This window comes from Enterobacter sp. 50793107, from assembly GCF_001463365.1.
GTDB lineage: Bacteria > Pseudomonadota > Gammaproteobacteria > Enterobacterales > Enterobacteriaceae > Enterobacter > Enterobacter cloacae.
The window spans coordinates 56,282-112,561 of the sequence record NZ_LNII01000002.1; the positions used below are offsets into that span (position 1 = coordinate 56,282).

At 55.6% G+C, this 56,280-nt stretch carries 56 protein-coding genes (2 of these 56 only partly in view); 27 read left to right on the plus strand and 29 right to left on the minus strand.

Going from position 1 to position 56,280, the window contains the following annotated elements:
- Together APU11_RS00335 and nepI are read left to right on the plus strand one after the other, a co-directional pair.
- Positions 1 to 260, plus strand: partial view of a hypothetical protein gene (locus APU11_RS00335; protein ID WP_058650561.1) — the end only. Its footprint begins 268 nt before the window's first position; the window shows 260 of its 528 coding nt (coding positions 269–528); its start codon lies beyond the left edge, outside the window; its stop codon occupies positions 258 to 260.
- 64 nt (positions 261 to 324) lie between these two features.
- Positions 325 to 1,515: a purine ribonucleoside efflux pump NepI gene (gene nepI, locus APU11_RS00340; RefSeq protein WP_013094817.1), complete on the plus strand. Its 1,191-nt coding sequence runs from the start codon at positions 325 to 327 to the stop codon at positions 1,513 to 1,515.
- Between the two features lie 48 nt (positions 1,516 to 1,563).
- On the opposite strand, the gene APU11_RS00345 is transcribed toward nepI, so the two are convergent.
- The 6 genes from APU11_RS00345 to APU11_RS00370 form a co-directional block, all read right to left on the minus strand.
- The gene (locus tag APU11_RS00345; protein WP_013094818.1) at positions 1,564 to 2,469 is read right to left on the minus strand and encodes an EamA family transporter; all 906 of its coding nucleotides are present in this window, start codon (positions 2,467 to 2,469) and stop codon (positions 1,564 to 1,566) included.
- 134 nt (positions 2,470 to 2,603) lie between these two features.
- Positions 2,604 to 3,983: a carbohydrate porin gene (locus tag APU11_RS00350; RefSeq protein ID WP_013094819.1), complete on the minus strand. Its 1,380-nt coding sequence runs from the start codon at positions 3,981 to 3,983 to the stop codon at positions 2,604 to 2,606.
- A gap of 134 nt (positions 3,984 to 4,117) precedes the next feature.
- The gene (locus tag APU11_RS00355; RefSeq protein ID WP_008500136.1) at positions 4,118 to 4,420 is read right to left on the minus strand and encodes a PTS lactose/cellobiose transporter subunit IIA; all 303 of its coding nucleotides are present in this window, start codon (positions 4,418 to 4,420) and stop codon (positions 4,118 to 4,120) included.
- An 11-nt stretch (positions 4,421 to 4,431) separates the two neighbouring features.
- Positions 4,432 to 5,805, minus strand: a complete 1,374-nt coding sequence (locus tag APU11_RS00360) for a glycoside hydrolase family 1 protein (RefSeq protein ID WP_038982446.1) — start codon at positions 5,803 to 5,805, stop codon at positions 4,432 to 4,434.
- A gap of 17 nt (positions 5,806 to 5,822) precedes the next feature.
- Complete coding sequence (locus tag APU11_RS00365) at positions 5,823 to 7,148, minus strand: PTS cellobiose transporter subunit IIC (RefSeq protein ID WP_013094821.1); 1,326 nt, start codon at positions 7,146 to 7,148, stop codon at positions 5,823 to 5,825.
- A gap of 11 nt (positions 7,149 to 7,159) precedes the next feature.
- Entirely contained in the window at positions 7,160 to 7,474 is a 315-nt protein-coding gene (locus tag APU11_RS00370; protein ID WP_013094822.1) for a PTS sugar transporter subunit IIB, read from the minus strand.
- 293 nt (positions 7,475 to 7,767) lie between these two features.
- On the opposite strand from APU11_RS00370, the gene APU11_RS00375 reads away from it, so the two are divergent.
- Positions 7,768 to 8,718 (plus strand): LacI family DNA-binding transcriptional regulator, encoded by a 951-nt coding sequence (locus APU11_RS00375; protein WP_013094823.1) that lies wholly within the window; start codon positions 7,768 to 7,770, stop codon positions 8,716 to 8,718.
- Positions 8,719 to 8,819: 101 nt separating this feature from the next.
- On the opposite strand, the gene APU11_RS00380 is transcribed toward APU11_RS00375, so the two are convergent.
- The 4 genes from APU11_RS00380 to APU11_RS00395 form a co-directional block, all read right to left on the minus strand.
- The gene (locus APU11_RS00380) at positions 8,820 to 10,184 is read right to left on the minus strand and encodes a TolC family protein (RefSeq protein ID WP_058650562.1); all 1,365 of its coding nucleotides are present in this window, start codon (positions 10,182 to 10,184) and stop codon (positions 8,820 to 8,822) included.
- On the minus strand, positions 10,184 to 13,294 hold the full coding sequence (locus APU11_RS00385; RefSeq protein WP_045901860.1) for an efflux RND transporter permease subunit: 3,111 nt from the start codon (positions 13,292 to 13,294) through the stop codon (positions 10,184 to 10,186). Before APU11_RS00385 ends, APU11_RS00380 begins: the two co-directional genes overlap by 1 nt.
- Positions 13,294 to 14,415 carry an efflux RND transporter periplasmic adaptor subunit gene (locus tag APU11_RS00390; protein WP_038982450.1) on the minus strand — a complete coding sequence of 374 codons (1,122 nt, stop codon included), beginning with the start codon at positions 14,413 to 14,415 and terminating at the stop codon, positions 13,294 to 13,296. The genes APU11_RS00385 and APU11_RS00390 overlap by 1 nt, the downstream gene beginning before the upstream one ends.
- Before the next feature lie 148 nt (positions 14,416 to 14,563).
- Positions 14,564 to 15,133 carry a TetR/AcrR family transcriptional regulator gene (locus APU11_RS00395; protein ID WP_013094828.1) on the minus strand — a complete coding sequence of 190 codons (570 nt, stop codon included), beginning with the start codon at positions 15,131 to 15,133 and terminating at the stop codon, positions 14,564 to 14,566.
- Positions 15,134 to 15,319: 186 nt separating this feature from the next.
- On the opposite strand from APU11_RS00395, the gene APU11_RS00400 reads away from it, so the two are divergent.
- Entirely contained in the window at positions 15,320 to 15,739 is a 420-nt protein-coding gene (locus APU11_RS00400) for a GNAT family N-acetyltransferase (RefSeq protein ID WP_020686446.1), read from the plus strand.
- Between the two features lie 205 nt (positions 15,740 to 15,944).
- On the plus strand, positions 15,945 to 16,745 hold the full coding sequence (gene nlpA, locus APU11_RS00405) for a lipoprotein NlpA (RefSeq protein WP_029881865.1): 801 nt from the start codon (positions 15,945 to 15,947) through the stop codon (positions 16,743 to 16,745).
- A 12-nt stretch (positions 16,746 to 16,757) separates the two neighbouring features.
- Here the strand turns inward: nlpA and APU11_RS00410 are convergent, their stop codons facing one another.
- Both APU11_RS00410 and APU11_RS00415 read right to left on the minus strand, forming a co-directional pair.
- Positions 16,758 to 17,438, minus strand: coding sequence for an EAL domain-containing protein (locus APU11_RS00410; RefSeq protein ID WP_058650563.1), 681 nt, complete (start codon positions 17,436 to 17,438; stop codon positions 16,758 to 16,760).
- A 69-nt stretch (positions 17,439 to 17,507) separates the two neighbouring features.
- Positions 17,508 to 18,119 (minus strand): LuxR C-terminal-related transcriptional regulator, encoded by a 612-nt coding sequence (locus APU11_RS00415; RefSeq protein WP_013094832.1) that lies wholly within the window; start codon positions 18,117 to 18,119, stop codon positions 17,508 to 17,510.
- A 447-nt stretch (positions 18,120 to 18,566) separates the two neighbouring features.
- On the opposite strand from APU11_RS00415, the gene APU11_RS00420 reads away from it, so the two are divergent.
- Positions 18,567 to 19,232 (plus strand): LuxR C-terminal-related transcriptional regulator, encoded by a 666-nt coding sequence (locus tag APU11_RS00420; RefSeq protein WP_020686451.1) that lies wholly within the window; start codon positions 18,567 to 18,569, stop codon positions 19,230 to 19,232.
- Positions 19,233 to 19,273: 41 nt separating this feature from the next.
- On the opposite strand, the gene APU11_RS00425 is transcribed toward APU11_RS00420, so the two are convergent.
- From APU11_RS00425 to APU11_RS00440, 4 genes are read right to left on the minus strand one after another with little or no spacing between them, the layout of a single operon-like run.
- On the minus strand, positions 19,274 to 20,338 hold the full coding sequence (locus APU11_RS00425) for a fimbrial protein (RefSeq protein WP_020686452.1): 1,065 nt from the start codon (positions 20,336 to 20,338) through the stop codon (positions 19,274 to 19,276).
- A gap of 12 nt (positions 20,339 to 20,350) precedes the next feature.
- Positions 20,351 to 22,846, minus strand: coding sequence for a fimbria/pilus outer membrane usher protein (locus tag APU11_RS00430; RefSeq protein ID WP_058650564.1), 2,496 nt, complete (start codon positions 22,844 to 22,846; stop codon positions 20,351 to 20,353).
- A gap of 15 nt (positions 22,847 to 22,861) precedes the next feature.
- Positions 22,862 to 23,554 carry a molecular chaperone gene (locus APU11_RS00435; protein WP_013094837.1) on the minus strand — a complete coding sequence of 231 codons (693 nt, stop codon included), beginning with the start codon at positions 23,552 to 23,554 and terminating at the stop codon, positions 22,862 to 22,864.
- A gap of 52 nt (positions 23,555 to 23,606) precedes the next feature.
- A complete protein-coding gene (locus tag APU11_RS00440; RefSeq protein WP_013094838.1) occupies positions 23,607 to 24,191 on the minus strand; it encodes a fimbrial protein in 585 nt (194 codons plus the stop codon).
- Between the two features lie 374 nt (positions 24,192 to 24,565).
- Here APU11_RS00440 and APU11_RS00445 point away from each other — a divergent pair, with 374 nt between their 5' ends.
- The 14 genes from APU11_RS00445 (at position 24,566) to APU11_RS00510 (ending at position 38,780) form a co-directional block, all read left to right on the plus strand.
- Complete coding sequence (locus tag APU11_RS00445; protein WP_058650565.1) at positions 24,566 to 25,366, plus strand: winged helix-turn-helix domain-containing protein; 801 nt, start codon at positions 24,566 to 24,568, stop codon at positions 25,364 to 25,366.
- Between the two features lie 4 nt (positions 25,367 to 25,370).
- Entirely contained in the window at positions 25,371 to 25,856 is a 486-nt protein-coding gene (locus APU11_RS00450; RefSeq protein ID WP_013094840.1) for a hypothetical protein, read from the plus strand.
- Between the two features lie 229 nt (positions 25,857 to 26,085).
- Positions 26,086 to 26,709 carry a common pilus major fimbrillin subunit EcpA gene (locus tag APU11_RS00455; protein WP_013094841.1) on the plus strand — a complete coding sequence of 208 codons (624 nt, stop codon included), beginning with the start codon at positions 26,086 to 26,088 and terminating at the stop codon, positions 26,707 to 26,709.
- Positions 26,710 to 26,754: 45 nt separating this feature from the next.
- Complete coding sequence (locus APU11_RS00460) at positions 26,755 to 27,432, plus strand: fimbria/pilus periplasmic chaperone (protein WP_020686458.1); 678 nt, start codon at positions 26,755 to 26,757, stop codon at positions 27,430 to 27,432.
- 6 nt (positions 27,433 to 27,438) lie between these two features.
- A complete protein-coding gene (locus APU11_RS00465; protein WP_013094843.1) occupies positions 27,439 to 30,033 on the plus strand; it encodes a CS1-pili formation C-terminal domain-containing protein in 2,595 nt (864 codons plus the stop codon).
- A complete protein-coding gene (locus tag APU11_RS00470; protein ID WP_038982468.1) occupies positions 30,011 to 31,609 on the plus strand; it encodes a hypothetical protein in 1,599 nt (532 codons plus the stop codon). Before APU11_RS00465 ends, APU11_RS00470 begins: the two co-directional genes overlap by 23 nt.
- Before the next feature lie 6 nt (positions 31,610 to 31,615).
- A complete protein-coding gene (locus APU11_RS00475) occupies positions 31,616 to 32,269 on the plus strand; it encodes a hypothetical protein (RefSeq protein WP_013094845.1) in 654 nt (217 codons plus the stop codon).
- 72 nt (positions 32,270 to 32,341) lie between these two features.
- A complete protein-coding gene (locus APU11_RS00480) occupies positions 32,342 to 32,536 on the plus strand; it encodes a hypothetical protein (RefSeq protein WP_013094846.1) in 195 nt (64 codons plus the stop codon).
- A gap of 22 nt (positions 32,537 to 32,558) precedes the next feature.
- Positions 32,559 to 32,744, plus strand: coding sequence for a hypothetical protein (locus APU11_RS00485; RefSeq protein ID WP_013094847.1), 186 nt, complete (start codon positions 32,559 to 32,561; stop codon positions 32,742 to 32,744).
- 64 nt (positions 32,745 to 32,808) lie between these two features.
- Positions 32,809 to 34,905: a peptidase domain-containing ABC transporter gene (locus APU11_RS00490; protein ID WP_058650567.1), complete on the plus strand. Its 2,097-nt coding sequence runs from the start codon at positions 32,809 to 32,811 to the stop codon at positions 34,903 to 34,905.
- A complete protein-coding gene (locus tag APU11_RS00495; protein WP_058650568.1) occupies positions 34,902 to 35,651 on the plus strand; it encodes a hypothetical protein in 750 nt (249 codons plus the stop codon). The genes APU11_RS00490 and APU11_RS00495 overlap by 4 nt, the downstream gene beginning before the upstream one ends.
- Positions 35,652 to 35,657: 6 nt before the next feature.
- The gene (locus tag APU11_RS00500; RefSeq protein WP_013094850.1) at positions 35,658 to 36,908 is read left to right on the plus strand and encodes an HlyD family efflux transporter periplasmic adaptor subunit; all 1,251 of its coding nucleotides are present in this window, start codon (positions 35,658 to 35,660) and stop codon (positions 36,906 to 36,908) included.
- A gap of 89 nt (positions 36,909 to 36,997) precedes the next feature.
- Positions 36,998 to 37,777, plus strand: coding sequence for an MBL fold metallo-hydrolase (locus APU11_RS00505; RefSeq protein WP_013094851.1), 780 nt, complete (start codon positions 36,998 to 37,000; stop codon positions 37,775 to 37,777).
- A gap of 25 nt (positions 37,778 to 37,802) precedes the next feature.
- Positions 37,803 to 38,780: a helix-turn-helix domain-containing protein gene (locus tag APU11_RS00510; RefSeq protein WP_058650569.1), complete on the plus strand. Its 978-nt coding sequence runs from the start codon at positions 37,803 to 37,805 to the stop codon at positions 38,778 to 38,780.
- A gap of 60 nt (positions 38,781 to 38,840) precedes the next feature.
- Here APU11_RS00510 and APU11_RS00515 read toward each other — a convergent pair whose 3' ends face one another.
- The 5 genes from APU11_RS00515 to APU11_RS00535 form a co-directional block, all read right to left on the minus strand.
- A complete protein-coding gene (locus tag APU11_RS00515; protein WP_052705562.1) occupies positions 38,841 to 39,572 on the minus strand; it encodes a carbonic anhydrase family protein in 732 nt (243 codons plus the stop codon).
- A 115-nt stretch (positions 39,573 to 39,687) separates the two neighbouring features.
- Positions 39,688 to 40,776 (minus strand): AAA family ATPase, encoded by a 1,089-nt coding sequence (locus APU11_RS00520; protein WP_013094854.1) that lies wholly within the window; start codon positions 40,774 to 40,776, stop codon positions 39,688 to 39,690.
- Between the two features lie 145 nt (positions 40,777 to 40,921).
- A complete protein-coding gene (locus tag APU11_RS00525; protein ID WP_029881877.1) occupies positions 40,922 to 41,881 on the minus strand; it encodes a DUF523 and DUF1722 domain-containing protein in 960 nt (319 codons plus the stop codon).
- 102 nt (positions 41,882 to 41,983) lie between these two features.
- Entirely contained in the window at positions 41,984 to 42,394 is a 411-nt protein-coding gene (gene uraH, locus APU11_RS00530) for a hydroxyisourate hydrolase (RefSeq protein WP_058650570.1), read from the minus strand.
- A 99-nt stretch (positions 42,395 to 42,493) separates the two neighbouring features.
- On the minus strand, positions 42,494 to 43,219 hold the full coding sequence (locus APU11_RS00535; protein ID WP_020686466.1) for a MerR family transcriptional regulator: 726 nt from the start codon (positions 43,217 to 43,219) through the stop codon (positions 42,494 to 42,496).
- Between the two features lie 117 nt (positions 43,220 to 43,336).
- On the opposite strand from APU11_RS00535, the gene APU11_RS00540 reads away from it, so the two are divergent.
- Positions 43,337 to 43,861, plus strand: coding sequence for a lipocalin family protein (locus APU11_RS00540; protein ID WP_058650571.1), 525 nt, complete (start codon positions 43,337 to 43,339; stop codon positions 43,859 to 43,861).
- Between the two features lie 3 nt (positions 43,862 to 43,864).
- Here APU11_RS00540 and APU11_RS00545 read toward each other — a convergent pair whose 3' ends face one another.
- The 6 genes from APU11_RS00545 to APU11_RS00570 are packed head-to-tail and all read right to left on the minus strand — an operon-like array spanning position 43,865 to position 49,897.
- Positions 43,865 to 44,875, minus strand: coding sequence for a fimbrial protein (locus APU11_RS00545; protein WP_058650615.1), 1,011 nt, complete (start codon positions 44,873 to 44,875; stop codon positions 43,865 to 43,867).
- Positions 44,875 to 45,390 (minus strand): fimbrial protein, encoded by a 516-nt coding sequence (locus APU11_RS00550; protein WP_023621018.1) that lies wholly within the window; start codon positions 45,388 to 45,390, stop codon positions 44,875 to 44,877. The genes APU11_RS00545 and APU11_RS00550 overlap by 1 nt, the downstream gene beginning before the upstream one ends.
- Positions 45,381 to 47,903: a fimbria/pilus outer membrane usher protein gene (locus tag APU11_RS00555; RefSeq protein WP_058650572.1), complete on the minus strand. Its 2,523-nt coding sequence runs from the start codon at positions 47,901 to 47,903 to the stop codon at positions 45,381 to 45,383. The genes APU11_RS00550 and APU11_RS00555 overlap by 10 nt, the downstream gene beginning before the upstream one ends.
- A 23-nt stretch (positions 47,904 to 47,926) precedes the next feature.
- On the minus strand, positions 47,927 to 48,604 hold the full coding sequence (locus APU11_RS00560) for a fimbria/pilus periplasmic chaperone (RefSeq protein ID WP_058650573.1): 678 nt from the start codon (positions 48,602 to 48,604) through the stop codon (positions 47,927 to 47,929).
- Positions 48,605 to 48,657: 53 nt separating this feature from the next.
- Positions 48,658 to 49,242, minus strand: a complete 585-nt coding sequence (locus APU11_RS00565; protein WP_013094864.1) for a fimbrial protein — start codon at positions 49,240 to 49,242, stop codon at positions 48,658 to 48,660.
- 52 nt (positions 49,243 to 49,294) lie between these two features.
- Entirely contained in the window at positions 49,295 to 49,897 is a 603-nt protein-coding gene (locus APU11_RS00570; RefSeq protein WP_058650574.1) for a LuxR C-terminal-related transcriptional regulator, read from the minus strand.
- Positions 49,898 to 50,607: 710 nt separating this feature from the next.
- Between APU11_RS00570 and APU11_RS00575 the strand changes: the two genes are divergently transcribed.
- From APU11_RS00575 to APU11_RS00595, 5 genes are all read left to right on the plus strand, one after another.
- Complete coding sequence (locus APU11_RS00575; RefSeq protein WP_038982497.1) at positions 50,608 to 51,399, plus strand: winged helix-turn-helix domain-containing protein; 792 nt, start codon at positions 50,608 to 50,610, stop codon at positions 51,397 to 51,399.
- A gap of 1 nt (position 51,400) precedes the next feature.
- On the plus strand, positions 51,401 to 51,883 hold the full coding sequence (locus tag APU11_RS00580; protein WP_038982498.1) for a hypothetical protein: 483 nt from the start codon (positions 51,401 to 51,403) through the stop codon (positions 51,881 to 51,883).
- Positions 51,884 to 52,121: 238 nt separating this feature from the next.
- Positions 52,122 to 53,009 (plus strand): helix-turn-helix domain-containing protein, encoded by an 888-nt coding sequence (locus APU11_RS00585; RefSeq protein WP_038982500.1) that lies wholly within the window; start codon positions 52,122 to 52,124, stop codon positions 53,007 to 53,009.
- Positions 53,010 to 53,094: 85 nt separating this feature from the next.
- Positions 53,095 to 54,093: a class I SAM-dependent methyltransferase gene (locus tag APU11_RS00590; RefSeq protein WP_058650575.1), complete on the plus strand. Its 999-nt coding sequence runs from the start codon at positions 53,095 to 53,097 to the stop codon at positions 54,091 to 54,093.
- A 90-nt stretch (positions 54,094 to 54,183) separates the two neighbouring features.
- A complete protein-coding gene (locus tag APU11_RS00595; protein ID WP_058650576.1) occupies positions 54,184 to 54,624 on the plus strand; it encodes an acetyltransferase in 441 nt (146 codons plus the stop codon).
- Here the strand turns inward: APU11_RS00595 and rhuM are convergent.
- Together rhuM and APU11_RS00605 are read right to left on the minus strand one after the other, a co-directional pair.
- A complete protein-coding gene (gene rhuM, locus APU11_RS00600; protein WP_058650577.1) occupies positions 54,621 to 55,658 on the minus strand; it encodes a RhuM family protein in 1,038 nt (345 codons plus the stop codon). The genes APU11_RS00595 and rhuM overlap by 4 nt on opposite strands.
- 59 nt (positions 55,659 to 55,717) lie before the next feature.
- Complete coding sequence (locus APU11_RS00605; RefSeq protein ID WP_045294542.1) at positions 55,718 to 56,059, minus strand: SymE family type I addiction module toxin; 342 nt, start codon at positions 56,057 to 56,059, stop codon at positions 55,718 to 55,720.
- Positions 56,060 to 56,184: 125 nt separating this feature from the next.
- Here APU11_RS00605 and APU11_RS00610 point away from each other — a divergent pair, with 125 nt between their 5' ends.
- Positions 56,185 to 56,280 carry the beginning of a toxin-antitoxin system HicB family antitoxin gene (locus tag APU11_RS00610; protein ID WP_028028019.1) on the plus strand. It continues 96 nt past the right edge of the window, so only the first 96 of its 192 coding nucleotides appear in the window; it begins with the start codon at positions 56,185 to 56,187; its stop codon lies beyond the right edge, outside the window.

A 56,280-nucleotide genomic window follows, 5' to 3' on the forward strand; every position in this document is an offset into this window, starting at 1 on the left:
CGGTCGATGGCGAGGCGGCGCGTATCGCCTGGCACGGCTGGGTGGAAGGGGAGGAGAGCGCGCGTCTGGATGTGATCCACGCCTGGCTGTTTGAAGACTTACCGGGTAACCGCGTCCGTATTTTGACTCAGGAGTCGCAGAAAGGCGTTCCGGCACAGGAATTAGCACGTACCCTACCGAACCCGATGATCAACGGGCATCAGGAGTGGATCGTCGGGCTGGCGAAGGCGGCGATGCAAGAAAAGTTGTCGAAACGTTAAATTCGTCACACTTTTGATGATAAACTGCGCGACTTTCCCGCACGTTTTTATCTCAGGTGACACCATGACAGAACATATCCAGCCCACGACCAGACCGCAGACCAAAGAGGTTTCTCGCCCCAACTGGTCGGCGGTTTTTTCCGTGGCGTTCTGCGTCGCCTGTCTTATTACCGTGGAGTTTTTACCGGTCAGCCTGCTGACGCCGATGGCGCAGGATCTGGGCATTTCCGAAGGCGTGGCAGGGCAGTCTGTTACCGTGACCGCGTTTGTGGCGATGTTTGCCAGCCTGTTTATCACGCAGGTTATTGGCGCGATTGATCGCCGCAAAGTGGTCATTCTCTTCAGCGTGCTCCTGACGCTCTCCTGTCTGCTGGTCTCTTTCGCGGAGAGCTTCACCCTGCTGCTGCTCGGCCGCGCCTGTCTGGGTCTGGGGTTGGGCGGTTTCTGGGCAATGTCCGCCTCGCTCACCATGCGTCTGGTGCCGGCACGCACCGTGCCGAAAGCCCTCTCCGTTATCTTTGGCGCGGTCTCCATCGCGTTGGTGATTGCCGCGCCGCTGGGGAGTTTCCTTGGCGGAATCATCGGCTGGCGTAACGTCTTTAACGCCGCAGCGGTGATGGGTTTTCTCTGCATTCTGTGGGTGTGGAAAGCGCTGCCGTCCCTGCCGGGAGAAGCGGCGCACCACAAACAGAACATGTTCAGTCTGCTTAAGCGCCCCGGCGTGCTGGCGGGGATGACCGCCATCTTCATGGCCTTTGCCGGGCAGTTTGCCTTCTTTACCTATATCCGCCCGGTCTTTATGACCATGGCGGGCTTTGACGTGGATGGCCTGACGCTGGTGCTGCTCAGCTTCGGTATCGCCAGCTTTGTCGGCACCTCGCTGTCGTCTCAGTTCCTGAAGCGCTCTTTGAAAGTGGCGCTTGCTGGCGCCCCGCTGGTACTGGCTGTCAGTGCCGTCGTGCTCATTCTGTGGGGCAGCGACAAATGGGTTGCCTCGGCGATTGCGATTATCTGGGGCTTTGCCTTTGCGCTGGTGCCGGTGGGCTGGTCGACGTGGATCACCCGCTCGCTTGCCGATCAGGCTGAAAAAGCCGGGTCGATTCAGGTGGCGGTGATCCAGCTGGCGAACACCTGCGGCGCGGCGGTGGGCGGCGTGGCGCTCGACCACCTGGGGCTGACGTCGCCGCTGGTCATCTCCGGCACGCTGATGCTGCTGACCGCGCTGCTGGTGGCTGGGAAAGTGAAGGCGAAGTAATGCTTTTCTCCCTCTCCCGTGGGAGAGGGCTGGGGTGAGGGCAACAGGCTACTCCGGGGCTTTCACCCGTTTTCTCGAATCCATCGAAATCAACACCACCGACGACACGATCAGCAGCGTGCCCAGCCAGTCCGGCAGCGTAAACGCCACGCCCAGTAAAATCACCGACAGTAACGCGCTGCTCAGCGGCTCGGCGCAGCTCAGAATGCTCGCTTTCGGCCCGCCGATCATCTGCGCGCCTTTCAGGTACAGGCTGAAGGTCAGCGCCGTGCCGATCACCACCAGGTAGAAAAACGCCAGCAGCAGGCTGCCGTCAATAACAAACGCGGTGCCGCGTCCGGCGTAGAACGGCGTCAGCGTTAAGCCGGCGATCAACATACTCCAGCCGACAATCGGCAAGGTGCCGTAACGGGCGATCAGGGTTGACGGATACGTAGTGTAAAACGCCGCGGCAAAGGCCGAGGCAATGCCAAAGAACAAAGCCGCAGGCGAGATGGAGAGTGAAGTGGGGTCGCCGTGGGTGACCAGCAAAAATGTCCCCACCAGTGAGGTCAGGATCGCGGAAAGCACAAACAGACCCGGCCGCTTTTTCCGCGCCAGCGCAAACCACGCCACGATAATCGTCGGAGACAGAAACTGCAGCACGGTGGCCGTAGCCGCGTTGGATTTCTCGATTGTCACCAGGAAGGTGAGCTGCACTGTGAGCGCGCCAGCCAGGGAGAAAAACAGCAGGCTGAGGGCGTCTTTGCGATGTTTGATGACCGAGAAAATTTTGTCGCCGTGAACGAAGGAAAGCGTCAGCAGGATCAGGCCGGTAAACAGCAGGCGAACCATGGTCAGATACGGTGACGAGATCTGGCTTTTCTCCATGATGTACTGCGCGCAAACCCCTGAGCTGCCCCATAAAACGGCGGCGATCAGGACGTTCAGCATCCCTTTACGTGTGGAACCCATGTTCTCCCCTGCGATGTTGGTTTTTTTGTAGCATAACATGGGATCTTGCCGGGTGGCGCTACGCTTACCCGGCCTACAAAACCTTGTAGGCCCGTGCAAGCGCAGCGCCGCCGGGCGAAACAAACGATGCTCTACTAGAACCACGCCTCCCACATCGCGCCGACGTTGAAGTCGTCCAGCGTTTCGTCTTTGGTATTGTTCACGCGGGCGGTACGTTCGTTATCCACTTTGCCGCCGGTGACGTAGAAGCGCAGCATCGGACGGAACTCCGGCCCCATGGCGATAGACATGTTCTGCGACAGGGTCAGCTTCCAGCCCTTGTTGTCGCCGCCGTTGTCGTAATCCACATGCTGCCAGCCTGCTTCCAGCCAGGTGGAGTGAACGTCGTTCCACCAGTGCATCGGACGTACAATGGCGTTGTAGTTCTTACGGTTATCGGTCTTATCACGGCTGTTGTCGTAGTCGTGGAAGGCGAGGATGTACTCCACCTGCGTGGCCTGGGTGAATTTGTACAGCCCTTCGAAGCTGGCATAGACCGTGGTCAGATCCTCGGTTTTATTGAACACGCTGTTGTCCGCGTTATCAGAGTAACGGGCAATCACCTTGTTCACGCCGCTGTCGTTGGTGTGGCTCAGCACCACGCCACCCTGCCAGGCATTCAGACGCTCATCGCTCTCCACCGCTTTTGAATCAAAGCCGTAGTTGGCGTACAGCTCCAGATCCAGCGGACCAACCTTCATGCCGTGGATTTTAGAGGTGGCCGCGTAGTTACCTTTGTCGCCCGTGCCGGACCCGCCGGTACAGGTGATGCGTGACGGGTTGGCTTCATCTTCCATGACTTCCGGGCTACAGGATTCCACCGCCGCCACCGCGGCCACGTCAAACTGCACGCCGCCGATGTCGAAGTTCTTCACCCCGGCGCCCTGGCCGTCGTGGTTCATCCAGAAGTAATCGTTGATGCCCTGCTGCGGACGCTGGTGGAAGTCACGACCAGCCCAGAAGTAGGCGTTCGGGTTGGAGGCCATAATGTTGGTCACCCCCGCGTAGGCTTTTTTCAGGTTAACTTCATCGCCCCAGTGGTCGATCATCACGTTGATGTCCCAGATGGCGCCGTTGTCACCCTTGAAGGCCTTGGAGAGCTGGAATTCACCGCCGTTGCCTTCGTTACCCAGACGACCGATGGCAGATGCCCCGTTATAGGAACCGTCCACCGCCACGTATTTCTGGTCAGCGGCCTGGAAGTGCGCGCCGTAACGGGCATAACCGGTAAATTTAATGCCGAACGGAATAGCCATATCCGGGGATTGCGCCGCGCTTTGCGGCTCCGTCACCACGTCGGCTTTTTTCGCGACCGCGGCATCCATTTTGGCCTGACGCTCCGCGAGGGCTTTATCCACCGCTTTTGCCACAATGGCGTCGATTTGTTCCTGGGTAAATTCCTGTGCGAGTACAGAAATTGGGCAAAGCGCGGCGATAACCGCCATGGTTAATGGAAGTTTTTTTAGGGTAGTCATGGTTATCTCAATATAGTTTAATTTTATTCAGACAATAACCATCCCGCTCCGATCTGACAGAGTATGTCGCTATCATCAGAACAAGTGGATTTCTATTTAAGGTACAGAGGTATTACTCGTTATTTCGCCATAGATTATCTCTGATATAAATGAATAATTTCTTCGGATAATTCACGCGCCAGTAATGAATTCATTAAATGATCTTGCGCGTGCACCATAATTAACGTCATCGGCTGACGGGCTTCACCTGCATCCTGCTCAATGAGTTTGGTCTGCATCTTGTGCGCCTGGCGCGCGTAGCCATCGGCTTCGCGCAGCAGGCTTTTGGCTTCGTCAATGTTGCCCTGCCGCGCAGCGTGCAGTGCTTCAAAGCACAGGCTGCGCGACTGACCCGCATTGACGATGATTTCCATCACGGCTTCTTCTAAGGCAATCATCGTCTTTCTCTCTATTTCTCGAAACTATTATTTAAAGAGGTGGCAGCAAACCACTCTCCGCTCTTTTTAATGGTGCGCTGTTGCGTAGTTAAATCGAGCTGAATAAAGCCATAGCGGTTTTTATACGCATTACACCACGACCAGTTATCAATAAACGTCCACATATGGTAACCAAGACAGTGACACCCTTCGCTAATACCTTTATGCAGCCAGGCTAAATGTCCGGAAATAAAATCGATACGGTATTGATCGTTGATTTGGCCATTTTCAATAAAACGCTGCTCATTTTCGACACCCATTCCGTTTTCAGAAATAAAACAGCGTGGGTTGCCGTAATTGTCGCGCAGATTAACCAGAATATCGTAAATACCCGGCTCGTAAATTTCCCAGCCGCGGTACGGGTTCATCTTGCGGCCCGGCATCTCGTAGTTATCAAAGAACCACTCCGGCATAAACGGCGCCTGCGGGTTCACCGCGCTGTCGCGACACTTCACGCGACGCGGCTGGTAATAGTTAATGCCGAGCAGGTCGATTTTCCCTTCCGCGATCAGGAAACTGTCCTCCGGTTTACAGGCGGGCAGCTGGTCGTAAGATTTCAGCAGCGCCACCAGATCGGCCGGGTATTCGCCGCGCAGAACCGGGTCCAGAAAGCTGCGGTTGAACATTAGATCCGCAATGTGCGCCGCCTTCACGTCCGCCGGGTTTTGCGAGCGCGGGTAGGACGGCGTCAGGTTGAGCACGATGCCGATCTCACCTGCGTAATGTCCGGCGCGGTAGGCCTGGACAGCCTTCGCGTGGGCCAGCACGGTGTGATACGCCACGGTGGCCGCCCGACGGAAATCCACCACGTTGGGGTAGTGGAAATCGTACAGATAACCGCCCTCAACCGGGACAATCGGCTCGTTGAAGGTAAACCAGTGCAGCACGCGGTCGCCAAACAGGTCGAAGCAAATCTGCGCATAGCGGGCGTAAGCGTCCACCACCTCCCGGTTTTCCCAGCCGCCAATCTCCTGCATCGCCATCGGCATGTCGAAATGGAACAGGGTGATAAACGGCGTAATGCCCTGCTCGATCAGCTCATCAATGACCTGGTTATAAAATTCGACCGCCTTTGGATTCACTTCACCGATACCGTCGGGGATCAGGCGCGCCCAGCTTATAGAAGTGCGAAAGCTGTTGTGGTTCAGCTGCTTTAACAGCTGAATGTCCGTTTTCCAGTGCTGATAAAACGTGGAGGTATGCTGCGGCCCCACGCCGTTGTGAAAACGGTTCGGCTCGCGGGCAAACCAGTAATCCCATGTGGTTTCACCCTCTCGTGTCCCTTCGGTCTGGAGAGCAGAGCTTGCGCTGCCCCACCAGAAATTATCGGGAAATGTATATTTCATGACGCTTCCTCTTTGACTTAATTGCTTGCGGTCTCAGCGGTACCGACGGTTGCCTGAGCTTTCTGCTCTTCGTTTTTCATCAACGTACGCTCGTAAGCACGCAGGAACGGCAGGTACATCAGCGCTGACATCACCATACAGATGAGACACATCACCACCGGGCTCAGCGCCCAGTTGGCAGCCCATGAGGCGCCAATTGGTGCGGGCGTGGTCCACGGCGTTAACGATACCACCTGTGCCAGCCAGCCCAGTTTGGTTGCCGCGTACGCCAGGCACGCATTCACCAGCGGAACACACACGAACGGGATAAACAGCATCGGGTTCATGATAATGGGGGCGCCGAACAGGATCGGTTCGTTGATGTTAAAGAAGCTTGGCACAACGCCCATTTTGCCGATGGTGCGTAAGTGCGTTACCCGGCTACGCAGCAGCAGGAAGGCCAGCGGCAGTGTGGAGCCTACGCCGCCAATCAGCAGGTAGTGATCCCAGAAGCCCTGCAGGTAGACGTGCGGCAGCGCCGCACCGGCCGCCAGAGCCGCCTGGTTTGCCGACAGGTTCGCCATCCAGAACGGGTTCATGATGCCGGTGACAATCAGCGAGCCGTGGATACCGGCGAACCAGAAGATCTGGCACAGCAGCACGGAGAGCAGAATGGCAGGCAGCGAGTCAGACGCAGAGACCAGCGGTTCCAGCAGGTGCATAATCGCCTGCGGGATGATCATGCCGGTCTGCGCCTCGATAAACAGGTTCAGCGGATGCAGGGTGCCAATCACCACCATCACCGGGATCAGGATCTCAAACGAACGCGCCACGCCGGTCGGGACTTCCTTCGGCAGACGAATGGTCACGTTGTTCTGCTTCAGCCACGCATAGACGCGGGTGGCGTAGATGGCGGTGATCAGCGCAGTGAAAATCCCCTGACCAGACAGGTACTGGGTGGAGATCTTACCGTCCGCATACGGCGCGGCGACCAGCAGGAAGGCCATAAAGGCCAGCAGGCCGGACATCACCGGGTCGAGATTAAACTGACGCCCCAGGCTCGCCCCGATCCCCACCGAGATGAAGAAGGTCATCACGCCCATGCTGAGGTTAAATGGCAGCATCAGCTGTTCGCGATAAGTCTGGGAGAAATCCAGCCAGCCGCGGGCAAAGCTGTTGGTGGTATCCGCCGAGAACGGCGGGAAGATGAACACCAGCATAAACGAGCCGATGATCATAAACGGCAGCGCGGCAGTAAAGCCGTCGCGGATGGCAATCACATACTTTTGCTGGCCGAGCTTCGCGGCCAGCGGGGTAATTGACTGCTCAATCACCGCGACCATGGATTGATATAACGAACTCATGTGAACACCTTTTAGTGTGCCGCTTCGATGAGCGACAGAGCATAGTCCAGTACTTTATCGCCACGCTGCATGCCGTAGTCCATCATATCGATGGGCTGGACCGGAATGCCTTTTGTGGCCGCCTTGTCTGAGAGTGTCTGTAACATGTATTTCACTTGCGGTCCGAGAAGCACCACCTGATATTGCGGAAACTGCGTATCAAATTCGGAAACGCCGTACGCATCAATTTTTACCGCCAAACCGCGTTCTTTCGCCACATCGACCATTTTGCTGACCAGCAGGCTGGTGGACATCCCGGCAGAGCAGCAGAGCATAATCTTGAACATCGACAACCATCCTCAAAATGTAAATAGATATTGCGGTAATGATTGGATATCAGATGGAAACCGGTTTCCATTTATAAAAGACAGAAGTGTGACAACCATCAAGATCCCTTATATATGAGGCTAATTAACCCGATGTGCGTCACATAATTTGGCTGTTTTGACATCATTTTGAGTGGAAACGGAAAATCGGTTTCCATGGAAAACGGAAACGGATATACTCCTTACTGGCTATAATGTGAGCCGTAGCGGTAATGGAATTTGCAGGCGCGAGGTAAGCCTGTCAGGGGAAAAAGATGTCGACAATCAATGATGTATCACGTCTTGCCGGGGTGTCGAAAGCCACGGTATCGCGAGTGTTGAGTGGGTCGCGTGGCGTAAAGGAAGCCAGCCGTCAGGCCGTTCTGAAAGCGGTAGATGAACTGAACTACCGGCCCAATGTGATTGCGCAGTCGCTGCTGAGCCAGTCGACGGGGTGTATCGGGGTGATTTGCGCGCAGGAGAATATTAACCAGACGACCGGTTATCTGTACGCGCTGGAAAAACAGCTCAGCCAGCATCAAAAACACCTGCTGCTGCGCTTCGCCCATAGCAAAGCGGACGTGCTGCACGCCCTGGAAGAGCTCTCCTGTGGGCTTTGCGATGACATTCTGGTGATTGGCGCGCGTTTTCCACTGGATATCGACATGGATAACGTCATCCTGGTTGACTGTATGGGCTCAGAAAATCCCAACAGCATCCAGTTCGATCACGCCTTCGCCGCCGAAACCGCCTGTAACTACCTTACCAGCCAGGGACGCCGCCAGATTGCCCTGATCCATCCGCACGGTAGCGGCTTTGCCGATCAGGTGCTGCTGGGCTACAAACATGCGCTGGAAAAAAATTTCCTGCCCTTCAACCGCAACCTCGTGTTTATGGACGCGACCTCCTCGTCCGTGGCGCTGCAGGAGCTGCTGAATAACGCCAGCACGCTGAATTTCAACGCATTACTGGTTGCGGACGAGCAGGAAGCGCAGCGGGTGATCCCGCAGTTGCAGGCGTTTAATAAATCGGTGCCGGAGGACATCATGGTCTTCAGCCTTGCTGGATCGCTGCATCTGCCAGGCATTCCGGTGATCCCGGCCATTGAGTATTCCATGGATGCCATGGCGGCGCGCATCGTGAGCTGGTTGACGGAAAAAACACAGATGCTCGGGTCGTACGTGCTGCGCGGGGATTTGATCATTCCGGATGTGCGTAAGCGTTAAAAATGTTGTGCAGGCCGGGTAAGGCGCAGCCGCCACCCGGCGAGAAGCACGTTTCCAGCCCTCAATAATCCTCCATACAATCCACTCGCCGCATATCCGCTTTATTCAATCCCACCCCCCAGCGACTGCCACAGGGTGATGCGGTTTTCCAGGTCGGTTTGCTGCAGCGATATCAGTGATTCCTGCGCCGACCACAGCGACCGCTGCGCGGTCAGTACCGTCAGATAATCCCCGGCACCTGCCTGATAGCTGCGGGTCGCCACATCCAGCGTTTTTTGCTCGGCCGCAACGTATTCACGCTGGGCATCAAGCTGCTCGCTGAGCGTTTCACGGCGTGCCAGCGCATCGGCCACGTCTTTAAACGCGCTCTGGATGGTTTTCTCGTAGGTGGCGATCAATCCCTTCTTCTCCGCTTCCGCGTAGCGCAGCTGGGCCAGATTGTTACCGCCGCTGAACAGCGGCAGGGTGATGGACGGTGCGAATGACCACACCTTCATCCCGTGGCTGAAGAGGGACGAAAGCGAATCGCTGCCGACGCCCGCACTGGCGGTCAGTGAAATGGTGGGGAAGAAGTTGGCGCGCGCGGCACCGATATTGGCGTTGGCGCTCAGCAGGTTGTGTTCCGCCTCCTTAATATCCGGGCGACGCAGCAGCGCGCTGGAACTGACACCCGCCGGGATCAGCGTGATGGCGTTATCGCTCAGGCTCTCCAGCGTACCCGGCAGCAGAGTGTCCGGCACCGTGTCACCCGCCAGCAGATTAAGGGCGTTTTTGTCCTGCATTACCTGCGTTTGATAGCTCGCCACGCTGGCTCGCGCCTGCTGGTAAACCGCCATCGCCTCGCTAACGTCCGTAGCCGCCGCCACGCCGACCTGCTGCTGACGCTTCACTATCCTGAGCGAGCTGGCGGCGCTCTCCATCGTCGATTTTGCCAGCGCCAGGTTGCTGTTATCGGCCGCCAGGGTCACCCAGTCGGTGGTCAGTTCGCTGACCATCGTCAGGCGCGTGTTCTGCGCGGTAAATTCACTGGCAAGCCAGGTTTCACGTGCTGCGCGCGACAGGCTCTGGTTGCGGCCAAACAGATCCAGCTCGAAGCTGGAGACCGTGCCGTTGGCCTCATCGCTGGTCGCGACACCGCTTGCCAGCGTGCGGCTGCGGGTGTGGCTCAGCTCCGCGTCCACCGTCGGGAACAGGGACGATCGCGTTTCGCCGTACTGGGCGCGCGCGGCGTCAATATCGGCAATCGCTTTTTGCAGGTCGCGGTTGCTGTTGAGCGCCATCGTCACTACGCCTTTCAGGCGCGCATCGTTCATCACCTGTTGCCACTGGCTCACCACGGCGGTGGCTTCGCCGTGCGCACCCGGCAACGTCGCCGGAACGGGCGCAGCCGGGCGCTGATACGTGGGATCTAAAGAGACGCAGCCCGCGCTCATCAGCGCTAACACGAAAACAGATAAACGAAACATTATGACCTCCGGTTGCTGTGTTTACCGGAGAACAGACGTTTCACCAGTACAAAGAATAACGGAACGAAGAAGATCGCCAGCAGCGTGGCGGCCAGCGTCCCACCAATAATGCCGGTACCGATCGCCACCCGGCTGTTGGCCCCTGCACCAGTGGCAATCGCCAGCGGCGTCACGCCTGCAATAAACGCCAGCGAGGTCATGATGATGGGGCGCAGACGCGTCTGGGCAGCACGCAGCGCCGCACGTGTCAGGGAGTAGCCTTCGGCGACTTTCGCCTCGGCAAATTCAACAATCAGAATGGCGTTCTTCGACGACAGGCCGATGGTGGTCAGCAGTGCCACCTGGAAGTAGACATCATTGTTCAGGCCGCGCAGGGAGGCGGCAATCGCCGCGCCCAGCACCCCAAGCGGGATCACCAGGATGACGGAAATCGGTACCGACCAGCTCTCATACAGCGCCGCCAGACACAGGAACACCACCAGGATCGAGAGGGCATACAGGCTCATGGCCTGGCCGCTCGCCAGTTTTTCCTGTAAGGACAACCCGCTCCACGCCCAGGTGCTGCCGGACGGCAAATTATTCGCCAGCTGCTCCATTTTGCTCATCGCCGTACCGGAACTGGCGCCACTGGCGTTCTCGCCCTGAATTTCATACGCCGCCGAGCCGTTGTAGCGCACCAGGCTTTCCGGGCCATACTCCCAGCGGGTGGTGGCAAAGGCGGAGAACGGGGTCATGGTGCTGTCGCTACCGCGTACATACCATTTGTTGAGATCGGACGGCACGGCGCGATAGTCGCTGTCGCCCTGGATATAGACCTTCTTCACGCGGCCGCGATCGATAAAATCATTCACGTAGGTGCCGCCCCATGCGCTGGAGAGGGTGTCGGTGACGTCGCTCAGGGAGAGCCCCAGCGACACGGCTTTATTGTTGTCGATATCCACCTGAAGCTGCGGCATCTGCGGCAGATCGTTGGCGCGAACCGCGTGCAGGGAGGCATCCTGATTCGCCTCGCCAATCAGCTGGTTACGCAGCTTGAGCAGCGTGTCGCGGTCGGTGCCGCCGCTCGCCATCAGCTCAAAGGTAAAGCCATTGCTCTGGCCCAGGCCGTCCACCGCCGGTGGCGTCATGGCAAAGATGGTCGCATCGCGGATGGTGCTCAGCTCCTGCGTGGCGCGCAGGGCAATGGCCTGAGCGGTGTTTTCATCCCCCTTACGTTCGGACCAGTTTTTCAGGGAGACAAACGCCATCCCGGCGTTCTGGCCGCTGCCGCTAAAGCTGAAGCCCTCAATGGTGAAGATAACGTTGGTGTTGGCTTTCTCTTTGGTGAGGAACCATTCGCGCACCTGGCGGCTGACTTCGGCAGTACGGACCGTCGTCGCGCCTGCTGGCAGGGTGTACTGCACCATGATTTCGCCCTGGTCTTCCGTCGGCAGGAAGCTGCCCGGCAGTTTCAGCATCGCGAACCCCATCGCGCCGCAGAGCAGAGCGTAGATGACCAGCATGCCGCCGGAGCGGCGCAGGGCGCGCAGCACCTTGTTCTGATAGCCATGCTCGGTCTTGCTGTAGAAGCGGTTAAACGCGCCGAAAAAGCCCTTCTTATGTGGGGCGGTGTGGCTCAGAATCGAGCCGCACAGCGCAGGCGTCAGGGTTAATGCCACCACCACGGAAAGGAGCATCGCCGAGATAATGGTGACCGAGAACTGACGGTAAATCACCCCGGTGGAGCCGCCAAAGAAGGCCATCGGCAGGAACACCGCAGAGAGCACCAGGGCAATCGCTACCAGCGCACCGGAAATTTCGCCCATCGATTTTTCCGTGGCTTCCCGGGCGGGCAGCCCTTCGTCGCGCATAATACGTTCGACGTTTTCCACCACCACGATGGCATCATCCACCAGCAGCCCTATCGCCAGCACCATCGCAAACAGGGTCAGGGTGTTGATGGAGTAGCCGAACAGCGCCAGTACGCCAAAGGTGCCCAGCAGAACCACCGGAACGGCCAGCGCCGGGATCAGCGTGGCGCGGATGTTTTGCAGGAACAGGTACATCACCACGACCACGAGGATAATGGCTTCGAACAGAGTCTGAATGACATCCTCAACGGAGATTTTGATGAACTCGGTGCTGTCTTTCGGGTAGGCCACGTCGTAGCCTTCCGGCATCGACTTTTTGAACTCGGCGATTTTCTCTTTCACCGCCGTGGCGGTATTGAGCGCGTTAGCGCCCGGTGAAAGCATCACCGCCATCCCCGCGGCCGGGTGGCCGTTCAGCTTCGCGGTGGAGGTGTAATCTTCGCTGCCCATCTCCACGCGTGCAACATCGCTGATGTGTACCACCGCGCCGTTAGACTGGCTCTTGACGATGATATTTTTGAACTGATCCACCGTCTGCAGACGCGACTGGGCGCGTACGGTAGCGGTCAGCTGCTGGGCGTTCGACGAGGGCAGCGCGCCGATTTTACCGGCGGAAACCTGCACGTTCTGCGCTTCAATCGCGCTCTGTACATCTGAAGGCATCAGCGAGTAGGACGCCAGCTTCGCCGGGTCGAGCCAGATACGCATCGCGTATTCCGCACCAAACACCTGCAGACTCCCGACGCCATCTACGCGCGCCAGCGGATCCTGCATATTACTGACCAGCCAGTCGGCGATATCCGAGCTGCTGGCGGTGTCGGTTTTGTCGTACACCCCCATGATCAGCAGGAAGTTGCTCTGCGATTTCTCGACGGTGATCCCGGACTGCTGTACTTCAGTCGGCAGGCGTGATTCCGCCTGCTGGACTTTGTTCTGCACCTGGACCTGCGCGGTGTCCGGGTCGGTCCCCTGTTCAAAGGTGACGGTAATGCTCACCGAACCGTCCGAACTGCTGGTGGAGGTGAAGTAGAGCAGGTTATCCAGCCCGGTGAGCTGCTGCTCGATCACCTGCGTCACGCTGTTTTCCAGCGTCTGCGCGGAGGCACCGGTGTAGGTGGCCGAGATCTTGATCGACGGCGGGGCGACGTCCGGGTACTGCGCAACCGGCAGCGTGCGGATCGCCAGTATCCCGGCGAGCATGATGAGGATGGCGATCACCCAGGCAAAGACCGGGCGACGCACGAAGAAACGGGAAAACATCAGGCATTTCCTCCGCTGGATTTCATCTCTTCGGCCTTCACCTGTTGGCCGGCGGTGACTTTGTCAGTGCCTTCCACAATCAGCCTGTCGCCCGCCTTCAGACCGCTCAGCACCAGCCATTTATCGCCGTAGGTGTCACCCGTTTCCAGCTGGCGTTGCTCCACCTTGTTGCTGGCGTTCACCACCAGCGCAGTGGCTTTGCCTTTGGCATCACGGGTAATGCCCTGCTGAGGGGCCAGGATCGCGTCATTCATGATGCCCTCGTCCACGCTGGCGCGGACAAACATTCCCGGCAAAAGCTGATGCTGTGGGTTCGGGAAGACGGCGCGCAGGGTGACCGAGCCGGTCGATTCATCCACCGCCACTTCGGTCAGCGCCAGACGACCCTTTTCGCTGTAGGTGCTGCCGTCTTCTAGCTGCAACGTGACGCTGAGCGTATCGCTGTTCGAGGCGAGGGTTTGTTTGCGTAATCGCAGCAGATCGGCACTCGAACGCGTTAAATCGACATACATGGTGTCCAGCCCGCGAATGGTGGCCAGCGCGGTGTCCTGCTGAGCGGTCACCAGCGCGCCGGGCGTGACGGAGGAGATGCCGATGCGTCCGGCAATCGGCGCGGTGACGGTAGTCCAGTTGAGATTAATGCGCGCGCTCTCCTGCGCGGCTTTCTTTGACTCGACGCTGGCCTTGTCCTGCGCGCAGGTGGATTTCGCGTCTTCTGCGTCCTGGCGCGACACGCCGTCGTCTTTCACCAGCTGCGCATAGCGCCGGGCTTTCTGGCAGTCGGCCTGTACCAGCGCTTGCGCCTGTTTCAGCGCCGCGGCGGCTTCATCAAACGCGGCGCGGTAGCTGGAGGGATCGATCTGATACAGCGCTTGTCCGGCTTTCACGGTATCGCCTTCGGTGAACAGCCGCTTCTGAATAATGCCGCCCACCTGTGGGCGAACTTCGGCGCTCATTGCGGCGGTGGTACGCCCGGTCAGTTCACTGACGACGGACACCGGCTGGCTCATGAGTGTGACAATCCCCACTTCCGGAAGAGGACGTTGGGGAGCAGATGTTTGCGCATTATCACACCCTGTCAGGAGGAGTAATGCGGCGATGGAGGTTGTTATCTTTTTCATCATCTTTTTCCAGGGTGAACGATGCCCGCCCTGTTAATGGCTTAACAAGGAGGAGGGCGTTTTAAAGGCACAGCGATACCGTATCTCTGGCAGAACCAGAAATGGTAAACCGGGAAATTACCTGTTCCCGTTAATTATTCACATGCGATTACTTCGCAGTGAAAAGCATATTTAAAATATTCTGATAAATCGGCTCTAATTGTTCTGACGGCACGTTTAAAGGCGTAAGCCGACGGTAAATTGTGCCTTCGATCATCACGGCGGTAATCTCCACGCAGCAGCGAATATGTTCATCACTTAAATGAGGAAACTGCTTTTTCAGGTGCGCACAGGCGTTGCTAAACATGCGGGCCTCGGCTGCGGTTAACATGGCGGCCACCTGCGGATTACGCGTCGCCTCGGCGGACATTTCGAGCATCAGCGCATCGTCGTCTTCGTTAATCGTCTGACGCCAGGCGAGCGCCTGCGGCATGCCTTCCACCACCGTTTTGTCCTGCATTCCCTCGATACGGGAATCGATAATACGGCGGATCATCTCTTCAATAATCGCGTCTTTGTTACTGAAATAACGGTAAATTTGCCCGACGCTGAGTTTCGCCTCGCTGGCGATTTGCGACATACTGGCCGCATGAAATCCACTGGCGCGAAAGCAGCGGCGCGCGGCGGTGATGATCTCGTCCTGACGTTGTTTCTGCCGTTCTTCCAGTTTTGTGCTCATCGTCGATTACCGGGTAAAAGTGAGAATGATCGTTCTCATTATACGTTTTGGGTGCGTATTGGAAAGGCTTTTTTTATTTACATATTGAATGAATATTTCAGGATTTAAAAAATGGAGGAAATAAGGAGTTTTTATGAAGGTTAACCTGTGAGATATTCAGATTGCGTGGAAAATAAGGAGAAAAATATGCACCTGAGCATAACAGAAAAAGTCACACCCGCAGAAAAAGAAGAGTTATTTGTGGGATTAAGAGCTTACAACGCCCAGTTTTTAGATATGACGAACTTTAGTGGTGATATTGGCGTTTACATGCGAGACGAAAAGGGCGTCATGCTGGGTGGATTAATCGGCGTGCGAAAAGGTGAATGGCTGAATATTGATTATCTCTGGGTGAGCGATACCGTACGGGGAACCGGCGTGGGCAGCCAGCTTATCAAAACGGCGGAAGAAGAAGCCAGACGTAAAGGGTGTACACATGCCCTGGTCGACACGGTCAGCTTCCAGGCGCGTCCGTTTTATGAAAAACAGGGGTACCAGCTGCAGATGTCTTTGCAGGATTACCCGTACCCAGGCATGCAGCGTCATTATCTGACGAAAGCGCTTTAGGCCCGGCAAGCATCGAGATTCATCGCCCGGTGGCGCTACGCTTACCGGGCCTACACATCCTCCGTCAGGTAGGCCGGGTAAGCTCAGCGTCACCCGGCAATAGACCGCATATAACCTATCCTTCTTATTGATTCCTTTTCGGTTTTTATTTCACCGCCTCGTTGCCGATATAGTCACTGAAACGTTCATCAAAAGGATAGGTCTTGTGAAACTTCGATTGGGTGCTCTGGTTCTCGCGGGTCTGCTGCTGGCAGGATGCGATCAAAGTGGCAGCGATGCCAAACACATTAAAGTCGGCGTAATCAACGGCGCGGAGCAGGATGTGGCTGAAGTCGCCAAAAAAGTGGCAAAAGAGAAATACGGTCTGGATGTGGAGCTGGTCGGGTTTAGCGGTTCGCTGCTGCCCAACGATGCCACCAACCAGGGAGAACTGGATGCTAACGTCTTCCAGCATCGTCCGTTCCTTGCAGAAGATAACAAGGCGCATAACTACAAACTGGTTGCCGTAGCGAATACCTTCGTCTTCCCGATGGCCGGTTATTCCCGCAAAATCAAATCCGTGTCTGACCTGAAAGACGGGGCGACCATTGCCATCCCTAATGACCCCACCAACCTCGGTCGCGCGCTGCTCCTGCTGCAAAAAGAGAAACTGATTACCCTGAAACCGGACGTCGGCCTGCTGCCAACCGCGCTGGATATCACCGCTAACCCGAAAAAACTGAACATTATGGAGCTGGAAGGGGCGCAACTGCCGCGGGTGCTGGATGACCCGAAAGTGGATGTTGCCATCATCAGCACCACCTATATCCAGCAAACCGGGCTTTCCCCGGTGCATGACAGCGTCTTTATCGAAGATAAAAACTCGCCGTACGTGAACATCGTGGTGACGCGCGAAGACAATAAAGACGCAGAGAACGTAAAGGAATTTATCCAGTCCTATCAGTCACCGGAGGTAGCGAAGGCGGCGGAGACCATTTTTAACGGCGGAGCGGTGCCGGGCTGGTAATGCCCACGGAATTTACACCGTCACGCTGGCATCTATCCGGCTTTCCGGCCAGAGGAAACCCTGGCCAAACCGTGCTCCTGAGACGCAGGCTCGCTGTAAGTCCTGCGCGGTTTCAATGCCTTCGACGACAACAGCCCGGGCAATCTTCTCTCTGACGAAGTGAACCAGTGCGTCAAAGCGGGCGGGAGAGCTCAGCTCTGAGCGGTCCAGCTTGATGCCATCTACCGGCAGAGCAAGACGCGCATAGTCGTCTGCCAGTTCCTGAGTCAGATCATCCAGCCAGATTTTCCAGCCCGCCGCCTTAAGCTGAAGCAGGGCGTGATGGATGCCGCGTTGCTCTGCGGCACTCATGCGGGTCACGGTTAACGGATCCTGAATTTCTATCGTTAAACGCTGCTGGTGACGTAGCGCAAGCAACAGGTCTATGGCTTTCGCATCAAGCAGCTGGTCTGCCGGGAGATTAAGCCAGTACTGGCCTTTGTCCGGCATCTGCAGCAGCGTATTGGCCTGCCAGAAAAAAATTTGCAGCGCGCTACGGGTGGGCAGTGAAGCGAAGAGTGCGTCAAGATTCACGTTGTGGATCTCCACCAGAACCTCATGCGCCACCGCCTGGCCGGAATGCAAATCGACTAAAGGCTGAAACCGCAATCCGGTGATGGCATGCAGCAGGGGAGAGGGAAGCACGGTGTACATGACAAGACCTGCAGAAAAAAAGGTTCCCGCGGACACGGGAACAAAGGCAAACGACACACGGTCGGGAAGTTAATTCAGGATCCAGCGAATGCTCTGATAGAACGAGGGGCCCCGCACGGCCTTCAGCTTATTCATGGCATTGTTTTTGTAGAAATAAACCAGCCTGACGTTGCAGCCGAGCTGACGGGCAATTTGCTTGGTTTTCAGGTTACATGAGTAGCCCCGCAGCACGCTCGCTTCCTCGTTGGAGAGCCTTGCAGGGCGCTGCCGCGTCGTAATGCTCACGTTGTAATGGTTTAACGCTTTTGGCGTCTGGCTCATCAGGATTTGCCACATCGCCTTGATATCCCCCAGCGACACGCGCTTATTGATGACCCCATCCACATGCTTAAATTTCAGAAAACCGACGGATAACGAATAGATATAGATCCTCGCCGCTGGCTGTTTTTCTTTAATGCGCAGAATATCTTCATTGGGCGTAATCATAAAACTGCCGATATTCAGTGGATCATAAATGACGATGTCCCAGGTTCGTTCGCTGAGGAGAAAATCTTCAATATTGCTGAACCCATGGAAAATAACATCCCGATGCGCGTCAGGTTCACGGTTGCCAAGATATTGCAGGCCAATCATTGTGAACTCACAACTATCAATAACGGCCACATGTATTGTTTCTTTCATGGTCATTCTCCTTTAGTTGGGCACCCGGTCCGTGTAAGAGAAACAGTAATTTGAATCGTGCGGTCACCCATGCCTTTGTCGCGAGACATGGCATAAAATGTATGCCAGGAGAATGTATTGCGTAAAGCCAATCCTTTTTATTATCGAAAGATAAAATTCAAAAAATATTTTAAGGTGAGATCTAATATTTTTAATCTTCTTATAATATTAGAGATAGATTTTTATCCTGAGAAATGGCGTTTGTTAAGGTTTGATATGGATAAAACGCTCTTTTTATGGGGTTTTTAGGCGGGGTTTTAGCACGTTTTGGGTGTTGATTCGCCACTTATATTGCTTCGCCAGGAATTTTAGCCACCCGGGCGTTAAAATCCTGGTGGGAATAAGTTGTGAGCATGGGCTTATTACACTACTATCAGTCTCCTTTTATCGTGTTAATAATGAAATAATATGATTTTTTCTGAATTCACTCTCAGGATTATTGTGTTTTATCGGGTCAATATTCTGCAGGAGATGATAAGCGATGCGCTGCGTAAATTACTGCCTGAATATTCTCTGCAAATATCAATAGTGGAATCAACAGAACAGCTCTTTGATGCCATTAGCGACGGTCAGGTCGATATTGTTATGGCCGAGTTCAGTTATCTGTTTAACCATAAATCGTGGAGCGTACAGACCAGTAACCGGCTCAATATGTTATGTCATACGCACCACGTTAAGCGTGTACTTTTTGTGCCTGAATTACAGTACGGATTATTAAAAAGGGTGCTGGAGATGAAATACGAGCTGACCCTTTCCCTGCAGGACGAGCCCGGCGAGCTGAAAAGAGAATTACAGGCGCTGCTCAGAGCAGAAGAGGCCAGGCCGCGTGTCTCATCGTATCTGAAGGGAATGATGCGCGCCGGCGCGCGCTCGCGTTCGGTGCTTTCTGCCCGGGAGTGGGAGGTGCTGCATCTTCTGGTGGAAGGCTACACCGTGACCGAAATTGCCCAGCTGCGAAGCCGCTCGGCCAGTACCATCGCCACCCAAAAGCACAATGCGATGAAAAAACTCAACCTCACCAACCACAGCGAACTCATCAAATACCTGCAGATGGCGGGCCGGATCGGGAGTTAAGCGTCGATTCGCCGGAACGACAGCGTCCCGGCAGATGCGCATCAGGGGTAGATAATATTCAGCGTCGCCGTCGTATTGAGTTTGCCCTGACTGACCTTCGCCGGTGCCCAGACATAATAGGACGCCGCCATGGGCAGGGTGAACGTCTTGCTCAGTGCCCCGCCCGCCGCCACGTTGAACAGCAGCGTGGCATTTCCGCGGCTGGTGGTAGAGGTCGAGAAGACGACCGGCTGTTGCGGGTTATTCCGCTGAATCAGCCGCAGCCCCACGCCCTGTGCGGCACCGCTGCTGGTGTCGACCAGTACGGAACTGTCGGTCGACAGCAGCTGCGTGCTGGAGAGGAACATCTCAATCGCCCGGTCAGACGTCCCGTTTGTCCCCAGATTCTGACAGCTCATATTGAGCGTAAAGGGCGTCAGCCCTGGCTGGGCAGAGGCGCTCAACTGTGGGATACCCAGCGTAGGTAAATGAACCGTCAGCCCCGCGTTGTCGAAAGAGCAGGTGGTCAGCTTCGGCGCATATTTGATGGTCATCGGCTGGCCAAACATATCCCGGTTATCGTATGGCCACTTAAAGCCGTTAAACAGCCACTGCACAATTTTCACCAGCTGATTGATCGGCCAGGTAATGATCTCCCAGAACGACATGCCGCTCATATCGCTGACGAACAAGACATCGCTCATGGTCGCCGTGTCCCCCGAGAGGGTCGTACCACTCTGATCAACCAGCGTAAAGCGCACGGTAAACGGCGTGTTCAGTTCAGAAGCCGTATGGTTACCGCTCGCGCTCAGCGTCTTGTTGGGATGCGTGCTGGTGATCTCCGCCCGCACCCTGTATTTGTCATTGCTGAAGCCCAGAATGGTGGCGTACTTACTGTCGGTCGAGAGGATCGGCGTGTAAGAAAACTCGCTGTTGCCGGTTGAGCAGTTAAACGAGCCGCTGTACTGGGTGCTGAAGCTCCCGGTCCAGGTCGGCGTGGCGGGCGTCAGCTTATCCGACAGATCGACGCTGATCGGCGGGCCATAGGAAATACTGCCCCCGGAACAGGTGGCATAGCTTGCCCCGCTGACGCAGGCGAGAAACAGAAAGGTCAGTAACCGTATCATGTTGATGTTCCGTTAGTAATGGCAAACAGAGGACGGGCTTTCCAGCCCCCACGCCGGTGCGGCGATAGTGCAATTTCCGCCACGCAAATGAACGCTAAGCTCACGTGGTGGTTGTTCCGCGCGAATGTAGAGCACGCTGGCCTGGCCGACATAACCCACCGACTCGCCGCGCTCGTTCAGCACTTCGGTACCAAACGGCAACGGTGCCCCGTCCGGGCGGGTGGCGCGCAGCATCCAGGACTGGCGCTGGTCGGTATCGAAGCGGATATAGTTCACCGCGCCATCGTAAGGGGCGACGTTAGCGATGTTGCCCAGCACTTCTGCCCCGCGGCTGTTCGCCGTTTCGGACAGGGTGATGGCATTTTTACGGTACGGCGTGGCGTAAGGCACCAGCGCCACGCCATCACGGTTGGTCACGATACTTTCGTCGCCGTTAACCATCAGCCCTTCCGCCTGCGGCGCATCGACAATGGTCATGGTGGAACCGGTTTCGTTGGAGGCAAGCAGATGCCACGGCACGGCCACCAGGCTGCCGCGCCCGTTCAGCCCCATCTGGCGGTAGTCGGAGGATTCACTGTAGGAGCCGCCAAGCGTCGCGAAGTTTGCCCGGTATGCGGTGTTCACGCTGGCGGTGTTGTTCCCGCCCCGCGCATTGCTGCCGGAGAGCGTATAGCTCAGGCGGTTCGACGCCAGCGCGTTGCCGCTCATGCTGATATTGCTCTGTTCATAATGCGAGTCGCTGGCCGTCAGGCTGGAGGTGACCCACGCGTTGTTATCAAACAGCGAGAACGGCAGGCTGAGGGAGAGGTAAAAACGCGTCTCTTCTTCACGCTCGCTGTTGCGCACCCGGCTGGCGGAGACGGTATAGCTGGCCCGGCCGATGGCGTTGGAGTAGCCGGCCTGATATTCGCGCGAGGTTTGGCGGGAATTCCAGTAGTCGCGCTGTGTACCCGAGATAAACACCGTGCCCCAGTTATCGGGCAGACGCTGGTTCAGGTTAAGCGTGAAGGTGTTTTTAGGCTGTGCGGCGCGCAGGGCATCCCAGGTGCTCATCGTCATCTCCGGGGCGACCCCGAAGCGATCTTCATACTCGTCATACTGTGCTTTCAGGCGTTGATACCCTTCCCGGGAGTAAAGCGCGTCGCTAAAGCTGTAATACCCTTTCGTGGAGTAGCGGTAGGCCGCCAGCGTGAAGTTGGTGGCTGTGGTATCGATAAATTTACTGTACGACACGCGAAAGCTTTGGCCGCTGTCGGTTCTGTCCTGCAGCGTGGTTTTGGCGTGGGTGACATCCACGGATACCGCGCCAAAGGGCAAATTCCAGCCGGTGCCGATAAGCCCCGCCTGATAATTATCGCTCACGATCGTGCCCGTATAGCCGGTCATCAGGTTATTAAAGCCATAGCGCAGCGTGGCCTGCAGGAACGCCGGGTCCGCCTCAAGGGTGTTTTGATGAACCTTTCCCGCCACCACGCTGTACTCGCTCACACCCTCTTTGAGCATGCCGGGCACGGCAGAGAAAGGCACCGTGAATGATTGCTGGGAACCGTCCGCTTCGCGCACGACCACCAGCAGGTCGCCCGCTGAACCGGTCGGCTGAATGCTGTCGAGGGTGAACTGGCCCGGCGGAACGTTCTCCTGATAGATGACGTTACCGTTCTGCATTACCTTCACCAGGGCGTTAGTGCGCGCCACGCCATGTACCACCGGTGAAAAGCCCTGCTGCGAGTTAGGGCGCATTTTCATATCGGAGGCCAGCGACACGCCGCGCACACGAAGGGAATCAAACAGATCGCCGGGAATATAAAAGTCGCCCAGCGTCAGGTTGGATTTCAGCGCTGCCAGCGGGCGGCGCAGGTAGCGGGTGTTATTCTGCCAGCTGCTGTCACCGCTGGCGGATTTGCGCCAGGTACTGCTGTCGCGAAACTGCCAGCCGAGCAGGTTGGCACCGGAATCCAGCCCGGCGTAAAAATCATCGTTGGTCTCTTTGGCGGAGCCTTTTGTTCGCGTGTTGTACCAGGTGGTGTTCCAGGAGAGCATCAGCGCCGGGATCCCTTCGTCCCAGAACTGAGGGGCAACATAGCCCTCTTCGGTACGTAAGACGGCCGCCTGTGGCACGGTGAGTGCCAGACTCAGCGTGCTGGTGTCCGTTTTTACCTCGCCGCCCTGAACCAGATCGTGCAGCTGCACCTGGCCGTCAGTAATGGCGGGGGCCGGAATCGCTTTGGTGTTGATCCCCAGCATAAGCGCGTCTGTCCAGGCAAGGCGAACGTCATCCTGTTGCTCGCCGTAGGTCACCGTATAGCGCCCCTTCCAGTCTCCGTTGACGTAAATATCCATCTCCTGGGGACCGGCTGGCATGGCGTTGTTTTCGTAAAAGCGTGACAGATCGGACTCACCGGATGCGCCAGCAAGCAGGGAGGTATCAAACGTTACCGCACCTGATTTATGCGAAAGCAGAAGCGAGCAGACAGCCAGCATGCAGAGCCTGTTTTGTTTCATTTTCATGGTGAGTCTTTCCGATCACTGGCTGGTGAGCGTGCGGGTTTTATACGCACCCAAATCGTCCACATACATCAGCTGGTAGGTTTGGCCGCGTTTCACCGCGTTTTTTGTTGCGACGGTGAGTTGACCAAAGGGCGCGACCATCGGTGATTCCTGCAGTAATTTGGTTTTGCCCTCGGAAATATTGGCAACCGTAATATGGAAAGGGCTGTCATTAACGATGCGGAACTGTTTACCGCTGGCAATTAGCGTCAGTTTCCCCGTTGCGTTATCCAGCGTGCCGGTTAACGAGGCCGGGCGATAAAACATTTTGATGCGTGATTTAATCGCCAGCTGAACGGTATTCTGGTTTTGTATATTTTCCGGCTTTGGCGGAATGTCGAGCACGTTCAGGAAAAAGACCGATTCGCGATCGCCCGGTAAATTCGCTGGCAACTTTTTTATCCGCAATTGCTGACCATTATGTTCGCTGACCTTCACCACCGGTGGCGATAACAAAAAAGGAACGTTTGCCGTTTCCGGGGTGGAGTTAATATCGCCGTCATCAATCCAGGATTGCACCAGCGCAGGGGCATCACCCGTATTGATTAACTGAACAATGACCTCTTTGTTATTCTCAGGATAAAGAACACGCGTGCCATTAATCACAATATTGGCCCATGCGTTGCCCGCGCTGAGCAGCAGAGATGCCAGCATAATAATCTTACGCATATTGGTAACCTTAAATACAGGCTTCGCCGGGACGAAGCCTGATTAACTGAAATTACAGGTAGGAAATGGTGTAGGTCACGTTAGAGCTCAACGCACCGACCGTTGCAGCAGCGGCGTTGGTTTTATAGTAATAAACGTCCAGCGTCAGCGTTTCTGAATCTGGCGCCGCTGAGGTACCCATAATGCTGGTGGTATAAGCCTGGTTCAGCGTAACCGGCGTAGATTTACCTGGTTCAACTAAGGCGAAACCGACATTACGCGCCACGCTGGCGTCGTTTTCATTAACGCTGTTATTCAGCAGGTATTTGCCGTCGGTAGAAATATTATCGGCGCTGGAGAAATACACTTTCAGCGGCGTACCGGTCGTACCTGCTGCTGGCGTACAGCCAGAGAAGGTTAACGAAATGGATTTTTTATTTTTTGTAATCAGGCCAACCGTTGTTCCGGCATCCTTAACCGAAATGGGGGAGAGGGCGACGGTCATATCCGCGCTTTTCCCGCCATTAATCGTACAGGTGGTATCGGTAATAGCACCGGTAAAGTTAATTACGCCACCCGCTGAGTTATCTGCGGCAATGGCGTGAGTAGAGGCAATGGCTGCGCCAAGCACAGATACGGTCATGATCGTTTTGAACATGATAAACTCCATAATATTTTGTTTTATCTAAGAAAGAATGTTTCCCGGCTGCGCAACACACTGTGACAGGCTTACGCGCATCGCGACCTGAGTACGAGCCTTGACGATATTATGTTGCATCAAAAAGATACATAGCAAAACATTATTCCGTTAATATTAAAATAATGAGATTATAATCTTGCTATAACGTTCTTTTAAGGATCATAACCTAAATGCCTTCATTCGAAGGTCTTAATTAATGAATTAATAATTGTTAATTTATGAAGTTTTCTATGCGGCGTGCTCAAATAATATTTGATGACTTGACCACACCCTCTTTAGACCTATTATTGCGAGGGAAATACAGTCGTTTATAACAGTGGTGTAACAATCATATGAAGTATCTTATTGATCTCGCAATGCTTTATGAAGTGGACTCCGGTGTGATCATGATAAATGGAGAAGAGGAATCTTCCATTAAGTTATCAAATCAGGCGGCACGTTTGTTATATGAACTCATCATTAATAATGGTAAAACCCTCGACAGGGACGACCTGATTAAGAAAGTCTGGGAAGACCGGGGTTTTTCCGGCTCCTCGGTCAGTCTTAATGTTGCCATAAGTGAAATTAGAAAAGCTTTTCGGAGTTTAGGACGTGACCCGCTACTGATTAAGACCATTCGTGGAAAAGGTTTTAGTCTGGCCGCGCATATTGAACATCACACCGTCAGGCCGCCCGTGGCCGCTCCGGAAAAAATGATGACGGAAACCGTCGATATTGTGACGCAGCAGCGAGACCCGCCTGAAGGTTTGCGTCGTCGGGACAGCGGCTTTACCACCCTGTTCGTGATGGCGGTGGTGGCAATAATGGGTATTGCCGCGCTGCTGTTCTACCAAAATATGCGCGTTGCCGATCGACCGAAGGAGTCCGATATCTATCGGCTGGGAAAAATTGACCGCTGTACGGTTTATCTTATCGATAAGAACATGTATCAGCCGCAGCAGGTCTATCTTAACCGCGCTAAAGAGGCGATCGCCCGTCAACATATCGACTGCGAACATCAGGCTGCTGATGCCTATTATTCAAAATTTAAAAAATCACAGCTGGAAAATGATTTTTTGGCCGTCTGTTATCTGCAGGATGGCGCCGATAGCTATAAAAATTGCATCTCTTACAGAAGCCTGACAGGGAGTTAAGATCATGTCGAAGAGACAGATGGGTATATTATTGGGCGTGGTACTGCTGCTTTCCGTTATCGTCATTGCCGTGCTTTACCCGAAAAGAACTCAGGAAGTGGGATTTGGCTGTCAGTCTGATACAGTTTCCAGGAAAAACTATTCAACGGGAGAGTCGACCGCCCTGTCGTTAACCACGCTGTTTCTGTTTAATGGCAGCGATATTGTCACGGTGATCCATAAAGGGGTATTCACCCGCGGCGACAAACGTTATTTGATTGACCGAAACTATGTCCTTAACGTTGAGAAAGTTGCTGGCAGTGATATTTACTATATTAAAGGAAAAAAACTGCAGAAATCTGATGATGACATTGCCCCGGATGGAATTGTCAATGAGCTGCTAATGGACAGTATCGACTTCTTTTATGTTACCCGGGTTAAAGGTCATGCCTGGCTAATTAAAGGGCTGGTATTACCAATAATGATGTGCGTGGCGGTACCCACATCCTGATATTCTGCAGAATAACCAGAATAGATGTTTATCTATTCATCAAAAAGTCTCAATTTTATTCATTATGTAACAACAAGATGCAAAAGCAGGTGGATATTTTTCATCTTTTGCTTTAAAGGGAATGAAATTTTCTGTATTGCCTCGTTATTTTTCGGGTGACTATACTTCGCCCCGAAAAAGGGGCTCCCCTTTTTTAAACATCTGGATTCTTTTTTGAAGGACTAAATAAATGAATAAACTGAACGCTATCGTTCTGGGCTCACTGCTGTCTCTTTCTGCCCTGAGCGTTGCTCATGCAGCGGAAACTACCGCTTCTGCAACCTGGCAAGCTTCTGCAACGAAAGACAGCGATTCCGATCTGGTTGTCACCCCAACACGCGCACTGAACTTCGTTTATAGCGCAAACACGAAAGCCTTTAACACCGACACCGGTCTGTTTGATGTGGCTATTCGTGGCGATCACTCTTCTGCAACCAGCTTCAAACTGGAAGCTATCGTTGATGACTCTGACAACACCCTGTTCAGCGTTGGCGGCGAAGCAACCAAACTGAAAGTGGGCGCGCGCTTTGGCGGGACCGATCTGGGCTCCATCGGTGGCACAGTGGGTACGAAGTCAACGGCATGGACTACCCTGGTTGACTCTTCAAACAACACCGGCGTCTCTTCTGGCCTGTGGAACCTGACCACCAGCGCAGGCGCGACGGCAAACACCGAAGTGACCGGCCAGGACAAGTTTGTGTTCTACGTCGATTCTGCACAGGACAGCACCGGTGCGGCGAAAGAGTTCAAAGACCTGACCAACAGCCTGTGGGAAGGTACTGTCTCCGTTGCGTTCCGCGCAACCTGGGGCTAAGAGCTGACAGTTACAGGGGCGTAAGCCCCTGTTTAGGGAAATATCATGTTTAGCCTCAAACCCATCTTCTTCTCTTTATTATTTATTTCCTCCTCCGCGCTGGCGATTAATGTTGGCAAAGTCACCACCATTATTCCTGCCGATGCGGATTCCACCGCCAAGGAATTAAAAAACGAAGCGGACAGCGTGCGCATTATTTCCATCAGCGCCCAGCGTATCAGCAGCCCGATGGATGAAGGCGTGGTGATTAATCCAGAGCAAACCGACGAGCTGCTGCTGACGCCCACGCGCATGGTCATGCCCGCCGGAACCAGCAATATCGTCAAATTTTACTATCACGGTAAGGCCGACGATCGGGAGCGCTATTACCGCATTACCTTCATTGATGAAGGGGTCAGCGAAGATCTCGACAACGGCACGCAAAAGAATGGCAAAGGGATGACCCGCGCCGTGGTGAGTACCATTCTGGTGGTCCAGCCCCGGAAGAAGAACGTCGATTTCGTCTACGTGGCCGGGAAGATCACCAATAAGGGCAATACCGCGTTTCGCGTGAACGCGAGCGGAACTTGCCTGAAACCCAACCCGGAATCGCCGACCACGCCGTGCGTCAAAAACTTTTACCTGATGCCGGGCACCTCCCGCGCGATCGACGATATCAACGTAACGGACAGCCATTTTCATCTCGGAATTTGGGACCTGAAACAGTTCATTCCTGTTAAGTAAGGATGCATGGTGAAAAATAAATTAGTGTTGCCGGTGATGATGGCGTGCACATCCGGCCTCTTGCCCGCGTATGCGCATGCGGCCTCCAGCTCCGTGGTTATCGCTAATTACCGTTTTCCCGACTCGCTCTATGCCCTGCTGGAGCAGGGGATCAAAATCCCCGTTTATCTGGTCAATACCCGCCCGGGTGCAGCGCAACAGGCGGGCAGCACCGGTGACGTGAGCGAGTATGTCCGTATTGGCGACGTAACGATCTACGCAGAAGACCGGCAGCTCGGGCTGCGCGATGTCCAGGTCCAGGAGTCAGACAACGGTATTCGCCTGTCAAAAGAGATGCGGACGCTGCTGCAAAGCATCAACGGCAAGCAGTTTGACGACCATATGCGTATTCCGGTGAGCGCCGGGTCGGCGTTCGAGCTGGATCAGAAAAAAATGCGCCTGCTGCTGAACCTCTCCCAACGTGACTACGGGGTCAATATTCGTCCGCGTGAGGTGGATATCGATGCCCCTGAATCAGACGATCTGAGCGGCACGCTCTCCTATAACCTGGGGGCGTATCACACCGAGAGCGGCTACGGCGACAGCTGGTCATCCGGCTATCTCAACGCCAAAAGCTGGGTCTCGATGGGGGTCGATCACCTGCTGGTCGATGGCTCGGGCTACGTTAACGAGAACAGCAGCGACACCCAGATGAACGCGGTGATGTGGGAACGTGACTATCAGGGCATGCGCTACGCCGCCGGGATGTTGAACGGCTGGGCGATGCAGTCTCTCGCCAGCGTCAGCGGGATCTCCGGCGGAGAGGTGTACGGCGTCTCCGTGGGGAACCAGGCCAACTCGCGTAAGCGGGACAATACCCTCTCCCTGACGCCGATCGTGGTCTATTTCCCGACCGCCGGAGAAGCCCGCATTCGTCGTGACGGCCAGCTTATTGGTATTCAGCGCTTTGACGTGGGTAACCACGAAATCGACACCAGCGCGCTGCCCTACGGGATTTACAGCGTGGAAGTCGAGGTGGTCAGCGGTAGCCGCACCGTGTCACGGAGCATGTACACGGTGAACAAACCTTTCACTAACAACGTGTCGGAATCGCTGCGCTGGCAGACGTGGGGCGGGATTTATAGCCGCGACAAATCCGTCGTCAACTATAAGAAGTACGCCAAACGGAAAAACGAGCAGGACAACAGCTACTACTACGATTACGACACCAAACATAAAGACACCATGTCGCTGGTCGGCGCCTCCTTCAGCAAGCGCAGCGGGATGGTCGACTGGAACGCCTCCGGCTATATGATGCGCGAACACGTGGTCAGTGAACTGTGGGCCTCCCTGAACCTGACCGGGTACTTCTCGGTGAATACCCAGACGATGGCCGCCTCTGACGGAACGTACCGCGCCAACTACGGGGCTAACGTCAGCCTGCCGTGGAATATCGGTTCGGTCTGGTACTCCCATGAGCAGCTCTCCAGCGGCAAGTTCCTTGATATCTATGAAAACAAAGGCAACACGTGGGGAGCATCGTTCAGCCTGCCGTCGTTTGGCCTGCCGTCCGCCGGCAACCTGAGCCTGATGCGACAGGAAGACGATGTATACCGCTATAAACGCTATCAGGTTGACTACTCCCAGGGGCTGTATGCCGGTCGTTATGGTACGGCGCGCCTGCGGGTGGGGATGTCGCGCAATAAATACGAAGGCTATTACGAAGAGAAAGACCGCTACGTGATGCTCGATTTCTCGATCCCGCTGGGTAACACCGTCTCGGTGGGCGTTTCCCATAACCGCGATACCGGCACGGCGCTTAACGTCAGCGCCAGCCGCCAGTTCGAAGGGGATTACCTGAAGTCGGTTACCGCCAACGTTTCACGAGCTTTCAGCAGCAACCAGGATCGCACCGTGAGCGGCGGGGGCAGCGTGAGCTTCGACACGCCGTGGAACAGCAACATTCTGAGCGTGCAGAGCGGCACCAGCAAAGGCTGGAACTCCACGCTGACCAGCGACGGCAGCGTGGGCTGGTCGAAAGAGGCGGTTGCGGCCGGTAAAGGCACCCACAGCGCAGGGGTGATCGTCAGTACCGGGCTTAAGTCCGACGAGTCGCTCACGCTGAAGCTCAACGGCCGCACGGAGCGCATCAAGGGCGATAAAACCTGGCTGTCGTTACCGGCCTATCAGGCCTATGACCTGGAGGTCATGAACAGTGAAACCGGCACCGAAAGCTATGACATTGGCGCAAACGCCCGTCGTCATATCACGGTTTACCCGGGGAACACGGTGGTGATGAAGCCGCAGGTGAAAAAAATCGTCACCCTGTTTGGCCGCCTTGTTGATGCCAACGGTAATCCGGTGAGCGCCACGCAAATCAAAAACCACGTGGGTCTGACCCGCACCGAAAACGACGGTCGCTTCGTGATTGACGTGGACAAGAACAATCCGGTGCTCAGCATTGCCACGCCGGACGACAGCGTCTGCGAGGTGCGTCTGGATATTGCGTCCAACCGTGGCGCGCTGTGGCTTGGGGACATCTCCTGCGATAAAGGCGATTTCGTCTGGCAGGAAGCAAAAGGAACACGGGAACGTGACGATGAAAAAGATATTCGCTCTTAATCTGCTGCTGATAAGCGCGGCGGCGCAGGCGCAGCAGATGCCCTATTTCGCGATCAACAACCCGGACAACAACGGGACGGGCAACACGGCGGCGCTGTTCAGTCTGAACAGCACCTCCACCGCGTTTTTACACGGCTCGCGGGAGTGGCCCACCCTGAGTGCCAAAACCAACAACGGGATTGCCACCTATATTCCGGACAACAGTTTTAACGGCCCGGCAGGCAGCCCGCTGACCATCAACTTCAGCGTCACTGGCTCCAGCGCCTCGCCGTTCTTTAAGGGCACCGCGTGTTCGTCAAGCTGTGGTACCACGGGCTATACCGCGACGACCAGCTATACCGACACGTCCATGGTGGTGAAACCGCCGGTCATTGAGCCGGGCACCGCTTATGGCCGCTGGGTGCTGGGGGATCCGTTCTTTGATTATCTGCTCAATGCTGCACCTGGCAACGAGGTGACGATTACCTCCACGCCGCAGATCTCCTCTATCGGCAAGGTCACCACCACCAACACGCTGCATAAGGTCGGCACATTGACCATGACCAACTCACGGGCGCTGGATCTGGGCATTGACCCGATCAGCGGCGAGGTGACCATTGTGGATGGTTCAACCGGGGCGACGTGTACTAAATACACCCGCAATACGGTGTCGGGTGTGCTTTGCGAACTGCTGGAATACACCTTTGTCGGGGAAGATATCACCGGCTACAACCCGGGGCTGGCGCTGACCTCGTCCCGCGTGAACGGCGTGCTGCAATCGCACATGAACGGGGGGACGGGGCTGGCGGCGGAAATCACCTTCGATGAGAGCAACTGGTACAGCATCTCCGGCGGCATCCTGAGCGACACGCGCGTGCTGGCGAATACCTTCCTCGCGGCGCCGCAAAAAAACGGCGGCAAGGCGTACCTGAAAATCTTCCTCCCGAAGGCGCTGATTTTGAGCGTGGCGCAGGCGGGGGATGGCAACAACATCGGCAATATCGTCAGCCTGTGCCTGACGCCGGGTAACAGCTCGCTGGCGGCGGATTTCTGCTTCCAGCCGGGGGGCGGGCTGGTGATTGACCCTATCCAGCCAGGCCTTGCGATCGTGCCGGATAACCCGGATTACACGCTCGACCCTAACGGCCTGGGCGGTTCCGGGAAAGGCACGATTGGCGAGGGGCCGATAGAGATCCCCTACACCATTACCTACAGCGGCGCGCAAAAAGATGCCGCGATTGCGGTCACGGTGAAGGTCACCGGGCCGACGCAGAGTCTGAACGGCGTGGACTACTGTGCCTTTAGCGGTAACGGCTTCACGGTGCCTGTCCCCGGTAACGTGCTGCTGGGCAAAAGCCAAACGCTGAAGGCGCATAACTGCAAAGGCGAGGCGCTGTCCATTCCCGCACCCGCCACCCATGCGGAAGAGTGGGACAAGATAAGCTCAGGCGTGACGGACATGTGGCTGTGGAAAACCCCGCTGGTATTGCAGTTTGTGATGAATAACCCGGTATCGAAAACCACCTATGACGGTAATACGTGGTTTGGTGAAGTGACGGCTCAGGGTCGAATTGATGTCAGTGCATCCTGGAATTAAACGTGTATGACTGGAAAATTCCTGGCTATTTTCGCAATAAATTGCTTCATTTCCGCAAGCGCAAATGCTTTAATTATTGAAAATCTAAATATTGATTTTCTACCTGAAAAAGAAGTTGTTTTTCAGCCAATAAAAAACGATACCAGCGTACGGCAGAATTATACTGTTTCGCTTATTCAGGTTGATGTCCCAAAAGAACACGGGAAAGAGACTGAAATAAAAGATGGCGAGGTGATGTTCTCGCCAAAACAGTTAACTCTGGAGAGCGGCGAGCGGGCCGGGTTTAAGTTTTATTATACCGGCCCGCACGACAGCAAAGAACGCTATTATCGCGTTAAATTCACCGAGACGCCGCTTCAGGCGCGGGTTGTGATGAGCAAAGGCCAACGCATTCAGTCGGATGTGGTGGTTTCGCTTGAGGCTATTTTAATTGTCCGACCATGGACAAGGCATTTTGATTATACGTTTAGTAACGGGGTGGTGAGTAATACCGGGAATACCTGGTTTAAATATGTCTCTTCTCAGGGATGTAGCTCACAATATAATGACTCAAAATATCTTCCACCGGGTCAACGGCTGGAAATAGATAATTACGCGCAGCCCGCAAGGCGGATGATTATTTATGGAAATAAAATCATTCCGCTTACGCGCTGCCCGTAACAACCGCTTTCCTTCATAAAAGGAAATTATCCTTTGGCGCAAGCTGAAGATTTACAACTACAGGAGAATAAAATGAAAGCGATTTCATTCGTAGAAGCGAAAGATATTATCGGTGGTGCATTAAACCCATTCGCTGGCCTCGTTAAAGGTGCACAGCTGGGTTATGACACCGGTGCAAGCATCATGGGCATGGTAGGCGGCGTGGTTGGCGGAATTCTGGGTGGCGCAATGGGCTTCCTGGGTGCGCTGGTTGGCAGCTACAACTAATTCAACGAACAGGAAGACAATCATGCAAGTTATCGATTTCAAAAAAGCACAGGCCATCATCGGTGGCTGGGATCCGTTTGCTGCTGCCCTTCAGGGCGCGAGCGCAGGCTATAACGCAGGCAGCCAGATGTTAGGCGCGCTGGGCGGCACCATCGGTGGTGTGTTTGGCCTGGTGGGCGGCTTCATCGGCGGCTTCTTCAGCGCATAAGTTATCGACCTATGCTTATGGCCCGCTTTGCCGGGCCATTTTTTTATTTCAGCCACGGATAATTATGTTTTCGCTTTTTCAGTATAAAAAAAAGGGTAAGACACCCGTTATTCGCCAGCATGAATATACCGAATGTGGGCTGGCCTGCCTGGCGATGGTGCTGGGGCACTATGAACACCACGTCTCCGTCAGCCAGCTGCGCAGGGAGCTTACCGTCTCTGCCGACGCGGGCACTTCGATGGCGGAACTCATGACCCTCGCCAGCGATAAAAATATGACGGGCCGGGTGCTCAAGGGCGAAATCACTGAAATTGAAAGTGCCGAACTGCCGCTCATCGCCTTCTGGCGCGGCAATCATTTCGTGGTGATCGTGAAGGTTGACGGGCGCAGCGTAACGGTCCACGACCCGGCCAGCGGCGTGCGTCGCTACAGCCTCAAGGAGGCGCAAAAACTCTTTTCCGGCTACGTGCTGGAGCTGAAGCCGACGCCGCGCTTCGACAAAAAATCCCCTGACGAGACGCTCACGCTGGGGCGGCTGGCCAATAAATCCCCGAGCTTATTTCAGCGGCAGGTGCTGCTGTTTGTGCTCTCGATTTTTACCCTCATCACCATGCTGGCCAGCCCCACTTACGTGCAGCTGATCATGGATGAGGCCATCTCGCGCAACGACAACGATCTGGTGATCTTACTCACCGCCATTTTCGCTATCGTCTTTATTTTTGAAGTCGTAGGTAAGTTCCTCAAGCAACTGCTTGAGATCCTGATGCGTAACATCGCCTATGACGACCTCAGCCAGTCGGTTCGCCGCTATATGCTGCGTACCCAGACCGGCTGGTTCCGCAGCCGTCCGCCGGGCATTGTGCTGGCGATTGAAAAATCGCTGCATGCCTGTGCGGAGTTCATCAGCAATGGCTATGTGCAGATCCTCTTTTCCAGCTTGATCGCCTTCACCAGCCTGCTGTTTATGCTGCTGTATAACGTGAAAATCGCCGTGCTGACGATGCTGCTGATGGGGGTGTTCTTCCTGATCCGCTTTTCGCTGATCGGCCCTTACCAGCGCGCGGTGGACGACTCCATCGAGCGCACCGCAAAGTATGAATCGCTGCTGGTGGAGACGCAGAAGGGGATCATCACCCTGAAGGCCAACAACATGGAGCAGGCCCGGGACGCGGTGATGGACAAATCCCAGCGTGAGCACATCGCCGGGCTGATGCGCAAAGAGCGCCTGCTGGCCCGCTTTGATGTTGCCTCGCTGCTGGTGATCAACGCCGAGCAGCTGCTGGTGGTCTGCTTCGGCGCGTGGCTTATTCTGGAAGGGCAGATGAGTATCGGGATGCTCTATGCCTACATCAGCTACAAACGCTATTTCTCCGACGCGATGGTACAGGTGGCGCAAAAGCTGCTGGACAAAAATGCGCTGAAAGGGCCGCTGGATCGCGTGGGCGACCTGCTGTTTGCCCCCTCTGAAGCCAGCCAGTTTGGCCGGAAGATTGTGACTTCACCCGTCAGTCTGGCCTTTGAGGATGTCTCTTTTGCTTATCCGGGACGTGAGGCGACCCTGCAGCACATCAACATGACGCTCAAGCAGGGCGAAGAGGCGGTGATTGTCGGCCAGAGCGGCTCCGGGAAAACCACACTGCTGCGTCTGATCTCCGGGATGTTGCTCTCCACATCGGGCAGTTTGCGGATCAATGCGATCCCGATCACCGAGTGCGATCTCTCCTCTCTGCGCCAGCATATTCGCATTGTGCATGCGGACGATATTCTCTTTACCGGCTCCATTCTGGATAACCTCTCCTGCTTTGATAGCGCGCCGGACAAAGAGCGGGTGATTGCTGCCTGCCGGCTGGCGGAGATTGACCACGTGGTTGCGCGTCTGCCGCACGGATACGAAACGGAGCTGCTGCCGGGAAATACCTTTTTCTCCGCCGGCGAGATGCAGCGTCTGGTGCTGGCGCGCGCCCTATACAGCCAGCCGAAGCTGCTGCTGTGCGATGAAGTGACGGCAAACCTCGATAAAACCACGGCGCAGAAGGTGCTGGCGAACCTGCGTGGCCTGGGGATTGGTCTGGTGTTTGTCACCCACTCGCCGGAGGTGGTGGGCTGTCACGGACGGCTCTACACCATGGAAAACGGCACGCTGCGGGAGAGTGAGCAATGATGTTTCTGCCCCGTCTCTACGCCCGACTTTGCGCCCGGCAGGCCGGACGCACGCTGCTCGCAAGCCGGATCACGCAAAACTACAGCCAGTTTATGCGCTGCCCGGAGGCTGACGTCCCGCCCGATTTTCTGCGCCAGAACGCCCTGGAGATGAGCGGCTTTCATTTTGTCGAGCAGATCTTCCCGCCCGCGCTGTGGCGGCGCAACGTGCGTTTCGATCTCCACGCCCGGGTGGCGGCATTTACCCGCGAGCAGGAGTTTTATTCTCAGCCCCGCACCCTGCTGCTGGGCATGCGCTGGGCCGGATTTGGCCTGATCGCGGATGCGCTGCTCGCCACCGCGCCAGACGACGTGCGCTTTCAGTTTGTTACCCGCCTTCCCGCGCTGCACAAGCTGATGGCGGCACACGAGGAGCGGCGGGCAGGGGCGTTTTTCTCCCCGCACCGGTTGGTGACCGTGCTGCTGGTGGATGAGCGCCTCCCGGATGCGCCGCTGTTCATGACCCAGGCGGGCGACCAGAAAGCGTGGTTAACGGACGTGTCGACGCGCTTTTTAACGCGCTACGGATATGTGATTCGTACGCTGCTGCCCGGCTGTTCGCTGCACTCGGCGGAATTTGCGCTGGAGAGCCAGACCTATGCCCCTGCGGAGTACCGTCAGGCCGCCACCGCCACGCTGAACGCGTTGCGTAAAACCCCCACGCTCTGGAGTGCATGGGACGATCTTTCAGTGATTTATCATGGATGACATGTCGTGAAATTAAGAAACCGAAACCGACAACGTCGGGCGCTGATCCCGCACCATTTTTCAAAGAGCTACGAGATCAACGCCCCGCGGCTGAAAGGCGTGTTAACGCTGTTTATCTCCTTTTTTCTCTGTCTGCTGGTCTTTTCGATCGTCTTTAACTTTTCGGAAACCACGCTGGCGCGCGGGGTGCTGATCCCGGCCCAGGGGGATGTGGAAGTGCGTGCCAGAGAGTCCGGCACCATCGTGGATTTTGCCGTACGTCCAGGCCAGTACGTGAAAGAGAATGACCCGCTTTTTACCGTGTCGCAGGACTACGGCGGCAAGCAGGGCTCGGTGGTGCAGTTCGATCGCCAGCAGATGGAGGCGGAGAAAAAGCGCAGCGAGCAGCGCGTGCAGACCATTGAAGATTCTATCGCTACGTACCGGAAAAACCTGGCGCAGCAGCTGGATATTGCCGACCGGCAGATTGTGGTGTCCCGCGACAAAGTGAAAAAGCTGCGTGCGTTGCTCAAAAACAGCACCGATACCTATGAGGCGTGGAAAGCGATATCCGGGAAAGGCTATGTGTCGAAGGTCGATCTGGATAAAAGCCACAACGACGTGCTCAACGCGCAGCTTAACCTGACGCTGGAGGAGAGCAGTATCCTCGATCTGGAGGCGCGCAAAACCAGCCTGACCGACAGCACTCAGTCGCAAATCGACTCCCTGAGCCAGGAGCTGCTGTACGTGAAAAACCGGATCAGCGAAATTGACCGCAACCTCTCCAGCCGGGGCAGCTCTACGATGGCCATGCTGGCCCCTGCCGATGGCTACGTGGTAGCGATCAACTTCCCGCCGGGCCGGGCCATTACACAAAACAGCGAGGTGGTGGTGGTGATCCGTAAAAACACCGCCGCGTCGATGGAGGGGTACCTCTATGTGCCAGCCACGGGCGTGGGCCGGGTGGCGAAAGGGGATAAGGTGAAGCTGCGCTTTGACTCCTGGCCAGTGGATAAATATGGCTCGGTGGAGGCCACCCTGTCTGATTTTTACGAGGTGAATATTGATGCGCATTCGGCGCTTATCCCGCTCCAGGAGGGGCAGAACTACTATCTTGCCAAGGTGCGGGTGCCTTCCTGGTTTACCGATCCGGACAACAAAAAGCGTCTGCTGATGGGCGGGATGACGGTTAACGCCGATATCGTTATCGATCGCAAACCGCTTATCAATCTGCTGATTGCGCCGCTGGAGCGGGTGCGTAAACGGTTTATCGATTGACCCGATTTCATCGTTCATCGCCCATTAGCCCACAGGCTAACGCCGGGTCGCGGGCTATTCTCCTTATCACACGCACAGGAGAATAGCCCATGAACATCACTCATATTCGCAATGCCACCCAACTGATCACGTATGCCGGTAAACGCTTTTTGATCGACCCGATGCTGGCCGCAAAAGACGCTTATCCCGGTTTCCCCGGCACGGCGCGGGCCGAGATCCGTAACCCAATGGTTGAACTGCCCGTTGACGTCAGCACGCTGCTGGACGCTGATGCGGTGATCGTCACCCACACCCATGACGATCACTGGGATCGCGCGGCGGTGGAACTGATCGCCAAAGACAAACCGATCTATGTGCAAAACGATCGTGATGCCGCGCTGCTGCGAAGCCAGGGTTTTCATAACCTGACGGTCATGACCGACGAGACCACCTTCGGTGATATCCGCATCGCGAAAACCCACGGCGGCCAGCATGGTACCGATCGCGCGTACGCGGTGCCGGAGCTGGCAGAGCGTCTGGGCGAAGCCTGCGGTGTGGTTCTGCGCCACCCCGACGAGAAAACGCTCTACATCGCGGGCGATACCGTCTGGCGTGATGCGGTGGCGGCCGATCTGCAAAAACACCAGCCGGATGTGGTGGTGCTTAATGCCGGATACGCGCATGTGATCGGTTTCGGGCCCATCATTATGGGGGAACAGGATCTGCTCAACGTTCACTTCCTGCTGCCGCAGGCAAAAATTGTGGCGGTCCACATGGAAGCCATTAACCACTGCCTGCTGAGCCGCCGCGCGCTGCGGGAATACGTGGAAGCAAACCAGATCGGTGATGCGGTGAGCATTCCCCAGGACGGCGAAACCGTTATATTCTGAGCACAAAAAAGGGAAGGAGAGACAGATGCCACTTATCAACGTCGCGATTGTCGCGGTGGACGGGTTTAGCCCGTTCCACTACTCCGTTCCCTGTATTCTGTTTGGCGACGCGGTTTCCGGCGAAAAGCGCTTTAACGTGACGATCTGCGCCGAAAAACCCGGCGTTCTCACCTCTAAAGAGGGCTTCGCCCTCAACGCGACGCAGGATTTTTCAGCCATCGCGCAGGCGGATATTGTGGTGGTGCCCTACTGGCAGCACGTGCTGGATCGCCCGCCTCAGATGCTGCTCGACAGCCTGGTGCAGGCAAGAAACAACGGCGCGGAAATCGTCGGGCTGTGTCTGGGGTCGTTTGTGCTGGCGTATGCGGGCATTCTCGACGGCAAGCGCGCGGCCACCCACTGGGAGTTTGAACATCACTTCCAGTCGCTTTTTCCGCGCGTCCAGCTTGATATCAACGCCCTCTATGTGGATGACGACAATATTATTACCTCCGCCGGGACCGCCGCCGCGCTGGACTGCTGCCTGTATATCATCCGTCAGCGCTTTGGCAGCGTGGTTGCCAACCAGATCGCCCGTCGGATGATTGTGCCGCCGCACCGCGAAGGCGGTCAGGCGCAGTTTATTGCCCAGCCGGTGCCGAAGGACACCCGCGACGCGCGGATTAACTGCCTGATCGACTACCTGCAGCAACACATTACCGAGCCGCATAATCTCGACTCGCTGGCGAAGGTGGTCTCGATGAGCCGCCGCACGCTGACCCGCCATTTTGTCAACGCCACCGGCATGACCGTGGCCGACTGGCTCACCGCCGAGCGCCTGCGGCGCAGCCAGATCTTACTGGAAGCTGGCAATATGCCGGTTGAACGCGTGGCCGAGCTGGTGGGGTTTAACTCTGCGGTGACCTGGCGACAACAGTTTAAGGCGCGTTTTGGCGTCAGCCCGACGGAGTGGCGCAAGACGTTTCGTATTCAGCCGTCTGTAGCCAGGCATGATGCGACATGAAGTAACACCGTCTTTTAGGCCGGGAGACCCGGCCTGCGGATGCTTTTAACTCACAACACCTTACTGAACAATCACGCGGCCGTTCAGAGGCTGAAGCGGACGGTTATTGCTGTGCTCAAGCGCTTGCTTAAACATCTCCAGCTGCTTTTCTGACAGGGTGACGGTGTTTTTCATCACCAGCCAGCGCAGCCCTTCGGTGCACGGTGGGGTGGTCAGCGAGCCGCTGAAGCGATAATAGTGCAGGTCAGCCGGGAACAGCGGACGAAGATCGAGGTGTTTATCAATCGAGATTTCGTGGTCCTTTTCCTTCGGAAGGCGCGCCAGCAGCGGGTTGAGTGCGCTGTTCTCCGGGCCGACCTCAAACATAACGGCAAGCACTGCGACGTCGCCCTCTTTGCTGGCATGAACAAAGTGCGCTTCCAGCGGGAAGGATTTGCCGTTGATCCGGTTTTCGCTCGGGGTATGGAAATGGTACTGGCGCAGGGTAAAGGTCTGATCGTCCAGACGGAATTCATCTTCGTCGCTGGCGGTCACCTGCAGGGTATGGCCGTTGTTCACCAGCTTTTCGGCGGCGGTATGGAAATTCATCTCCAGCGGCGGCAGCGTGGCGTTATAGGCGTTACGGATATCGATGGGCGACTGGAATTTCCCGGTCTTGCAGGTGGCAAACTCGTCGCTGAGCTCGCCCCAGTTTTCCGGACCACTCTTGCCTTCATACGTCCAGTGTGGGGCAGACCCCGCAAAGACAGAGGCAGATAAGGCGAATAAGGATGCGGTCAGAATGTGTTTCATGTTGTGTCTCTCAGAATAAGAAATGCGCGTTAAAATACTGATGGTATTGTACTCTTTTCCAAAAGACCCGTCTTATATTGTGGTTATTTGCGTTAAAGAAAATGAAAGCCCCTTCTTACCCCAGCTTCTCCATCTTCGTCTCTCCCTCCGTCATTGACAGCTGATACAGCGAAAACGATCGGTGCTTCTCAATCAACGTCGCCAGCTCCGGCGAGTGGCTGGTGAGCCAGATCTGCGAGTAGCGGCTGGCCTCGGCAATCAGGCTTGCCAGCGCGGGCAGCATCTGCGGATGCAGGCTGTTTTCCGGTTCGTTGAGGGCGATAAACGCCGGTGGGCGCGGGCTTAACAGTGCCACCGCCAGGCATAAAAAGCGCAGTGTGCCGTCAGAGAACTCCGCCGGTTCCAGCGGGCGGCTTAAGCCCTCGCGCTGCATCATCATGCGAAAACGTCCGCCGGTGTTGTCGCTGTAAAACACGCAGCCGGGGAAAGCCTGATCAAGAATGCGCATCAGCAGCAGTTCATCGCCAATCTCGACAATGGTCTGAAACGCCGCCGCGAGGTTGGCGCCGTCGCTCGCCAGCACCGGAGAGCGGAAACCCACCTGCGGGGCTCGCATCATGGAGCCGCTTGCAACGGAAAACTCATGATAAAATCGCCAGTTACGCAGGGACTCGCGCATCTGCGACACTTCCGGGTAAAGGTGCGGTTCGCCGAGCTGGCCGAACACCGATTCGTTCTCGTACAGCGTGCCGCTGTGGGTCACTTTCTCGTGATGGACGTTATTCAGGAAAACCGCCTGATTTCTGCGCTTCATCAGCTGTGCCGACGGGCGGCGGTGCTGCCCGCTCAGCCAGAGCGACTCTTCCTTGATCACCGGATCGAGCTGAAACTGCGAGGGATAGGGCAGCTTCTCAACAAAGCCTACCTGCAGCTCGTATTCGTAAGTTTCGGTTTCTACCGCCAGGTTCATCCGTCGCAGCTGGTCGCTGCGGGTTTTACCCGCCCAGAACACTTTCAAAATCCCGCCTTCATTCGCCAGAGCCTGAGAAAACTGCCCCTGCGCGGCGCTGTGCATCAGGTGGATCGCCTTGTAAATATTTGATTTTCCGGTGCCATTCGGGCCGAAGACAATGTTGAGTTGTTCCAGCTCCAGCGACATATCGCGAATTGAGCGGTAGTTTTGAATGTGCAGGGTGTTAATCACAGGCCGATCCCTTTTTTGCGTTATAACCTGTATATATTTACAGCCTTTCAGGCGAAATGCAAAAAAGAGACGACAGTGAGGATGTCGTCTAAACGGGCTACTGCTTCGGGCCCCTGAGGGTCAATGGGGGCCTTCGCCTTATTGATTATTTAACGGCCAGACGCAGACCCAAATCATCAGGATAGGGATCAAAGTAGTTTTGCGTCATCAGATACTGATCCGGGTATTCGGCAAGGTAATGTTTTAGCAGCGTGATCGGCGCAAGAATGGGCAGAAGCCCTTCGCGGTAATGCAGGATCACGTCACGAAGCTCACCCCGCTGGCGGCTGTTAAGCTGATTGCGAAAATAGCCCTGAATATGCATCAGCACGTTGGTGTGATTTTTCCGCGAGGCGGGCTTTTTCAGGATGGTCATCAGTTTTTCGCGGTACGCCTCGAAGAACGCGTCCAGATCGTCCCATTCATGCAGCGAGGCGACAAACGGGCCAATCTCACGGTAACCCGCCTGATGGTGTGCCAGCAGCTGCAGTTTGTAGCGGCTGTGAAAATCCAGCAGCGCGCGGCGCGTCAGGCCGTTTTTACGCAGCGTGTTCAGTTCGTGCAGCGCAAAAACGCGCTCGACGAAGTTTTCCCGCAGCACCGGATCGTGCAGACGGCCATCCTCTTCTACGGGCAGCCACGGCCAGGTTTCAAGGAGCGCGGCGGTGAACAGCCCGACGCCCTCCTTGCGGCCCCGGTTGCCGTTTTCATCGTACACGCGCACGCGTTCCATGCCACAGCTGGGGGATTTTGCACAGACGATAAACCCGGCGAGATCGCCGATCTTAGGCAGATAGCTGGCCGTAAAGTCGGCCATTTTCTGCGTGACGTCATCATGCGGCGGATGGCTAAAACGCATCTGCGTGTCGCCGCCGGTCGTCATGATCAAACGCAGCGCAGGGCGTGGTGTAGGCAGGCCGATGGCCATTTCGGGGCAAACGGGTCGGAAATTCACCCACTGGGCCAGCTCATCCATGACGAAACCCATACGCTTATGCCCGCCGTCAAAGCGAACGGCGGACCCGGTCAAGCAGCCGCTAATACCCAGCACAGGTTTCGTTGTCATGGTATGTTCCTCCAGAGCCAATACTTAAAACTTACACAATCTTGCTTATTTGTCCAAGTATTGGCGGAGGTATTTTTTATTGCCTTTTAAAATCAATAGTTTTTAACTGCCCTTGTAGGTTGAATAACCGTACTGACTCAGCAGAAGTGGAATGTGCAGTTTCTCGTTGGTCCGGGTGACGGTAAACAGCACCGGTACTTCCGGGAAGAATGTCTCCAGCTTTTTAGCGTGGAAATAGTTTGCGGTTTTGAAGGTCACTTTATACACGCCAGGCTGCATGTCCTGTTCCTGGGGATAGAGCGATTTAATACGTCCGTCATGGTCGGTTTTGCCGCTGGCAACCGGGATCCATTTGTCCTGCTGCTGCTTTTCCAGGGTAACGGTGACATCCGATGGCGGCATGCCGGTTTGCTGGTCGAGAACGTGTACGCTCAGCGTGCCGGCAGGGGCACTGAAGGCGGCAGGGGCAAAAGCCATGGAGGCCAGGATCAGCAGAGGGGCAGTTTTTTTCATGTTGTTTTCCTGTGAAGTTGTCAGTCACAGGAAAACGTTAGCATCTGCGGCGCGGAAAAATATTCAACTTTTCGTGAAGATTCCCGCAGGAGAAAATCATTAGAGGATAATGACCTCAAGGGAAAGCTGCTGCTGCCACTGCGCCACCTGTTTTTTCCGCGCGGCGGTCAGTTTACCGCTGGTGACCAGCAGCCATTTGCGATCGGGAAATATCTCCGGTGCCAGCGTGGCAGGGGGCGTGGGTAATACGTCGATGCGGTGACCCTGACCGGTCCGCGACAAGGCTTCGAGCCAGATTTCACACGGGTCGTTCAGGTACCAGCCGCTGAGCAGAATGTTATCGCCCGGCGCTTTTTTATCGCCTTCGAGGCAAAACGAGGTGTAGGCGATGAGGATGCCGTCGAGGATCGCGCGCAGAGTCATGGCGGCGGCGACGTTGGCGGACACCTGGCTGCGCAGCGGACGCAGCACGTTGGTCACCAGCTCAGGTCTGGGGTATTCGCGGCCCGCGTCGTAAATCATCTGGCGCAGGGACTCGATTTTGCCCCCCTGCAGGCGTTCCAGCATGTTCTGCTGTAGCGTTTGCCAGTTGTTGGTCCGGCGGGGTACAGGGCGCTCAAGCAGGGGTTTTACCTGGCCAATGGGCACGCCTTTTTTCACCCAGTCGAGGATTTTCAGCGCCTGCTGAACGTCTTCATCGCTGTACTGGCGGTGGCCGCCCTCCGTGCGCTGTGGCTTGAGTAAACCATAACGACGCTGCCACGCCCGCAGCGTGGTGGCGGTGATGCCGCTAAGTCTGGCGAATTCGCCGATGGAGTAAGCCATGTCCATGTCCAGAGTGGAGGAATACTCTCAATATACTACGAATTTTTCAGAACGGGATGAAGCGCCGAAAGGGTGCACTACACTTAACATCCAACCGTGCAAATGAAAGGAATTCTCATGAAGCTATGGCCTGTTGTCACCGGGGTTGCCATTGCGCTGACCCTTGTAGCCTGTAAATCCCCCACGCCGCCGAAAGGCGTGCAGCCTGTTTCCGGTTTTGATGCCAGCCGCTATCTCGGCAAGTGGTATGAAATCGCCCGCCTGGAGAACCGCTTTGAACGCGGGCTGGAGCAGGTGACGGCCACCTACGGCCAACGGAGCGATGGCGGAATCAGCGTGCTTAACCGGGGTTACGACCCGGTGAAGAACAAATGGAACGAGAGTGAAGGCAAAGCGTACTTTACCGGCGCGCCAACCACCGCCGCGCTGAAGGTTTCGTTCTTCGGCCCGTTCTACGGCGGCTATAACGTCATCAAGCTGGACGATAAGTACCAGTACGCGCTGGTCAGCGGCCCGAACCGCGACTACCTGTGGATTTTGTCGCGCACGCCAACCGTGCCGGACGCGGTGAAGCAGGATTACCTGAACACCGCGCGCAGTCTGGGCTTCCGGGTCGATCAGCTGGTGTGGGTAAAACATTAACCCCTACTGGTACGAGAACGTAATGCTTGCCAGCGCGTTCGCCGAGCCGGGGACCAGTTCGCCGGTTCGGATGTATTGCGCCTGGAACGGCAGCGACAGGGTTTGTGCCGCAGTGGTGCTCTGGATAAAGAACTGATTAGTTGTGCCCGCCGCCGAGCTGTCCGGCCCCATCATCAGCGGGCCGGTGCCGTTATAGAAAAACTGCACCCCTACGCCGGACGCGGTGGAGTCGCCGGTCAGCGTCACCACCGACGAGGTGTTTGACGGCGTGGTCTGATCGGTCATCACCGCGCTCACCGCGACGTTCGCGTCACAGGTCAGGCTGACGTTAAACGCACCCGAAGGCGATGTACTGCCCACGGTGGCCAGCGTGCGGATATCGATCGTACCCAGATCGACGTTCGCGCTTTTGGTGCCCACCGTACAGCCGCTCGCCGTCACGGTGATGGTGGTGGGGTTAATGATGACCTTTGCCGTTTTGACCTCGTTGTTATAGGCGGTTAGCACCGCGGCGTTGATAGTCGGAATTTGATACACGCCGGATTTCAGGGCGACACCGGTTTTTATGAAGGTGACCTTTGCCGACCACCCCAGATCCTGGGTGCTTGTACTGGTGCCTTCTGCCGGATAGCTCTGCGTCACACCGGTTTGCAGGGGAATGTATTTGGTCCCATTAAAATCCTTCAGCCCGATGATATACCCCACCCCCGGCACGCCGGTTTCAAAAATGGTGTAGTTCACCCCGTCGACGGTGACCGTCATCCCGCTTGAGATCGCGCTGCTGCTCGGCTCCAGCGTGCTTTTAGTGCAGTGAAAAACAAACCCACACCAGAACACCTGTTGTACGCTGACGGAGGCGCTCCAGGTGGAGCCGATAATGCTCCCCGGCATAACTGAATCTGCCGGGCCGCTGTAGGTCATCGGCTGCGGGGAGAGGGTGATATCTGATTTCCATTCCATCGCCTGTGCGCTGGCGCAGAGCAGTAATCCGCTAATAAATAAGAATAAACGCATCATTGATACTCCGTAGTCCAGGTGGCAAAGGCGGAGACGTCTCCGGCATTCACCGGCGCGCCCGTGGCGGCCAGCCGAGCGTAGAAGGTCATCTCTACGCTGTCATCGCCCGGCGTGCCCCGGGCGGTGGTTTGCGTGTCGAGGGGGATCAGCCCGCCGTCTTTATCGAGGATCTGCACCGCCACGCCGGTGGCGCCGCCGTCGGCAATTTTCACCAGCTGCGGGTTGTCGTTATCCGGCGTGCCGCTGAAGCGGATTTTGACCCCGGCAAAGGTTGGCCCGCACGCTTCAAGCCTGATCGTGAAGGGCGTTTTGATATTGCTGACCGCGCCTGCACGGGGGAATTGTTTAATCCCGATGGTACCCAGCGGAACGTCCTGCTCTTTAGAGTCCGCCGCAACAACGCAGGTGTTGCCGATCAAATTCCCGGTGACGGAAACCAGCACGTCATAGCCGCGAACCGGGAACGTGAAGATCAGCAAAGCGATGCTGAACGTCCGAAGCGTTACTGACATACCACCTCCTGTGAATAGAGCCCGGTACGGGCGTTATAGCTCTGCTTATTCAACGCGTAGTTGATGGTGCAGCGCTGGTCGCTGTTGCGCCCCCATACGGCACTCAACGTGCCCTGCTCGGTTAACCCCGACAGATACAGGCTGCCGCCGTCGCCGACGATGCCGCTGGTTTTGTCATCGTTCAGTGAGACCAGCGTGCCGAAGGGCAGCACGTCGTTGCCGCGGCGCACGACAAACATCGCTTTTTTCCCCTGGCGTGTGACAAGGGTGGCGCGAACCAGCGCGCCGTCGGTCGGCGTTTTGTTGACGATGGCATTCTCCAGCTCCACGTCATTACCTGCGGTTGTGACATCCAGCGCGACCTGGTTCACGCGGTACGGCGTGGCGTAGGGGATCACCGCGTAGCCCCGGCTGTCGGTTTTGATACCCTTGTGGTTAAGCACGGCAACGTCACTGGCGCCCGGGGCTTTCACCAGAATGTTGGTGTTGCCGAGCGGCTGGCTCAGCGTCAGACCATCTTCATGCAGCACCGCACCGCCGCTTATCCCGTAGCTGAGGTTGCGGGAATCGCGGGTGTAGCTGTAGCCCAGGTTGTAGTCTCCTTTTGCGCCTTCGTATTGCAGTGTGGCGTCGCCGCCGTAGTGCTGCTGCGCGCTATAGCGCTGGTTGACGCTGTAAAACAGGTTCTCCTGGCCCGGCAGATAACCGCTCACGCCGGTACTGGCCGTAGTGCCGGTTGAATCCGCATGGGTGGTGGTAAAGCGGGCGCGGGTCGACAGCGCCGGGTTGCCCAGCGGCACCGAAAGTGACATCGCCAGCACGTTATCTTTTTTGTCGTCATACAGGCTAGAGCTGCGCTGAACGCTGACGCCAAGCGACACGTTACGAAACGTGGCATTCCACGCGAACTGCAAACTTTGCGTGGTTTTCGACGTGTTCCAGTAGGTTTGCTGATCCCACGACAGCGACAGCGAACCGTATTGCCCCATCGGCTGTGACAGCAGCAGCTGGTTTTTGGCCTTACGCGACATGCGCAGGTTATATACCGTGTCGTAGTGGGTGGTGACGGTGCCATCGTCTTCCACAATCTGCTTTGGGGATCCGCCCGCCATGCCCTTGTACGTGGTATCGCTCAGGGTATAAAACCCTTTCGTTGAGTAGCGCAGCGAGAAAAAATTAACCCGCGTGCCGATATCATTCAGCAGCTTGCTGTAACGCAGGCGCACGGAATCGCCGGTGTAGTGCTGGTCGTCCGCCAGCTGGCTGCGGGCGTGGGTCAGGTCGATGGAATACGCGCCAAAGCGCCCCAGGTTCTGCCCAATCCCGAAGGCCAGACCGTTATAGCGATCGGCAAACTGCGCCCCACCGTAAAATGTCAGGCCATAACGCCAGCCGTAGAACAGCTCGCCCTGCACGAAAGATGGCGCATCCTGATGGCCCATCGGACGATATTTCCCTGCTCCCAGGGCATATTTCAGCTGTCCGTTACGCACCAGGTTTGGCACGCTGGCATACGGAAGCGTGTACTGCGTCTGGCTGCCGTCGTTCTCCTGGATCGTGACCGCGAGATCGCCCCCGGAAGAGGTCGGGTAGAGATCTTTCAGCACAAACGCCCCCGGCGGCACTGAGGTTTGATAAATGATGTTACCGTTCTGGCGAACCGTCACCGTGGCGTTGCTGCGGGCGATGCCGCGCACTTCCGGCGCATAGCCGCTCAGGCTGGCAGGCAGCATATTGTCATCGGTTTTCAGGGCAATGCCGCGCAGGCCCACGGCGTCGAACACCTGGGCGGAGGTATACGTTTCCCCGGCGTAAACCTGCGCGTTCAGGGCGGGAATATCCCGCTGCAGCCAGGTCTGCACGTGGGTGAGTTCGTTAGTATCTTTGGTCCACGTGGTGAAATCACGCAGCCGCCACGCGCCGAGATTGATGCCGCTGTTCAGGCTTGCAAACAGCTGCTGGTCGCGCGTGCGCGTCTCGCCCTGATAGTCATTGTTCGAGCCGTTTACCACATAGTTCAGCCACGCGGCAGGAATGCCCGCTTCCCAGCTTTCCGGGCTGACATACCCGCGCGGCAAATTGCGCATCGCGCTCTGCGGTACGGTGAAGCTGAGGGAGAGCGTCTGCTGGTCAAAATCAAACCGGGTATCGGCAAACGCCTCCGTCAGAAAAATGCAGCGCTGCGCGAGCGGCACTGCGCCGCCTTTCGCCTGCTGGCTGTCGATGCCCAGCGCCGCGATCTGTTCAGGCGTGAGGCATGGCAGGGCTTCCCCTGTATTTTCAGCGGTGCGGAACGTGACATTGCCGGTGAACGCATAGTTGTTATTGATATACACGTTGAGGTTGTGATCGCCTGGCGGTAATGCGCTCCCGGCGTTGACCCAGGCGAGATCGGCGCTGTTGGCGCTCTCACCGTTGAGGAACGCAGGGTTAAATTGCAACGCGCTTTCAGCCGCCATGGCCTGCCGAATTACCAGGGAGATCACCGTGGCACACAGGATTTTTCTTTTCACGTGGTCACGCCTCACAGTCGGGATTATTGGGACAATACCGCGCGTGTCGCGGGCGTCCATGCGCCGTAATCGTTAATGGTCTGGTAGCTCACGCTGCTGGCGTGGCTGAAGGTTTCGCCCAGCGTTACGCTGGATTTCGGCGGCACCATCACCGGCTGTACCGGCATGCCATCGATTTTCAGGTTGATGGTGGTGAGGTAGTACGGCGTTGGGTTGCTGAGCGTGACCTTTCCGCCGCGATAGGCTCCGGTGAGGCTTTTCCAGGCGTCCCCTGCGCCTTGCCCAAGGCTCTCCGGGCGATAAAACACCTTGATGCGGTTTGCCGAAGCAAACTGCAGCGAATTGCCGGAACCGCTTTTGGTCTGCTGTGGAATGGCTTTCACCGTCATCCAGTAGAGCGTTTCGCGATCCTCTGGCAGGGCTTTACCGTTAAACATGATTTTCACCGCGCTTTCGCTGGCCGGTTTCATGACGAACAGTGGCGGCGTAATAACGAAGTCGTTGGTTTTTTGCCCTTTTTCGTTTTCCATCCATGACTGGATCAGGAACGTGGCGTCGGGATGCGTGTTCCTGACCTGCAGCATGGACTGGTTAGTAGTGCTGGAGTAGACCATTCGCGTGGCGCCCAGCCCTACGCCGCCTGCATATGCGGCGGATGAACATAATGAAATAGCCAGACAGATCCCTGCTTTTGCGCGCATGGTGCGTCTCCTTAAAGCTGAGTCAGGCCCGGCCAGCGAACCGGGCCTGAAAATTACGAGTAGGTAACGGTGTAGGTTGCAACCGCGCTGGCATCACCCGCCGTGGCGTTGCCCTGCGGTGAGTAATATTTCGCGCTGAAGTTCAGGGTGTTGGCCCCCGCACGCAGAGGAATGGCGGCGGCAGGTTCACCCAGCTTCACCACTTTGCCCTGCTCGTCGTACAGGCGAATCGCAACGTGCTGCGCCGAGTTAGCGCCGCCGTTTGCGCCAACGGCCAGGCTGTTGGCATCGGCCGCATCCGGCGTACCGGTAAAGGTCACGGCCACGGTGGTGGCGGCAATCGGGTTGTCTTCCGTTGAGGCGGAGGTATCGGCGATTTCGCAATCTTCCAGGGTAATGGAGAAGGCTTTTGCGGTGCTGGCTTCACTGCCTGCCGCGGCCAGCGTGGCGGTACGCACTTCGCCCATGTCGACATCAATGTTGGCGCTGCCAGCACTGATGGCGCAGGCTGAGGTCACCACCTTGCCGCTGAAGTTCACCGTACCGCCGCTGGTGGTTGCAGCGAACGCCGACCCTGCTGGCAGTACTGCCGCAACGGCGACGGCAAGCAGTGTTTTCGTTTTAAATTGAGCTTTCATTGTCCTGATTCCATGTTGTCGTTATGTCGGGTTGTGCTCTTGGTCGACAGATCTAACTGGTTAAAAAGACCAGCAAATCTGTCTTATTTCTGAGCCCAAGTTTTCTTATCGCTGAGCTTTTTAACGCGCTGACGCGGCGGTAAGAAAGCTGCTCTGTTTCGGCGATATAACGCATATCCAGACCTTTTCGCAGATCCTTCAATACTCGCCATTCGCCCGGCGTCAGCGATAACGCCGTGGGTTTCTTTTTTGGGCGATATCGGCTATCGACCATTTTTAATAAGCTGGCTCGCCAGTGATAAAGTGGCTCCTGCAGCGAGATATAGGCATCTATATCGCCGCGTATCCACAGCCAGGAATTGGCTGGCGCGGAATACATACAAATAAGGACGTCAGGCTGGCGGGATTTGATGTTTTTTATATATTTCAGGCAATCAAATCCCGCGTGATACTTTTCCGTGCCGGATAAAAAAATGACATCAACGGGGGTGGTTAAAAACACGGTTTCCATTAATGAATAATCATCGCTTGATGCTATTATCTGCATTTCAGGAACCATGTTTTTTAATACCGCGGCGATCCCCTGACGTGAAAAGTGATCGCCTCCCAACAGTGCGGTTGTTAAATGACGTTTATTTCCGGTTTTATTCGCCATGTTATTCCCTCGATTTATAATTGTAATGAGGCTCGCCCGTCTGGCAGAACGATGCCTGTATTTTCGAAGCAATTAAGCATTGCACGGTATGGAGTCACTATACGGATAGTGCGAAACAGGTAATCTGAATTAATCTTAATTTGTATTAAGTTGAGCTAAACGGATTTCTTCATTATCTCCCTGCCGTACCGGCTGCCTCATATTTGCCTGTAATTAATCATACCGACACTTTTTAATGAAAAGTTGGCTTTACTAAATGTTTTGTAAGGAAATTGTCTGGTGATGTCAGGTATTCGGCCCTGTTACTTACTTCTGATAACAATTTCAGGGTGAAACTGTTAATTATGACGGGGCTTTTAGACGAGTATGAGATGACTAAAAATGCCGACAGGCCGCGTCTTGTCTGGTTTCCTCGGAAAAAGTGAATAAAGGTCTCTGAATAATTCAGACACGGATGGCCGAAGCGTTCAATTCGCCGTTTTGTCGAGTTTTGTCAGTGTCAAGTCCGCGTGGGGAAAGGTAGCATGAGGCATTTTCAGGTGCTTTGCCAGATCTCATATGGCCAAAAAGGCGGTTAAGAGAACTTCAGATAAGCGGTTAAGAAAAAATAAAAATAAGATTTTTCGCCAGGCGCCAGGATATACAGACGCGGGTTTATCGGTCACATTAATCCTTAAACCGGCGTTTACAGGAGGTATTTAACGAGTCTTATGCATAAGTATTATATCATTAATGGCATCGTCGAGTTTCATCCAGCGGCCAGCACATTACGCGACCTCAATAATCCTGAACAGGTGGTGGTATTAAACTCGCCTGCCGGACGTTGTTTGCTGTTATTGATTGAAAGAGCCGGGAGTATTGTCACTCAACAGGAGTGTATGGACATTGTCTGGCAGCGTCGGGGAATGATGGTGTCGCCGAATACCTATTACCAGAATATCTCTATTCTGCGTAAGGGGCTGAAAAAAGCCGGGTTTGAAACCGATCCAATCGTCACGATCCCCCGTATTGGCCTGACGCTGGCAAGCGATACGCAAATTACGATTAAAGAGGCGCAGTTGCCCTCGGCAGAGCCAGAAGCACCGGTCCAGACCGTTCAGGAAGAGGATGGCGTGCCGCAGCCCGTGGCTCCTGTGACTCCCGTTGCTCCGGTTGCGAAACGTCGCTTCTGGCTGGTGGGCGCACTGCTGGCGCTGCTGTTAATCATTAGCGTGAGCGTCATCAGCTATAGCCGGCCGCATGACAACTATTTTGTGGACGGTTACCGCTTCACGACAATGATGGGAGAGTGTCGGCTCTATTTTGCCCGCGATATCGAGACGCCGCAGGACAGGGAAAAAGCGCTGGCCTATGCTGCGCCATTTAAAGATGAATGCAGCAGTTATCCCTGGATCTATATCAGTGGATATAGCCTGTTGCCGCGTGCTTCGGTGATCCGCTGCGACCGGGCAATGACGGAACCAAACCGTTGTATGTCAGATTACTTTATTCAGGATCATTAATATGGCTCGTTACCGTCAAACGCTGTTAACGCTCTGTTTGTGCCTGCTGGTGGGGGCGTTAGCCGCTGGTTATTATCTGTGGCAGCGTTATTACATTCACCCTTTTGCCTGTCAGGTGAACTTTATTCAGCACCATCCTGAAGAGACACTGACCCTGTGGCTAAATTATACGGTGGACGGTAACAACGGCACGCTCAGCATGAACGGTCGGGTGAAAAGCGATCCGGGTAAGACCTTTAATCGTAAAATATTCTTTCAGGTAGAGCGCAAAGATAATGTCTATTACATGCGATCTGTCCGCAATATCAAATTCCCCGATGATGACGTGAGCGACAGCTGGCTGGAGCAGTACGAACCGTTATTTTTCATCTACCCCAACGAGAGTATTTATATGCGAATTAAGAAACAGCAGAATGATAATTATTTATTCATTCTGGGGACGTTACCGACCTATGTGTGCCACCCCTCAAAAACGGAGGGCTGAACGGGAAAAGCGTTGCTGTTTTGTGGTCATCATTTATACTTTATTGAACCGCTAAGAAATATCTTAGAGTAATATAAGAGCAACACAATATGTTGCGATAATGTAATTAATATTTTTTGGCAAGGTAATGAAAACTTTAATTGATGACTCATGCAGGCGTGGTTCTGCACGAAATAAACCCCTGCATATCGGTTTATTTCTGTGGCCCCATTTTTCGTTATTAGCCTTATCGGGGTTAATGGAGGCGTTGCGTACGGCGTCCTGTGTACAAAAATCCAGACAGAAAATCGCGTTCAAACTCAGTCTGATAAGCACCCGGGCGGAATTGCCCATCACCAGCAGCGCCGGTATTAGCGTGCAGCCTGAAGCCGCGCATCTTACTCCGGGGGAATACGACTATATTGCCGTGATTGGCGGAAGCCTGGAGGATCTGGATAAGGGGCTCCCGGACGACCGGGCATTTCTTGCAGAGGCGCATCACAACGCCATTCCGCTGATCGGTATTGGCACCGGGAGCTTTATCCTGGCGGAAGAGGGGATCCTCAATGAACGGCGCGCCTCGATCCATCCTTATCATCATGACGTCTTCACGCAACGGTTTCCGCAGGTTTATGCCGAGCAGGGGCTGGATTTTATCGATGAAGGCGATGTGCTGACCTGCCCGGGCGGGATCTCGACGCTGACGCTAACCACGGCGCTGATTCGCGCCCATGCGGGCGACGATATTGCCGCCACCACGTCACGGCGTTTATCGCTCTCACCGCACGCCGTTACTACCCCACGGCCTGCCAATATTGCGCTGATCCCGGACTCGCGGCTGCGCAGAGCGGTCATGATCATCGAACAGTACCTGACACGCCCGCTTAGCGCCGCCGGGCTGGCCCAGGACGTCAAGCTGAGCGAGCGTCAGCTAAATCGCCTGTTTCACGCTGAGTTTGGTAAAACGGCACGTGAATTTATCCGCAGCGCCAGATTGCGCTATGCCTGCTGGCTGTTGAAGAACTCGCAGCAAAGCGTCACGGACATTGCGCGGCGGATGGGCTTTAGCGACTGCGCCCATTTTATTCGTCATTTCCAGCTTGAGTACGGCTGTACGCCAGGGGTATGGCGCACGTCGCAGAGCTAATGCCCCGATTTCGTGCTTTCTTCGTAGGGTATTACTGGTTTGCCTGGATACACTTCCGTTAAAAGCCCAACGGGGGGACGATGACATGAACTGGCAGCCTTTTCGCGGCAGCGCACCGGGAAATATGACCATTTTCAGTGCCTCATTTCCTGATGTCAGCGACCAGTGGCCGATGAAAGACGAGACTGCCCGGGAGATCAACGCGCTTAACCGGGCCCTGAAAGCCGACCCGGCGCTTCGCCCTCCGCTGATTGAATACGAAGAGGGCGGGCAGGCGGTGCTTGTCCCGCAGAACCGTTACTCCGAACAGGCTTTTCGCAACCGGCCTGCGCTTCTCGCGTGGCGCGCCCGGCTGGTTCCCACCGCGCTGGCGCTGTTTGTGGTGCAAAATCCGCTGGAGGACCGCCTCCCTGAAGGCACGAAAATGGACAGCGACAGCCGCCAGTGGTTTATTCACGCTAACGACGCCATCGGCGTGCGCTCCCGCGCAAAAGTGCTGGCTGCGCTGGTAGAGAAGTACATCCATAACGAGAGCGAGAACAACTGGGTGAGCCTGGCCAGCGGGGCGGCCATTCCCGTGCTGGAGGCGCTGCGCAACGCAAAGCTCGACGGTCAGCAGGTGTACCTGACGCTGGTAGATAAAGACCCCGTCGCGCTGAGCTGGGCCGAGACCATGGCCGCGCAGGAGGGGCTGGTTGTGGGCGAACAGCTGACGCTGCTCAGGCGCAACCTGCTGCATACGCTGGTGCGTAACGACGATTTACTGCTGGAGCTAGGCGAGCATCAGGCCGAACTGGTCGACGCGCTGGGCATATTTGAGTACTTCAACGATACCGATGCGGTGACTTTCCTGCAGCGCGCGCTGCGGCTGGTGAAGCCCGGCGGGGCGGTGGTTGTGTCGAATATGCTGACCAGCAGCCCGCAGATCGACTTTGTGCTGCGCGGTATTGGCTGGGAGGACATCCATCCCAGGTCGTTGCAGCAGTTGCAGGATATCCACCTTGCGGCGGGCGTGCCGGTGGAGAATGTCACCGTGGTGGTACCAAAGGATGGGGTGTACGCGGTGATGGAGGTGAAGGTTTAGCGCGATCGGTTCCCTCTCCCTGTGGGCTGAGGGGGAGCAGCACGCACAGCGTGACTTGCATTAGTTCGGTTTTCCAAACATGATCCCCTCATGAAAATAGAAACCGCACATCCCTCACACTTCGAACGCCTGGTCGCAATCTGGGAATCCTCCGTTCGCGCTACCCATCACTTTTTACAGGAAAGCGATATCGCGGCTCTGCGCCCACTATTGCTCAACGCGTATCTGCCAAACCTCACCGTCGTGATGGCCCGCGATGATGCAGGTATTATCCACGGCTTTTTAGGCGTGGATGAAAACCGCATTGAAATGCTGTTTGTTGATGATGCGAGCCGGGGAAAGGGCGTGGGGAAATTACTGCTGCACTATGCCATCGCAGAGTTTGGTGTAAACGAAGTGGATGTGAATGAGCAAAACACGCAGGGCGTCGCGTTTTATCGCCATATGGGGTTTGTGCAGGTCGGCCGCTCAGAGGTTGATGGGCAGGGGAATCCGTTTCCGTTGCTGCATATGCGGTTGAATCGGGATTAGCGCTTAGCCTGCTTATCCCATTTTAATAAGCCGATAATATCTTTCTCTCCCTCGGCTTCTTTCAACAGGCGCTGCTTCTTTTCATACTCAATGTATTCTGAACACGCCTTTTCATCCGCCGCTTTTTTGCTGATTTTGCCTGCGCCTTCTAAAACGTCCCGGTCGTTAAATTGCAGGAACTGATCGAGTTTGGTTTGCCAGTCTCGTAAAAATACCTGCTTGCGGCGTTTGGCCTGATCTTCAGCAAAGTCGAGCCACATATTAACGACACGATTTAGTTCGCTGACTTCATCCTGAGACAGATAATTTTTTGCTGTGGTGACATCGCTTTTACGGACTTCTTCGCCTTTATAGCTGGTCAGCCCCATATACGGTTGCGTGGCGTCCGCACGCTGGTGAATCAACTCAGCGGCGGTAAGGCCGGTGCAGGCAAAATGCAGTTTATTCTGGATGGTCTGGAAGAATTGCGTGGTTTCTTTGAGTGACGGCTGATAGTCAGCGGCTAATGCAAAAATCTCCCTCACACGGAGATAAACCCGGCGTTCGCTGGCCCGTATATCGCGAATGCGTTCCAGCATTTCATCGAAATAGTCAGGTACGGCGGATGATCCCACAGGCGGGTTTTTCAGGCGCTCGTCGTCCATAACGAAGCCTTTTACCAGATATTCCTGCAGCGTTTGGGTGGCCCACTGGCGGAACTGTGTCCCTCGCGTGGAGCGGACGCGATAGCCGATGGCGAGAATGACGGGCAGGCTATAGTGAAGTGTGTTGCGATTAACCTTGCGCTGACCTTCTTGCTGAACTTGTAAGTAAGACTTACAAGTTGCTTTTTGTTCAAGCTCACCCTCTTCGTAAATAGCTTTAATATGCTGTGTAATGGCTTGAGGAGTGACCTGATAAAGAGCCGCTATGGCTGCTTGCGACAGCCAGAGCGTTTCATGTTCAAAGCGACATGTGATGCGAACAGTTCCATCATCGCTGGCAAACATAATAAATTCGCCAGCCGGAGAGTGGATTACGTTTTGATCTGCCATGTCGCCTCCCTCTTTTGAGTAATTAACCTTACCAGCGTGTAGTATGCCAGAAACAGCCGCTAAGCCAGGTGGTTTGTATTTGATTTTGCGAGGCGCTTTCCATGATGCTGAGCTTGGATCGCCGCAAGCGCGTCCTCTATCTCAGTGAGCTTTGCTTTCGTCTGTTTATAATCATCCTGCAACCTCTGCTCCTGCTCGTTATACGCCACCAGAACGATGCATCCTTTCATCACCTTTACGGTCACTTGATGTCCGGTTTCAAACCCTGCCGCGCGTAGCCATTTGCCTGACAGAATGATATTGGGCGTGGATTTGTCGAAAACATTCGGGCGATATCCCACAATTAACGAACGCTCGGTTCCGGATTGGTCGGTGTCTGGGGTAGAATGCGAATCAGCCATAATCAACTCCTTGATAGTTGGTGAGGTTAGACGCTCCTGTTGTGTTCCCGCACATCGGAGCGTTGCTTGTAAAGGAGGGTTAGGTGGCCTCCTATATGGCTCAGAGTATATGGATAGGTGGCCTCATGTCAATCATATCGCGCGAAAAAAAACCAAAAGGCGGTGGGCAGTCCCCGCAATTTAAGATGCGTATTGATCCGGCATTGAAGGAGCAGTTGGAT

What these genes read in the sequence shown, in the direction of transcription:
- nepI (WP_013094817.1), top strand. Translation starts at nt 325, where the DNA reads ATGACAGAACATATCCAGCCCACGACCAGACCGCAGACCAAAGAGGTT.
- APU11_RS00345 (WP_013094818.1), bottom strand. Translation starts at nt 2,469, where the DNA reads ATGGGTTCCACACGTAAAGGGATGCTGAACGTCCTGATCGCCGCCGTT.
- APU11_RS00350 (WP_013094819.1), bottom strand. Translation starts at nt 3,983, where the DNA reads ATGACTACCCTAAAAAAACTTCCATTAACCATGGCGGTTATCGCCGCG.
- APU11_RS00355 (WP_008500136.1), bottom strand. Translation starts at nt 4,420, where the DNA reads ATGATTGCCTTAGAAGAAGCCGTGATGGAAATCATCGTCAATGCGGGT.
- APU11_RS00360 (WP_038982446.1), bottom strand. Translation starts at nt 5,805, where the DNA reads ATGAAATATACATTTCCCGATAATTTCTGGTGGGGCAGCGCAAGCTCT.
- APU11_RS00365 (WP_013094821.1), bottom strand. Translation starts at nt 7,148, where the DNA reads ATGAGTTCGTTATATCAATCCATGGTCGCGGTGATTGAGCAGTCAATT.
- APU11_RS00370 (WP_013094822.1), bottom strand. Translation starts at nt 7,474, where the DNA reads ATGTTCAAGATTATGCTCTGCTGCTCTGCCGGGATGTCCACCAGCCTG.
- APU11_RS00375 (WP_013094823.1), top strand. Translation starts at nt 7,768, where the DNA reads ATGTCGACAATCAATGATGTATCACGTCTTGCCGGGGTGTCGAAAGCC.
- APU11_RS00380 (WP_058650562.1), bottom strand. Translation starts at nt 10,184, where the DNA reads ATGTTTCGTTTATCTGTTTTCGTGTTAGCGCTGATGAGCGCGGGCTGC.
- APU11_RS00385 (WP_045901860.1), bottom strand. Translation starts at nt 13,294, where the DNA reads ATGTTTTCCCGTTTCTTCGTGCGTCGCCCGGTCTTTGCCTGGGTGATC.
- APU11_RS00390 (WP_038982450.1), bottom strand. Translation starts at nt 14,415, where the DNA reads ATGAAAAAGATAACAACCTCCATCGCCGCATTACTCCTCCTGACAGGG.
- APU11_RS00395 (WP_013094828.1), bottom strand. Translation starts at nt 15,133, where the DNA reads ATGAGCACAAAACTGGAAGAACGGCAGAAACAACGTCAGGACGAGATC.
- APU11_RS00400 (WP_020686446.1), top strand. Translation starts at nt 15,320, where the DNA reads ATGCACCTGAGCATAACAGAAAAAGTCACACCCGCAGAAAAAGAAGAG.
- APU11_RS00410 (WP_058650563.1), bottom strand. Translation starts at nt 17,438, where the DNA reads ATGTACACCGTGCTTCCCTCTCCCCTGCTGCATGCCATCACCGGATTG.
- APU11_RS00415 (WP_013094832.1), bottom strand. Translation starts at nt 18,119, where the DNA reads ATGAAAGAAACAATACATGTGGCCGTTATTGATAGTTGTGAGTTCACA.
- APU11_RS00420 (WP_020686451.1), top strand. Translation starts at nt 18,567, where the DNA reads ATGATTTTTTCTGAATTCACTCTCAGGATTATTGTGTTTTATCGGGTC.
- APU11_RS00425 (WP_020686452.1), bottom strand. Translation starts at nt 20,338, where the DNA reads ATGATACGGTTACTGACCTTTCTGTTTCTCGCCTGCGTCAGCGGGGCA.
- APU11_RS00430 (WP_058650564.1), bottom strand. Translation starts at nt 22,846, where the DNA reads ATGAAAATGAAACAAAACAGGCTCTGCATGCTGGCTGTCTGCTCGCTT.
- APU11_RS00435 (WP_013094837.1), bottom strand. Translation starts at nt 23,554, where the DNA reads ATGCGTAAGATTATTATGCTGGCATCTCTGCTGCTCAGCGCGGGCAAC.
- APU11_RS00440 (WP_013094838.1), bottom strand. Translation starts at nt 24,191, where the DNA reads ATGTTCAAAACGATCATGACCGTATCTGTGCTTGGCGCAGCCATTGCC.
- APU11_RS00445 (WP_058650565.1), top strand. Translation starts at nt 24,566, where the DNA reads ATGAAGTATCTTATTGATCTCGCAATGCTTTATGAAGTGGACTCCGGT.
- APU11_RS00450 (WP_013094840.1), top strand. Translation starts at nt 25,371, where the DNA reads ATGTCGAAGAGACAGATGGGTATATTATTGGGCGTGGTACTGCTGCTT.
- APU11_RS00455 (WP_013094841.1), top strand. Translation starts at nt 26,086, where the DNA reads ATGAATAAACTGAACGCTATCGTTCTGGGCTCACTGCTGTCTCTTTCT.
- APU11_RS00460 (WP_020686458.1), top strand. Translation starts at nt 26,755, where the DNA reads ATGTTTAGCCTCAAACCCATCTTCTTCTCTTTATTATTTATTTCCTCC.
- APU11_RS00465 (WP_013094843.1), top strand. Translation starts at nt 27,439, where the DNA reads ATGGTGAAAAATAAATTAGTGTTGCCGGTGATGATGGCGTGCACATCC.
- APU11_RS00470 (WP_038982468.1), top strand. Translation starts at nt 30,011, where the DNA reads ATGAAAAAGATATTCGCTCTTAATCTGCTGCTGATAAGCGCGGCGGCG.
- APU11_RS00475 (WP_013094845.1), top strand. Translation starts at nt 31,616, where the DNA reads ATGACTGGAAAATTCCTGGCTATTTTCGCAATAAATTGCTTCATTTCC.
- APU11_RS00480 (WP_013094846.1), top strand. Translation starts at nt 32,342, where the DNA reads ATGAAAGCGATTTCATTCGTAGAAGCGAAAGATATTATCGGTGGTGCA.
- APU11_RS00485 (WP_013094847.1), top strand. Translation starts at nt 32,559, where the DNA reads ATGCAAGTTATCGATTTCAAAAAAGCACAGGCCATCATCGGTGGCTGG.
- APU11_RS00490 (WP_058650567.1), top strand. Translation starts at nt 32,809, where the DNA reads ATGTTTTCGCTTTTTCAGTATAAAAAAAAGGGTAAGACACCCGTTATT.
- APU11_RS00495 (WP_058650568.1), top strand. Translation starts at nt 34,902, where the DNA reads ATGATGTTTCTGCCCCGTCTCTACGCCCGACTTTGCGCCCGGCAGGCC.
- APU11_RS00505 (WP_013094851.1), top strand. Translation starts at nt 36,998, where the DNA reads ATGAACATCACTCATATTCGCAATGCCACCCAACTGATCACGTATGCC.
- APU11_RS00510 (WP_058650569.1), top strand. Translation starts at nt 37,803, where the DNA reads ATGCCACTTATCAACGTCGCGATTGTCGCGGTGGACGGGTTTAGCCCG.
- APU11_RS00515 (WP_052705562.1), bottom strand. Translation starts at nt 39,572, where the DNA reads ATGAAACACATTCTGACCGCATCCTTATTCGCCTTATCTGCCTCTGTC.
- APU11_RS00525 (WP_029881877.1), bottom strand. Translation starts at nt 41,881, where the DNA reads ATGACAACGAAACCTGTGCTGGGTATTAGCGGCTGCTTGACCGGGTCC.
- uraH (WP_058650570.1), bottom strand. Translation starts at nt 42,394, where the DNA reads ATGAAAAAAACTGCCCCTCTGCTGATCCTGGCCTCCATGGCTTTTGCC.
- APU11_RS00535 (WP_020686466.1), bottom strand. Translation starts at nt 43,219, where the DNA reads ATGGCTTACTCCATCGGCGAATTCGCCAGACTTAGCGGCATCACCGCC.
- APU11_RS00540 (WP_058650571.1), top strand. Translation starts at nt 43,337, where the DNA reads ATGAAGCTATGGCCTGTTGTCACCGGGGTTGCCATTGCGCTGACCCTT.
- APU11_RS00545 (WP_058650615.1), bottom strand. Translation starts at nt 44,875, where the DNA reads ATGCGTTTATTCTTATTTATTAGCGGATTACTGCTCTGCGCCAGCGCA.
- APU11_RS00550 (WP_023621018.1), bottom strand. Translation starts at nt 45,390, where the DNA reads ATGTCAGTAACGCTTCGGACGTTCAGCATCGCTTTGCTGATCTTCACG.
- APU11_RS00560 (WP_058650573.1), bottom strand. Translation starts at nt 48,604, where the DNA reads ATGCGCGCAAAAGCAGGGATCTGTCTGGCTATTTCATTATGTTCATCC.
- APU11_RS00565 (WP_013094864.1), bottom strand. Translation starts at nt 49,242, where the DNA reads ATGAAAGCTCAATTTAAAACGAAAACACTGCTTGCCGTCGCCGTTGCG.
- APU11_RS00570 (WP_058650574.1), bottom strand. Translation starts at nt 49,897, where the DNA reads ATGGCGAATAAAACCGGAAATAAACGTCATTTAACAACCGCACTGTTG.
- APU11_RS00575 (WP_038982497.1), top strand. Translation starts at nt 50,608, where the DNA reads ATGCATAAGTATTATATCATTAATGGCATCGTCGAGTTTCATCCAGCG.
- APU11_RS00580 (WP_038982498.1), top strand. Translation starts at nt 51,401, where the DNA reads ATGGCTCGTTACCGTCAAACGCTGTTAACGCTCTGTTTGTGCCTGCTG.
- APU11_RS00585 (WP_038982500.1), top strand. Translation starts at nt 52,122, where the DNA reads ATGGAGGCGTTGCGTACGGCGTCCTGTGTACAAAAATCCAGACAGAAA.
- APU11_RS00590 (WP_058650575.1), top strand. Translation starts at nt 53,095, where the DNA reads ATGAACTGGCAGCCTTTTCGCGGCAGCGCACCGGGAAATATGACCATT.
- APU11_RS00595 (WP_058650576.1), top strand. Translation starts at nt 54,184, where the DNA reads ATGAAAATAGAAACCGCACATCCCTCACACTTCGAACGCCTGGTCGCA.
- rhuM (WP_058650577.1), bottom strand. Translation starts at nt 55,658, where the DNA reads ATGGCAGATCAAAACGTAATCCACTCTCCGGCTGGCGAATTTATTATG.
- APU11_RS00605 (WP_045294542.1), bottom strand. Translation starts at nt 56,059, where the DNA reads ATGGCTGATTCGCATTCTACCCCAGACACCGACCAATCCGGAACCGAG.